The sequence below is a fragment of the Deltaproteobacteria bacterium HGW-Deltaproteobacteria-4 genome (assembly GCA_002841765.1).
In the GTDB taxonomy this organism is placed as follows: Bacteria; Desulfobacterota; Desulfuromonadia; order Desulfuromonadales; family UBA2197; genus UBA2197.
On the sequence record PHAV01000022.1, the window covers coordinates 1 to 40,892 of the forward strand.

The following is a 40,892-nucleotide window of genomic DNA, read 5'->3' on the forward strand; positions in this document are numbered from 1 at the left end:
CAGTTTTATATAACTGAAACGTTTTCTTCTGTTCATTCACTGCTGACTTACTTCAATAAATCTTCTGTGCGTCTGCTATTCAGTTTTCAAAGACCAGCTCTGCTCGGCGCTCCCTTTTGGGTTTGCCTTGCAACGGAGTCGGAATATACTGATCGACCCGCCGACTGTCAAGCACTTATTTTATTTATTTTCAGCAAAGACGATTTTTACAAATTTGCGCTTCCCGGCCTGGAGAATAAACTCGCCGACCGGGGGTATTTCAAGGTCAGCACTGCCGACCTTTTCACCATTTAACTTCACAGCACCTTGTTGAATCAACCGCCGCCCTTCGCCATTCGAAGCCAAAGTGCCACTGGCGCTGAGGAGGGTACAGATCCAGACCGGTTCCGTTGAAGCGAGATGATAGACCGGAATATCGTCGGGCACCTCTTTCTGCTTGAACTGTTGAACAAACTCTTCTTCAGCACGTAACGCTGCCGCCGATCCGTGAAAACGAGCCACGATCTCCCGGGCCAATGCCTTCTTACTCTCCATGGGATGAGCGCCACCCTGTTGATTTTCGACCCCAGCACGAACTTGCTGTAAGCCGGCGAGGTCAACATTGGAGAGGAGTTCATAGTAGCGGAGCATCAAGGTGTCACTGATACTCATGAGTTTGCCGTAGATCTCTTTCGGCGACTCAGTGATACCGATGTAGTTCTTCAGCGATTTGCTCATCTTGTTGACGCCGTCCAACCCTTCTAGGAGGGGCATGGTCAGAATATCCTGAGGACGCTGCCCCATCTGCTTCTGCAGCTCGCGACCGACAAGGAGGTTGAACTTCTGGTCCGTGCCGCCGAGCTCGACATCGGCATGCAGCGCCACCGAATCATAGCCCTGTACCAGCGGATACAGGAACTCATGGATGGCAATCGGCTGCTGGCCGGCAAAACGCTTGTGAAAGTCGTCTCGCTCCAGCATCCGGGCCACCGTATGTCGGGCGGCCAGACCGATGAGATCGGCCGCCGACATCGGACCGAACCACTCACTGTTAAAAACGACTTTTGTCTTCTCCGGATCAAGGATCTTAAAGACCTGCTCACGATAAGTCTCGGCATTTTGCAACAACTGCTCGCGGGTCATGGGCTTGCGCGTTTCATTCTTGCCGGTTGGATCGCCTATCATTCCGGTAAAGTCACCGATCAGAAAGAGCACCTGATGACCGAGATTCTGAAAATGCTTGAGCTTCTGAATCAGGACAGTATGACCAAGATGGAGGTCGGGAGCGGTAGGGTCAAAACCGGCCTTGATCCGCAAAGGAATCCCAGTCTTCTCAGCCGCGCGCAGCTTCTCGGCCAACTCCGTCTCTACCAGAACTTCGACCGCACCACGGCGGATGATCGCTAATTGTTCTTCAACACTGATCATAATCGTCCATTTCTCCCCGCAGATAGCGCGGGCAAAAGCTCAACTAGTCAACAGCCACCTGAACGCGCTCGATCGCTTGGGCTTTGCCACTGGCCTCATCGATGGTCACTAATGCCGCACAGAGCCAGGGATCTTTCTTGGCAACTTCAAAGCGGATCGGTAACTGGGTCAGAAAGCGCTCGATCGCTTCCTCTTTGCGGATACCGATGACCGAATCGCGGCTGCCGGTCATGCCGACATCAGTCAGATAAGCAGTGCCACCAGGCAGAATCCGTTCGTCGGCAGTCTGGACATGAGTGTGAGTGCCGACCATCGCCGTAACACGGCCATCAAGGTAGTGGCCGAGGGAGATCTTTTCACTCGTCGTCTCGGCATGAAAATCGACAAACAGAATCCTCGTCTGCGCACTAAGCTCCTCAATAAGGGCATCCGCCGCCCGAAAAGGGCAGTCGAGATTATTCATAAAGGCGCGGCCTTCGAGATTGATCACGCCGATCTTGACCCCACCCGCTGTCTTGAAGACCCCGCCCCCCTTCCCCGGCAATCCCGGAGGATAATTTGCCGGGCGCAACAACCTCGGCTCTTTTTCGAAAAGGCCAAAGACCTCTTTTTTATCCCAGATATGATTCCCGGAGGTGATGACATCGACGCCGGCCGCAAAGATCTCCCTCGCTACCTCTGCCGTCAAGCCAAAACCAGCTGCGGCATTTTCGCCATTAGCAATGACCAGATCAACACAATGGCGATCGACCAAACGTCCAAGAGCATGAGTCAGGGCATAACGCCCTGGGCGGCCAACAATATCACCAATAAAGAGGAGCTTCAATCGTCGCTCCTACTTCGCAAATTCAGTGGCGCGAGTTTCACGGATGACATTGACTTTTATCTGACCGGGATAGGTCATTTCATTTTCAATTTTGCGGGCAACGTCTTTGGCAAGGAGAAAAGACTGCTCGTCCGAGATCTGCTCACTCGAAACCATGATGCGAATCTCACGGCCGGCCTGAATCGCATAGCAACTCGTCACTCCGGGGAAGGAAGTACCGATACGCTCAAGCTCTTCCAGGCGCTTGACATAAGTCTCCAGCATCTCACGCCGGGCGCCAGGACGAGCCCCGGAGAGAGCATCTCCGGCTTGTACAAGGATCGCCAGGATCGACTCGGGCTTTTCATCTTCGTGATGAGCGGCAATGGCATGGACGATTTGCGGGCTCTCGCCGTATTTGCGGGCTATATCTGCGCCAATGACGGCATGCGACCCTTCAATTTCATGGTCGACCGCCTTGCCGAGATCATGCAACAAACCGGCGCGCTTTGCCTGCTTGACATTGAGCCCCAACTCCGACGCCATGATGCCACAAAGGAAGGCTACTTCCAGAGAGTGCTGCAAAACGTTCTGCCCATAAGAGGTCCGGAACTTGAGGCGACCGAGGGTCTTGATAATCTCCGGATGGATACCATGCACACCGACGTCAAAGGTTGCCTGTTCGCCTGCCTCACGAATGGTGTTGTCGACGTCGATCGTCGCCTTTTGTACCACTTCCTCAATCCGGGCCGGGTGAATGCGACCATCAGCGATGAGTCGTTCAAGGGAAAGACGGGCAACTTCACGCCGCACCGGATTGAAACCGGAGATAATCACCGCTTCCGGGGTGTCGTCGATAATCAGGTCAATACCGGTCGCTGCTTCGATAGCGCGGATGTTCCGCCCTTCGCGGCCGATGATCCGCCCCTTCATTTCATCGGTCGGCAGCGGTACGACGCTGACGGTCTTCTCGGCGACATATTCACCGGCATAGCGCTGAATGGCCAGAGCAAGAATTTCCTTGGCTTTTTTATCGGCGCTCTCGCGCGCCTCGTCTTCGATGAGCTTGATCTTTTTCGCCGCATCGTGCCGGGCTTCGCTCTCCATCGACTCAATCAGCCTCTGCTTAGCTTCCTCTGCACTCAGTCCGGCAATTTCTTCCAATTTCCGGGATTGTTCGGTAACTAGTTGAGTGATTTCCTTTTCGCGGCTGCGCACCTGCTCTTCGAATTGCGCAACCTGCTTCTCCTTCTTGGCAAACTCTTCGTCACGCTGATCCTGGAGGGCGCCCTTGCGATCGAGATTCTCCTCCTTTTGTTGCAGACGCTTTTCCTGCCCCGTGATCTCTTTACGCAGTTCACGGGATTCCTTTTCCCATTCCGCCTTGGCTTCCAGCACAACATCCTTGACGGTGACATCGGCCTCTTTCACCAATAATTCCGCTTTTTGGCGAGCCCCTTCGAGGAGCATCTTCGCCTCACTCTCAGCATTTGCGAGATGTGCACCCGCAAATCGACGCCAAACCAGTGAGCCGATAGCAACGCCAACTGCCAGCGCCCCGACAACAATAAGTATTATATATGCGAGTTCTATCTTCAAAGCGTGCCTCCTCAGCAAGCTGTTAATACGGCGTTCCAAACGACGCCGCAGGGTACATGGACAGAATCTTTCTTTCGGTCACAACGATATCGACAGGAATATCATGCTTCTCATGCGGCAAAGAAGCAATGACTTGAAAATCATAGGCCAGGCCCACTAAAGTTGGTCGGCCCTCTGCGGCCAAAGCACGGTCATAGCAGCCCAGACCATAGCCGAGACGAATCCCTTGTTTATCAAAGGCCACCCCCGGCAGAACGAGCAGGTCAATCTTTGACAACGGCAACTTCTCACCCGAGCTCGGCTCACAAATGCCGAAACGACTCGCCACCAGTGACTCCAGAGTCTCAACAGCAACAAACTCCAGAGTAGTGCCAACGGTGCGGGGATAAAGGACGCATTTGCCCGCTTCAACAGCGGCGGCAAAGATGCCGGAGGTTACAACCTCAGAACGAATCGAACAGTATAGAGCCAGTGTCGAAGCTGCAGCATAAACAGCACTGGACAAAAATTCAGCCGCGATCTCCTGACTCAGAGAGACAATCTCCAGCGGCGACAAAGCATCGCGCCGACTTAGTATTCTTTTTCTGATGGCGTTCTTGGACATGTCAGATAACCACTTCAAAGAGGCGGTCTCTGCTTGCGGGGGAAAGATAGAGGGGCGGGGGGACGAAGATCAGGCAATATCGCCAGGTTAAAACTTTACCGGCTTATCAATGTCCGCAGCTAAGGAATCCACTTGTACTGAGTGATCTCGTGATCGACTCTCCAAATGCGTGCCCCGGTCGGCCCTGCTGGGCAAATTCGGCACCAACTGCGTTGTCCTGAGAAATATATATTGCACTGCCTGATCTTACATACGCGCAAATGCGCTGGTTCCTATGCCGATCTATCTAAAAAATCCCCTTACAGAGACTCATATCTACTTTGTGTCGGGAACTTGTCCCAGTTCACCTTCGATGTTTTGCGCTAAACGGTTCATCCGCGCCAGCAACTCCTGCTGGTCTCCCTGCCGAGCTGACTGCAACTGCAAATAAGCTTGTGCGACATTGAGAAAGGCGAGGAGAGCCACATTCAGAGAATCGGCAACACGATTGGTCATTACAACCTCATCTATCGCCTGATTGACAAAATCTGCAACCTGTCGCACCTCATCTTCCGATGAATCACTGCGCAAAATGAAACTTTGCCCGTAGATGGTGACAGGGATCGATTTTTTCACGGTGATTCTTCGTCAATCTTGGCAAAACGCGACAAGATTCGATCAAGTTCCTCACGCATAAACTGTCGCTCCCGGAGCAAGTCGTCCCGCTCACCAACTAAAGAGCGATTCTCAATTTTCAGCTTCTTATAGGCATCGACAAGTTCTTCAATGCGGAATTCTAAACGCTGAATTGCAACGGCGAACATCTCTCTTCTCCCACTTACAAAGACGAAGATTACGCAAAACCCCCCCCCGGAGTCAAGAAGTAATCACTCTGAGGCAAAGATCGCTTCGACAAACTCATCGGCAACAAAGGGACGCAAATCTTCCAACCCTTCACCTATGCCGATATAACGTACCGGCAAACCGAGTTCGCTGCTTATGGCAATGACAATCCCACCGCGCGCAGTGCCGTCGAGTTTGGTCAGAATCACCCCGTCAACAGCGACCGCATCGCGAAAGAGTCGCACCTGATTCAGGGCATTCTGCCCGGTCGCCGCATCAAGGACGAGCAGGGTTTCGTGCGGGGCGCCGTCGATCTCCCGCGCCAGAATCCGCCGGATCTTCTTGAGTTCCTCCATGAGGTGAACCTTGGTATGTAAACGCCCGGCCGTATCGAAGATGAGAATATCCTGCTTCCGGGCAACGGCGGCACGCGCGGCATCAAAGGCCACTGCCGCGGGGTCAGCCCCTTCGGCATGACGAATAACGTCGACGCCGGCCCGCTCACCCCAAATCGCCAGTTGCTCAGCGGCGGCAGCACGAAAAGTATCGCCAGCACCCAGAGTCACCTTGCGCCCGGCCTGCAAATACCGGTGGGCGAGCTTACCGATTGTCGTCGTTTTGCCGACCCCGTTCACCCCGACAACCATAATCACGTGCGGCCCACCCGGGGTGCTGACCTGTAAATTCTCCTGGACCTGCTGAAGGCGGACACGGATGGTTTCGCGAATCACCTCTTTGACCGCGGCGGCATCCTTGAGCGCACCGGCGCGACGGCGCGCTTCCAAAGCGGCCATAATCTCCGTTGTCATCTTCATCCCGACATCGGCACCGATGAGGATCTCCTCGATCTCTTCCAGCAATTCCGCATCGATCTGATTCCGACCATACAGAAGAGCATCCATCCGCCCGAGAACAGCATTACGGGTCTTGGCCAAACCATTCTTGATTTTATCGAAAAGACCAAACATAGCGATCAACTTTCCAAGTCAGGAGAAGGAAAAACTCTTTTTTTCTCGCACTGATGCCGCCGCACGAGAATAAAGAGCAAAAGCCCGGCGATTAAACCGGTGACAAGTAGATAGATAAGGATCAGACCATACATGGTCGCCGACGCGGCGGGGATGCCCATTGCCACCAGTAAAGCTGCAAACTTCTCGATGATTCGGGTCAGAGTAGCCATCATCGCACCGCAGTCAAAGGATGTCGTCGCGCAGGCGCAGAGCACAACGCCGCACCTCAAAAAGAGCGCGCCCCAGAGTCTCTTCCTCCTTGCGTGCAGTAAAGACGAGAAAGTAGTCGCGAGTGACGAAACGCACAATCATTTGCATGGTCGCGGTTGAAACGACCATCTCTTCGAGGTCATCGTCGTCAAAACGGTCGACGGTGGCACGGAGATTCATAAGGATGGCGCCGCTGTAAGCACCGAGGACCTTGAGTTCATAATCATCCATACCAGCGACATGATCGACGGCCTCGCCTTCCCAGTCGACAAGAATCGCACCGAGAGCGCCGGGGACGCTGGCCATGAGCAGGGACAAATCTTCTTTCATTGCCACAACTGACCTCCTGTCACAACTGGAGATTGACCGAGACGAGCTTGGAAACACCCGGTTCTTCCATGGTGACGCCGTAAAGGATATCGGCAATCTCCATCGTCCTCTTACTGTGCGTGATAATAACAAACTGCGAGATAGCGGCCATCTCTTTCACCATTTCATTAAAACGACCGATATTGGCTTCGTCGAGAGGAGCATCGACTTCGTCAAGAATGCAAAAGGGGGACGGCTTGACGAGAAAGATCGAGAAGATCAGGGCAACGGCGGTCAGCGCCTTTTCTCCCCCGGAGAGGAGACTAACATTTTGCAACTTCTTCCCCGGCGGCTGAACGATGATGTCGATGCCGGTTTCAAGGAGATCTTCTTCGTCGGTCAGACGCAACTCCGCCTTGCCGCCGCGAAAAAGGCGGGGGAAGATCTCCTGAAATTTGACATTGACGAGGTCGAAAGTTTCGCGAAAACGCTTGCGCGTGGTGCGATTGATTTTGTTAATGGCGGTCTGCAACCCTTCCAGCGACTGTTTGAGATCTTCCTGCTGCCGGCTGAGAAACTGATAGCGCTCATCCAGTTCCCGATATTCGTCGATGGCCATGAGATTGACTACGCCGATCTCTTCGATTGCACGCCGCAGAAAAGCCTGGCGCTGCGGCGCCTTTTCGAGGTCAAAATCGGCGGCACCGGCCACAGCCATCAACTCTTCAAGGTCACAACGGAAACGGTCAATGAGTGAGTCGCGCAAATGTTCGATCTCCAGCTCGATTTCGCGCAATCGCAACTGCTGGCGACTGAGCAGGTCACGGACGCCCTGCAGTTGATTACGCAAGTCTTTAAGAGTCTCTTCACGGGACTCGATCTCGGCCGTGCGCATATCGAAAGCAACCCGGAGAGTATCGAAACGCTTCTGCTCCTCACTGCGTCGGCGCAAAAGGAGTTCCATTTCCACCTGTAAGCGCTGCCGTTCCTGCTGCAAAGATTCCAGGGCCAGTCGGCCCTCGTCAACGCGCGCCGTCAACAAGAGCTGCCGACCGTGCAGTTCCTGCCGCAGTTTCAACAGTCGCTCCGCCTGGCGCCGACTCCCCTCTACCCGTTCCTTAAGGCTGGCCGCTGCCACGCGAATCCTCGTCAACGCCTCGCGCTCAACTTCAACTTCGTGGCGGCGGCGATCGCCCTCAACTTGCAGCGTCCGCACCAAAGTCTCGAACTCACTGCGCTCCGCCTCCTTGGCGCTGCGTCCGCTGCTGGCAGCAGAAAGTTGCAATTCCAGCCCCTGCTGCTCTTCGTGGAGCTGATCCTCTTCGAGATTGAGTACCTCGAGGCGGTCATCGCAACGACTGACATCCTGCTGCCAGCGTGTCAAATCCTTTTCAAGGTTGACCAGTTTCAACTCGAGATGGTGCAGCGCAGCGGCAAGATCATTGACCAGAACTTCGAATTGCTGCAACTGCGTGCGCAACTCCTCCCGCTCTGCGACCAGGGTCGTCACCGCAGCTTCGCAGTCTTTCAGGGCGATAGCGAGCTCACGAATCTCCCGCTTCTTGTGGAGCAGGCCATCACTCAAACCGCTATTGGCGCCGCCATTAAGCTCGCCGCGCCAATTAAAGCTTTCACCACGCGGGGTGACGAGGATAACGCCGAGGGGGAGATCGCTGGTGGCAAGGTAAGGGTCGAGGCTCTCGACAAGATAAATGCCGTCGAGAAGACGGTCGATCCGTTCCCGCACCGTCGTTTGCGGGGTAATCATTGCGCTCAGGGCCTGGCCGCCCGTAAAGGCTGAAGTAGTGCAGGCCGGGATGGTCGGAAGAAGGAAACTGCTACGGCCGCCGCGCTCACGCAACAGTTCCAGGGCTGCAGTGGCGGTCTGCAGATCAGGAGGCAGCAGGGTTTGCAGGCGCTCGCCAAGGACGGCCTCTAGGGCCACCTCGATCTCGCCGGGAACATCGATGAGGTCGGCGAGCATGCCTGTAAAACTTTGCGCCAGACGCTGATCGCGCAGCACCGTTTTAATGCCGCTGCCGTAGCCTTCAAGCTCCTGTTCCAATCGCTGTAGCGATTCGAGACGCGACTTGACCTGGTTGAAACTTTCCCGGCTGTGCAGCAAGCTTTCTTCGTTCCTCTCGATCTTGCCTTTATAGGTGCGCACCTGCTCCAGTGCGGCGGCCTTCTCCCCCTGCAAGTCAATGCGCTGCTGGCGCAAGGCCACCAGGGCCGTCTGCGCGGCGCTGCTTTGTTCCTGAGCTACGGCAAGGGTTTCCTGAACCGTCATCGTTTCCTGACGATTGCGGGCAAATCGCTCCTGCTGCGCACGCAAGCGGCGTTCAGCATTGTCATGTTCAGTGCCGAAACGGGAAAGTTCGGTGAGCAGAGCATAAAGGCGGGTACGCGCCGCTTCCAGCTGCGCTTCCGTACTTTGGGCTGAATTCTGTGCCGCTTCGAGATCACGCTGCCCCTGATCGAGCTTCCCCTGCACAATGAGGAGTTCCTGACTGAGCGATTCACTTCCTCCCTGCTGCTGCACCTCTTCACGGTCACATTCAACGAGGCGCTCTGCAACCTCCACACTTTCAAGACGAAGGCGCTCGACTTGCAACTGTTGGCTCTCGATCTCGCGACCAGCCAGGGCATGACGATCTTCACTCTTCTGGATTTCAGCGGAGAGATGATACAGGCGTTCCTGCCCGGCTGCCACCTCCCGCTCCGCCGCGACCTGCACCAGGCGGAACTCCTCCATCTGCGCTTCACTAGCGGTCAACTCGGCAAGACATCCTTCCAGGAGGTGAGTCTGCTCCACCGCTGCACTACTGTTCGCGGCCTCTTCAGCGCGCAGGGCATCATAGCGCTGCCGGGCAAAATAGAGCTCTATCGCCTTGAGCTCTTCACGATATTCGCGAAAGCGTTCGGCCTTTTGCGCCTGACGCTTGAGGGCGCCGAGCTGGCGCCGGACTTCACTGACAATATCGCTGATGCGCAACAGATTCTGCCGCGTCGCCTCGATCTTGCGCAGCGCCGTTTTTTTACGCGACTTGAACTTGGTGACCCCGGCCGCTTCTTCGATGAGATAACGGCGATCCTCGGCTTTGGCGCTGAGGATCATGCCGATCTTCCCCTGCTCGACGATTGAATAAGCACGGGCGCCGACGCCGGTATCCATGAAGAGTTCGCTGATATCAAGGAGCCGACAGGGGGTTTTATTGATCAGGTAGTCACTCTCGCCGCTACGAAACAGACGGCGGGTGACCATGATTTCGGCATAATCACGAAAGGCGACCGGCCCGCGCCCTTCTTCGTTGGCAAAGATCAGCGAAACCTCCGCCATCCCCAAGGGTTTGCGACTTTCGCAACCGCCGAAGATGACATCTTCCATCCCCTGCCCGCGCAAATTTTTGGCACTCTGCTCCCCCATCGCCCAGCGGATAGCGTCGATAATATTACTCTTACCACAGCCATTGGGACCGACCACTGCGGTAATCCCTCCCTCCAGATCGAGGATGGACTTGTCGACAAAAGATTTAAAACCAACGATTTCGATTCGCTTAATACGCATGGGCCCGACTCGGAAGACTATAAATTCATTGCAAGGCTGAGGCGTTGCAAGCCGCGCATGTTAACAATCCGCGGCAAAGGTGTAAAGAAGTTATCACTGTGCTGCGAAAAGCATACTTAAAAAACATCCCTGATGGGATCAAGCAGGAGAGCCCATTGCCGAGGGGGACAAGAGCAATATCAGTATTGACTTTTTAACGATATTTACGATAAATAGTGTGAATAATTTCCTGTTCAAAGGGAAAAAAGATCCTTGCTAAAATCGATGATATCTCGCCGGGAAAATGGATAAAACTGTCACAATGCAAAACGCTACATTACTACAAATGATAACGCCCTACTGTAAAGGCTTAGCCTTTCTACTAATCGTCGTACTCCTTGCCACCAGGCTTGGCAGTTATACGCACGAAATGTTTGCGGGCCCCATTCAGGAACATATTTCTCAAATTGCGGCTGTTTGCGCCGATGAAGACTCACCGGAAAAAACACCTTACCTCTTTAAAGTCAAAAGGCTTTTATCGGATGTCGTCAGTCCGGAGCAGATTGAGGTTGTTTTCGTTCTGGCTCCGGCACTTGACCCGCAATTTCCCTCACAAAAGTTCACCATGCCCCCCGATGTCTATCTCGATATCGTTGTGCCTCCTGATGAAGATCCTGTCTTCTTTAGTTGAATAGAAGCTTTTCTCTACTATTTCCGGGACGCTCGCAAGACTGTGCATATAAGATCCTGGACAACCAACTCACCGAGGTTCACACCATGAATAAAGCTCTTTTTATTGCTGCCACACTTCTCTGTTTTTCACTTGCCGGTTGTACATGCAAAACCGCCCCGAAAGCCATTGCCGCTACTCCGGTTAAAGAAAGTGCGATCATTGCCGAAGAATCGATCAGTCAGCCAAAAGCATCAACTGCAGTAATTGAAGGCGCCGAGATCACAGACCGTGGCAGAAAATCTCTCGCCGAGATCGGTATCGCCATTGAACCTGTCTATTTTAACTATGATTCATTTCTGCTCAGTGATACCAGCAGAGCATCACTGGTCAATACTTCGCAGGTTTTCCTGCAAAATCCCGCCCTCAAAGCCATCGTCGCCGGGCATTGCGATGATCGCGGCTCTGAAATGTACAATATCGCATTAGGCGAAAAGCGGGCCCTTTCGGTCAAAAACTACTTGTCGACTCTCGGGGTCGAAGCAGACAGACTGGAAGTGGTCAGCTACGGGGAAGAGAAGCCCGCGGCCAGCGGTTTTGATGAAGACTCACGGACACTGAACCGTCGGGTGGAGATCATGTAGTTGCATTGATGTGTTACGAATGAACAACGCAAAAAATAAGCGCCGACCGAAAGGTCGGCGCTTATTTTTTGCTCCCCTATCATAACGTTTGTTCCCACTGAGTATGAGTAAGACACAAAACGAAAAAGGGACCTGCATAATGCAAGTCCCTGAATTCTTTTGGTTGCGGGGGCAGGATTTGAACCTGCGACCTTCGGGTTATGAGCCCGACGAGCTACCGGACTGCTCCACCCCGCGTCAAGTTCTGAGACTATAGTCGATGAGTGTTTTTGAGTCAACTGTTATTTTCGCAGAACCCGTTTTTTCGTCATCCCCGGCAATCGACCGCGGAAATCTGTCGTCAAGCATCTCCCGATTCTTCGCAGGAATGCAAACCGTAAATACACTGAGAAAACAACTTATATCAGGCAGTTTGCCTTAGCCGTGAGGATAAACATATACAACGCTAGTATCATTATATGCCACTGTTTTGCAAATCTGCAAAAACTCCACCCTATCAACTGTGAATAAAATTTGCCGATTACAGGCAACTACCTGTTTTCATGGAAAACAAAACGGGGAATAAAATTATAAAACCTTGGTATATCTTTTGCTTTACTCCAAACAAAACCAGACCATTAAGGGGAAATCGATGAAAACTATCCGGCACAACATTACTCTCAACTTTGAACAAAGCGGCGCAGGCCCTGCCATTGTCTTCATCCATGACAACGAAAACAACTGCGCAATCTCCGATCCTCGCTTTGTCGCCCTGATCAAAGCCGGCTTCCGGATCATCCTCACCAACCTGCGCGGCCTTACCCGTGACAGGGAGTCCACGGTTGACGACCTCACCGGCGATGCCGTAACCCTCCTCAACTACCTCGGTATCGGCCGGGCGGTGATCTTAGGCATCGGACGGGGCGGATGTGTCCTCCTCAACCTGCTGGAGAAGCACCCTGAGCGCATCGTCGCATCAAGCTTGGTCATCCCGCCGACCTTGGCGAAAAATTTGCACCGCGTTGCCGGGCGCAAAGGTCTGCTTGCAACATTACGGAACGGGAGCGCGGCGCCGTTGCTCAGGGAACTCTTCAGCGCAGAACCGGCCAAGCCTGCCGCAATGCCGGAGCTCACGGAAATCCCCGCCCTGTGCACCTGGCTCGACCAGATCACCAACCGGCCGCAGCAGCCGGGAAAATCGGGCCTGGCCCTTGTCGCTGACCTACAACTCCCCCTTCTCCTTATCGACACGCCGCCGACTGGACGCCGCTGGCGACAGCTCCTTGGAGGCCGACTGCGCTCCTTCAACGGCAGTCTTCTCGCCCTTCTTGATCTCCTGGTGCCGACGGAGAGCGAAGAGTTTGACGAAGAGGCTTACGTCGAATCCCATTAAACCCCCCACTTTAAACCTCCCCTCGACGGGGTGTTGAGGGGAGGTTTCACCTCAGCCTCAACACCCCTGCTCCGACCTCATTTTCTTACAGACCTTCCTGTGCTATAAATAATCCGTTCGACAAACGTCGGAAAATTTCTGTTCCCCGGAGGACCGCATGCCCCCCCATGGTATTGAGGAAAAAACCGAGCGTCCCACGACTCCCGCGAAAACGATCCATATCAACCGGACAACAAACCGCCGCTGGTTGCGGGCAGAGATGAATCCGTATTTTTTCACCGCCATTGCAGATGAACCGGAAGCCTTGGCCCTGCTTGAACGGGAACTCGACACCCTGCGCTTCAATCGTCACATCGTCCTGGCTGACCGGGAGAAGTCGTTGATCCTTGCCACCCTCAACAGTCCGGGATCTCTTTACAAGACGTTGCAGCGCTTCCCCGAAAGAGAGATCTCTTATGCCATGTTTGCCCACTCGACCAGTCCGGTGATCGGGACGGAGCACACGCTTGAGATTCAGCGCTTTGAGTTTGACCGCAAAAGCAATGAAGAGGTGAATGCGGCCAAAGAGGTGTTAATTCCGGAGCCTTTGCGGAAGAAAATCTTCACGGCTGTGCGCAAAAACTACCCCACTTTCAAGTTAAATGCTCTCGACCGCCTGCTGCACATCCTCTGGATCAACAACGAAGGCTACCTGCGCAATGCCTCGCCGCTGCGTATCGCCCAGGTCCTGAATGTCTTTCACATGGGGAACAGGAACAACGGTCTGTATCTCGATGTGGAGCCGAATCATGATTGCAGCGAATCGCGGGTGCACTTTGCCGTCGGCAATCCGCCGCAGCGCGATTTTCTCCTCCAGGTCATGGAGGTCTTCAACCGTCTCGATCTCGGGATCAATCGCGCTTACTGCCTGACGATCAGCAACGGCATCCACCCATACTTTCTGGCAACCTTCCATGTCCTACGCCGCGACGGCAACCTCCTCTGCCGCGGTGACGAGATCTTTAACCGCCTGCAGCAGGAACTGGCCAATGCCCAGCTCCTCTCCACCAAGAGTCTCCTTTACAACAATTTTGTCCGTACCGGCACAATAAGAGGCGAAGACGCCACTTTGATCAATGCTTTCATTGCTTTTTGTCACACCAATCTCGCCCACAGCCGCCCCGACCACTTCAAGCTTCCCGAGGTGCGGGATGCTTTTCTCTCCCACCCTCAGATCTCCCTGCAATTAACGGCCCTCTTTCGCCAACGCCTCGCACCGGACATCGAGGAACGCGACAGCGGCTACCAAATGCTCATGACGGCGGCGATCGCCACGATCACCGAGTTTAATACCGGTCACCGCCATCTTGACGAAATCCGCCGGACGATCTTTCACTGTGCCCTCTCCTTTATCCGCCACACGCTCAAAACCAACTTCTTTATCCTCGAAAAGCAGGCCCTCGCCTTCCGCCTCGACCCGGCTTATCTCCTGGAACTCCCCGTCGAGGCCGTTGCCGATCTGCCCAAGGCCACTCCTTTCCGCATTACCTTCTTCTTCAACCGCTTCGGCTTCGGCTACCATATCGGCTTTTCCGACATCGCCCGGGGCGGCTGGAGAACGGTGATCGCCCGCAGCAAAGACGACTATGTTGCCAACGCCGAGACCCTCTTTCGCGAAAATTTCGTCCTGGCGCACACCCAGCATCTCAAGAACAAGGATATCTACGAAGGGGGCTCGAAGCTTGTCACCCTCCTCAACGCAGCCGATCTCACCGCCAGAGAACGGGTCATGGAGACTTGGCGCCTCTACAAATTGCAGTACGGCATCACCAACGCCTTTCTCGATATCTTCGTCACCGAACAGGGGGTCGCCAAACACCCGGCGGTTGTCGACTATTATCGCCAGGAGGAAGCGATCGAGCTCGGCCCGGACGAAAACATGCACGACGAAATGATTGAGGCCATCGCCGACCTTTCCCGCCGCCGCGGCTACATCCTCGGCATCGGCATCATGTCGAGCAAAAAGATCGGCATCAACCACAAGGAGTATGGCGTCACCTCGACAGGAGTGGTGAAGTTTGCCGAAATCGCCATGCGCGAAGTCGGCATCGATATCGACCGCGACCCTTATGCCCTCAAAATCACCGGCGGCCCGAATGGCGACGTGGCCGGCAATGCCCTGCGCCTTCTTCTTGAACGCTCACCGCGGGTCGCCATCCGCCTCATCCTTGATGGCACGGCCGCCCTCTTCGACCCCAGCGGCGCCAACCATGCGGAGCTGAAGCGCATCATCCTGCAACACGATCTCGACGCCTTCGACCCGCAACGCCTCCACCCTGGCGGCTTCCTCCTCCTCCGCTCCGGAATTCGCCGCGACGGTTTACAAAACCTTTATTGCAAAATGGTGATGACCAGCGCCGGCCTCGTCGAAGAGTGGATCCCCATCGACCAATTCGCCCGGACCTATACTGATCTGGTCTTTACCGTTGCCGCCGACCTCTTCATTCCCGCGGGCGGCCGCCCGGAAACGATCGACAAGGAGAACTGTGAAAAGTTTTTCCTGGCCGACGGCACTCCCTCTGCCCAGGTTATTGTCGAGGGGGCCAACTCCTTCCTGACCCCGGAAGCGCGGGTGCAGCTGCAACGGCGCGGCATCCTCATCATGCGGGACGCCTCGGCCAATAAATGCGGGGTGATTTCCTCCTCCTACGAAGTCATAGCCAATCTCCTTCTCTCCAACGAAGAGTTTCTCGAGCATAAGGAGACGTATGTCAGCGACGTCCTTGCCATCCTGGAAAAACGCGCCCAAGACGAAGCGGAACTGATTCTCCGTCGACGCCGCACCGAGTCGACCCTGTTGTGTACAGAGATCTCTGACGCCCTGAGCACCGAGATCAATGCCAACTATGCCCGCCTCTTTCGCTTCTTTCAGAGCCGACCGGAGCTATGCAAGCAGACTCTTTATCGTCGGACAATCCTGGCGCACCTCCCGGCGCTGATCCGCAACGATCCCAGATTGCGTCAGCGAATTATCCGCCTCCCCGAAAAGTACCGCTTCGCCATCCTTGCCGCGGAAATCGGTTCATCGCTGGTTTATCAGGGGGAGAGCGAGACAGACTTTGCGGACATGATTCGCACGCATCTGACCCGGAAATTTGCCCACGGTTAACATGCACAGGGAAGTTGCTGAACAAAAAACGGTCGGGGACGCGCATCGCCGACCTGACCGTTTTTAACTCCTGCTTGCTACCGCTGCTTACTGCACTGGCAACTCTTTGCGAGCACTCTTTTCCGCGACAAAGCGCCGCTTGACCGGGTCGAAACGGTAATGTCCGGCATCCCAGATGCTCTCCAACTCTTGCCATTCGAGATGAACCCCTTCCAATTCCTCAAAGGCCAGTGACGCTTCCAGCATCTCGGCGTCATCAATAGTATTGTCACCGTCAAGATCAGACCAATTGTAAGGGCCGACCGTCATCTCTGTCTCGCCGACGGAAGCAATCGCCTGGTTCTTTTCGTCGATATTTGTGATGATCTCACCACGAAAACGGGCAATCATTCCCATCGGGGAACGAGCATCTACACGAACCAGGTAAACGATCAACGAGCTTTTCTCCCCTTGTTTGACAATCCAGCGAGCGATGCCGTCTTGATTGTCGATACTTGAAGCCGGCGGTGAGGTCTCGATAACTTCCCAACCAGGAGGAAAGTGCTCTCGAATGATATAGCGCTTTGTGGCATCGTCGACATTCAGATGTAGGCGCACCGGGATGACCATCCCCGGAGCGGCATACCGGGGGAGGGTTCTAGAAATGGCGATATCGGGGGAATCATCGTGAAGGTTTGATGTCGGAGGTCGTAACCAAAGATAGAAAAGCAAACCGGCAACGAGGAGGAGTGCTACAATTCCGGGGAAAAGCAGGGCATGCAGGCTTGGAATGGTTCTTTCCGGCACAGCAGATACCACCGAGGCGAGATTATCGCCCTCCTCTATGCTCTCCAGTGCACAGACATCGTCTTTAACCAGAAGATGCGCCGGAGACTCCAGTGCTTCGGCAAGTTTGAAAAGATTTTCCCGTCGGACCGTCGGATAACGATTATTCTCCCAGCGCGAAATCGTATCGGTGGTGACCCCGACGACTTTTGCAACATAAAGCTGGGTCAGACGCTGCTCTTCGCGAATCCGGCGAACAGCAACACCATCGAGGCAGACTGTCGGGGGGAAGTTACGCATAAACAAAGTCTCCGATCTTCACTTGTAGAAGTCTAGCAAAACCACTTAAAGAGTGCAATCAATTCGCTTTATATCGACATTCAGAATGATAATAACCAGACATAGTGAGATATAACTATCTGAAAGGACATAAATGTCGATCGACATCAGTTGATATTTCTGCTGATGTCTGATGCAAAATCCCAACTTTCTGCTATATTTTTACCAACGGCGGACATTCCGCCAAAACTTCATCAACAGACAGGAGAAACACCATGAAAAACCTTGTTATTGCCGCCATGCTCGTTGTCTTCGCCAGCAGCGCCACCCTTGCCGCCGACACCGTCGTGCTCAAAGCAAAAAATGGCGATGTCACCTTCAACCACAAAGCTCATTCAGACAATCTGAAAGATTGCACGATCTGCCACGGCGCCGCCAAACCGGGGAAAATTGAACTCGATAAAGAAAAAGGTCATGCCCTTTGCAAAGATTGCCATACCAAGAGCGCCCAAGGCCCGACCAAATGTGGCGATTGCCACAAAAAAGGATAACTGTTTCCAGACTAATCTGAGAAAAAAAGGAGACCCTGTCAATGCGGGGTCTCCTTTTTCATCTTATGAACTTGACATTCTCTTCCATGGAGCTAGAATGATGACAAATTAACTTAGCAATATCTCTGGAGGCATCATGATTGAAGAGCGCTCTAACATTGTTACCTTTAAAGGAAACCCCGCGACCCTGCTAGGACCTGATATCAAGATTGGCGACCCGGCCCCGGAATTCCGTGTCGTTGACAACGCCTTGCAAGCGGTGACACTGGCAAGCAATCTCGGCAGAGTACAACTCATCACGGTTGTCCCTTCAATCGACACCCCGGTCTGCGATACCATGACCCGAAAGTTCAACGAAAAGGCAGCACAGCTGCCAGAGAGCGTTGTCATCCTTACTGTCAGTGTCGACCTCCCCTTTGCTCAGAAACGTTGGTGCGGTAATGCCGGCGTCGACAAAATCAAGACTGTTTCGGATTATCAGGATCGCTCCTTTGGCCTGAACTACGGGCTCCTACTCAAGGAACTTAAGCTCTTGGCCCGAGCTGTTTATGTCATCGACAAAGACGGGAAGGTGGCATATCGGGAGATTGTCAAAGAGGTAACCGCTGAACCTGATTACGACGCCGCACTCGCTGCTGCAATCAAGCTCGCCTGAGAACAAGACGAAATAAACGCAAAAAGGGACTGACCTTGATGGTCAGTCCCTTTTTGCGTTTACAGGTAGATTCTTATTATTCTGGACGCATCAAGCGTTGTTTCTTGCGAAGACGACGCTGTGCTTCCTTCTCCTTGCGCTTGCGTTTAACGCTCGGTTTTTCGTAAAATTTACGCTGTTTCATTTCACGAAAGAGCCCTTCCTGCTGAAGCTTACGCTTGAGCACACGAATGGCTTTCTCAACGTTATTATCAATAACTTGGATTTCCAAGAACAATCACCTCACTTCCCTGCGATTTGCAACCCTCATCGAATGAGAGCGAACGGAAAACTATCCTATATACCACAAAAAAGCAAGACGTAAATTCTTCGACGATACAATGAGATCACTTTGAAACCGGAGGAAGAGTTGCTGTGTAAAGGACAACTGCAAGACCGCCATTCACCAGGCGCGCACGGGGATGGACTTCCAGGCCGGTCGCCGCAGCAAGATGTTCGTCCGGAGAGATAAAAGCAATCGTCCAACCTGGAAAGGCGCACTTAAATCCATCTCCCAGGCTCCGGTAAAGCGCGTGGAGATCTTCTCCCTGCTCCAAGCGGATGCCATAAGGAGGATTACACAAAACCAGTCCTGGCCCGGAACGCACCGGTAAAGACTGAAGTTCGGAAAGGCAGAGATCGATCATCTCAGCGATCCCGGCCTGTTGTACGTTCTGCGCAGCAACGGACAAGACGCAATAATCACTATCGGATGCAAAAATTGGTGCTGCCGGGGCAATGATATTACGATCGGCATCAGCAGTCAGCGCCTGCCAAAGCCCAGGACGATATCCTGGCCAGTGCATAAAAGCAAAGGGGCGATGGCGGCCCGGGGCTCTATGCGTGGCTATCAACCCCCCTTCCACGGCGATGGTTCCGGAACCACACATGGGATCACATAAAGGAATCGAGCCGTCCCAGCCCAAAAGGAGCAAGGAGGCGGCGGCCAAAGTTTCGCGTAATGGTGCCGGCCCGGAGGCAGAACGGTAGCCACGTTTATGGAGAAGTTCTCCCGAACTGTCAAAGGAGATTGTACAACTGTCATCTTCGAAACGGATCAGAATCAACTGCTTGAAACCGGCACTGCCATCGCGTGGCGAGCTACCGCCAAGAGCACGAGCGATGACCGCACTTACTGTCTCGACAATCCGGCCGGTGTGAATAAGCCGCGACCGGTGGGCGGTTGCACGAACCTCGATCAGCGTATCCGGGCGTAAAAAACTCCCCCAAGGGAGACGTAAGGCTTTGTGAAAAAGTTCGGGGAAATCGGTCGCCCTGAAATTGCCAAGACGAACCAGAATCCGAGTAGCGGTACGCAGATGCAGGTTCGCGGCATAAAGCTCGCGGAGCCCGCCACTGAACGCCACCCCTCCGAGGGACAGACTGACACCCTTTAAGCCTAAGGCAACGGCCTCAGCGCTACAGACTTCTTCCAGGCCAGGCGCGGTAATAACAAAAAAATCTGATTCTTTTTTCTTCATGTTACCTCAAAAATTACAGCACGCAATGGAATAACGCGGCATTATAAAATCCTTTTGCCCGTATCTTTACATTCTGCTAGCATATCACCATTCTTTTCAAGAGATGATAATGAGCCCGAAGATATTGACAGCTGAAGAAGCTTAAGACTTATTTAGACCCTCCGAAGAAGAAATTCTCTCCCTATGCAACGATACAACAAATATTTTCAACCGGAGCAAAAAGTCCAGCTCCGCCTCATCAATCCCCTGATCGAATCGACGGAAATCCTCACCCTAACCTTTACCAACCAGGGTCCAGATTATTTTGAGCTCGTCTTTCCCTATAAAAACCACAAAGATGAAGAATTCCCATTGACTCCAGGGATGAGAATGGAACTCATGACCGAATCAATGGGCGTCGGTGTAAAAATGGCTGTTGATTTCATTGACTACGTGCGTGGCAGTGACATGATTCGCGTCAAAGGGGTTGGAGAACTCAAAGCGTTTCAAAGACGGACCCAACCCCGCATCGACATCGAGTGTGGAGTTCGCTTTACCCGTGGACAAGGGGCGCTCCGTTCCTTGCGTGAACATTGGCTGAAGAATATCGAAATCATCAACCGGATCGACCTGAAGGACTTGCCCCCCTTCACTTTAAGCCAATTAAACCTGAGTACCACCGGTTTTCGTCTGGCAATCAAGCCCCCGGTTGAGCGCGCCGATCTTTTTCTCGTTCTCGTCCAGCTAACCCCCAGGACGAAACCCCTGTGTCTCCTTTGCGAAACAGTCTGGACGGGGCCCGTTCGCGATAAAGAAGGAAAAATTCCTTGTGGAATGCACTTTATCGGCATGACCGACTCCGATCGCAACACCTTAGAAGCACAGATAAAACGCATCCTTTCCTCCTAAACCCCAGCTTGTTACATTCCAAGCACCTGATCAGGAAATGGACTGCTCAGGCTGTTGCTCAATTCAAAAGCATCCTTGAGTAGTGACTCAAAATCCTCACGCTCGAGGATCCTTCCGCCAAGGGAGAGGAGATGGGGGGTCGGTAACTGCATATCGATCATGACAAAATTACTATTAAAAAGCGTTTGGCACAGGAAATATAGAGCTATCTTAGAGGCATCGGTGCGGATATGAAACATCGATTCTCCAAAAAAAGAACGCCCGAGACTCACCCCGTAAAGTCCACCAACCAATTCCTGCCCTGCCCAAACTTCCACAGAGTGACAAAAACCGAGGGTAAAAAGTTCTTCGTAGGCGGCGACCATCTCTGTAGTAATCCAGGTCCCCGACATCCGGCGCTTGCCACTCGTGGCACAAGCGCGAATAACCGCGGCAAAGGACTGATCGACGCTGATGCGATATTGTCCGGTTCGCAAAGATTGACGCAGAGAGCGGGAGAGGTAAAACTCGCCGGGAAGGAGGACACAACGGGGCATCGGCGACCACCAAAGGATCGGTTCGCCGGCATTATACCAAGGGAAAATACCTTGAGAATAAGCAAGAATGAGTCGTTGCGGCGAGAGATCGCCACCGATCGCCAGAAGACCATTTTCTTCGGCCAGTCGCGGCGGCGGAAAAAGAATTTCAGTGCCGAGACGAAAGACCGGCACGGGATCAGTTAAAACTCAAGGTGAGCCGTTCATCATGTCCCGCAACATTCACCTGCCCGCCCTTTTGTGCCAACGGACCAAAGAGAATAGCAGCAGACAATGGATCACCGATTTCTACCTCGATTAAACGGGCCAGGGGGCGCGCTCCAAATGCCGGATCGTAACCGCGCCGGGCTAAAATCTTACGGGCTGCTAAATTCACATTCAGGCGGACATTCCGCTCGGTCAAGCGGGACTGCAGCTCCGCAAGAAATTTATCAACCACCTTCAACATCACCCCTTCGGTCAAGCGATCAAAAGAGATGATTGCAGTTAAGCGATTGCGGAATTCCGGTGAGAAGAGGCGTTCGACCTCCTGCTTCGGTCCCGAAGACAATAAATTGCCAAAACCGATCGGTGCGGCACTCATCTCCCGCGCTCCAGCGTTGCTGGTCATGATCAGAATAACATGGCGAAAATCTGCTTTACGCCCATTGTTGTCTGTGAGACTGCCGTGATCCATCACCTGCAACAGAATATTGAAAACGTCAGGATGAGCCTTCTCTATTTCATCAAGAAGGATGACTGCATAAGGATTGCGCACGACCGTATCGGTCAACAGCCCCCCTTGGTCAAAGCCGACGTATCCCGGAGGGGCACCGATCAAGCGGGAGACTGAATGCTTCTCCATATATTCACTCATGTCGAAACGGACAAAATCGACGCCGAGATTTTCCGCCAATTGTCTTGCAACTTCAGTCTTGCCGACGCCGGTTGGCCCGGTGAGAAGAAACGCACCTTGCGGACGATCAGGATGACCGAGGCCAGCTCGTGCTCGTAAAACACTCCGGCAGAGGGTGTTCACCGCCGCATCCTGACCAAAGATGGTGCGCTTGATGTCTCTGGCCAAAGTCTTGAGTCGACGGCGATCCTCTGTCGTGACGCTGCGCAGGGGTATGCGCGCAATCGCGGCAACAACCGCTTCAATATCCTTGATGTTAATCAGCTTGCGAGAGCGCGGTTGCGTACGGAAGGCGGCACCGGCTTCATCCAGGACATCAATGGCTTTATCCGGCAGAAAACGAAAATTGATATGCCGGGCTGAAAGTTCTACCGCGGCAACGATGGCCTCTTCTGAGTAAAGGACACCGTGAAAGGCGGCATAGCGGCTGCTTAGCCCCTTGAGAATAGCAATTGACTCTTCAATGGAGGGCTCAAGAATATCGATCTTCTGAAAACGGCGGGAAAGGGCGCGATCTTTGTCAAAAGAGTTTTTGTACTCTTCAAAAGTGGTTGAACCGATACAGCGGATTTCACCGGAAGCAAGGACGGGCTTAAGGATATTAGCGGCGTCCAGGGTCCCGCCAGAAGTAGCACCCGCACCGATGACCGTATGGATCTCGTCGATAAATAGAATCGCATTGGGGCGTTTACTGATGGCAACAATGACCGCCTTGAGCCGCTCTTCAAAATCGCCACGGAACTTGGTTCCAGCCAGGAGCGCCCCCATATCAAGACTGAAAATTTCGGCATCCGCCAGCAATTGCGGGATATCGCCCTGAACAATTCGCAGTGCCAATCCCTCAGCAAGTGCGGTCTTGCCAACGCCGGGATCCCCGACCAGTAAAGGATTATTTTTTCGGCGACGGCAAAGGGTCTGGATGGTGCGGCGTAATTCACTTTCTCGACCGATGATTGGATCAATCTTGCCAGTGCGTGCACGAGCAACAAGGTCAACAACAAAACCCGCGAGAGGATCTTTGGCCTTCCTCTTGCCTTCTTTCGTCTCTGTCGGGCGTTCTTCTACTGACGGCTGCCCGGTATTTTCCGATGATTCGTGTTGAGCCGCTCGCGAAACACCATGGCTGATGTAGTTGAGAACATCGACACGGGATATCCCTTGCTCCTCAAGAAAATGGGCTGCATAGCAATCGCGTTCATCAAGGATGGCAGCAAGAATATCGCCGACGCCCACTTCCTTGCGTCCGGAGGACTGCATATGGAGTACAGTTCGCTGCAAAACCCGCTGCAAGGCAACGGTCTGCTCCGGGACACCATCCGTAGCGACAGGGAGGGTCTCGATATGGCTGGAAAAGTACTCTTCCAGCAACTGTTTAAGGATGTCCGGATCACCACCGCAAGAGCGCAAAATCTCCAAACCACGATCTTCAAAAAGAAGAGCATAAAGGACGTGCTCCGTGGAGAGAAACTCATGCCGACGGCGCTGTGCCTCGCGGACAGCCAGAGAAAAAGTAATTTGAACATCAGCATTGAACATTTTTACCTCGAAAACATTGGCTTTAGAAATTGAAGTTACCGGCCAATCTCCACCATTTTCTGACCATTATTACTCGGGTTCGAGAGTACAGCGAAGTGGAAATCCAGCCTCTCGCGCCAGCTTATGGACCTTTTCAACTTTTGTCTCAGCAATTTCAAAGGGGTATAGACCGCACAAAGTTTGGCCGCAATGGTGAATCCGTAGCATCAAAGATATTGCTTCAACACTCTCTTTATGAAAAATCGACTGCAAAACATCAACAACAAAATCCATCGACGTATAATCGTCGTTATGCATAAAAACCTTAAACAACTTCGGCTTTTCTTTTCGGAGTTTTTTTAGGGTCGCATTTCCAATTAGCGGGGTTGCGATCGTCTTTGTCATTTTACCTCATATTACAATTTATCACATTCTTGTAAGTTGGACCAAGTATCCCCAAAAAACAAGAGAGCTGCCACAGGGACAGCTCTCTTGACATGGCAATGAACTTCAATTGAACAATTACTGGTTAACGTACTTGCACAACACTTGTTACCCCGGGAACCTGCTCTTTCAGAACACGTTCTACTCCCATCTTAAGCGTCATGGTCGACATGGGGCAGGAACCGCAAGCACCGGTCAGTTTGACGCTGACAACGCCATCTGCCGCCACATCAACTAATTCCACATTACCACCGTCTGCCTGAAGGGCGGGACGGACCAGATTAAGGGCTTTTTCTACTGCTTCACGCATCGTATACCTCCGTTTTCAGAATCACTCCGTATGAGTGAGTTCTTTGCATTATACTTCGATTTTTTTTATGATCGACTTAAAATTTCAATTCGACATAATTTTTTCCGAAAAAATATTAATAACCATGAACGGGCAGAGGCTGGTCACGCAAGGACCGGGCACAGAGAAGATTCTGTGGCCCAACATCTTTCCCTTGAACTAATACCTTGAAAACCTCCCCCATACCACCATCCGGCATGATAAGATTTTTTAAAGTCAAACGAAGAGCTTGCGCGCGATGCGGCTCTTTCTCTTGCGCCTGTGCTTGTAGCAGAGCATCGACAAATCCAAGTCCAAGTAAAAACCTACATTGATCACCATAAAAGAGTGGCGCCAAACCAGACTCTTCGCCCGCCTTGATCAAGGCAGAAAAATCGACGTGTGCGGTAAGATCCTGCTCTCCGATACGAATGTAGGGGTTTTCATTGCTTGTGTGCTGGTAGTAGCACATCAGTGTTCCGTTTGTGCGCCAGGGGGCATACAATTCACTGGCCAAATAGCCATAATCGATCGTTAGAACAAATCCGCGCTGTAGAATCCCGGCAACATTGCGTATCCATAATGGTGCAGCAAGATTGATTTCACCGCGATTACCTTCCGCAAGAGCCTCACCCACCCATTCAAAATAGTTGACGAGGTCCTCGGTAGACGGATCCTGCAAAACTTCGATTAAAGTTTCGTCTTCAACGGCAACGCAAACCTCAAGAAGCTTGCCATTACGCATTTCCACGAGATGCACAGGGAAGGCGTCAACCAGTTCGTTGGAAAGATAACAACCAATCATACCAACAAGATCATCTTGCTGACACCAACTTACACGACTTAGATGTTTCGTTAACAACTGCGATTGACAGAGACGATTTTCAGAACTGATCTCCACAATTCTGTAGTTTAACAGGTTGTAGAAATCAAGAAAATCTGCTTCAACCGCGTTGAGGATATCAAGACAGAGGTGCCCTGTCCCTGCTCCCTGTTCAGCAACAACAAACTCAGTGGGACAACCAAGAATCTCCCACATTTGGTGCAATTGTTTGGCAATCAATTGTCCAAAGAGTGCGTGAACACTACTAGAAGTATAGAAATCTCCATCGCGACCTATACGTTTACGGGAAGTCATGTAATAGCCGTATTCAGGGTGATAGAGACATTCCCTCATGAAATCTGAAAAAGGGAGGGGACCTTCCACTGTAATGCGCTCTAAAAGTACCCTCGCAAGGCGCGACTGGAAGAGTTGATCTGTGGGATGAACCATGGCAAACTCACAAGAGGGGATAATGAAAAGGCCATGAACAAGAATAATCTTGCTCATGGCCTTACTGTTTTCATCACATTGAAAATTATGCTTCTGCGATAGGACTTACCTGAGAAGTCATTTCCTCTTCTACCAGCGCAATGATCGACTGAGGAGCATTATCACCAAGGCGTGATCCGACTTTAATAATGCGTGTGTAACCGCCAGGACGATCCTTGTACCGTGGACCAATCTGTTCAAAAAGTTTTGCAACAACCTTTTGGTCGCGAATCACGTTAAGAACCTGACGACGGGCATGAAGATCACCACGTTTTCCCAAGGTAATCATCCGGTCAACAACTTTGCGCAACTCTTTAGCGCGAGCGTCTGTAGTAGTAATTTTTTCATGATCCAACAACGACGTAACCATGTTACGAAGCATTGCATTACGGTGAGGGGTATTACGGCCAAGCCGCTTACCGGATTTATTATGACGCATGGGAGTAGAGATCCTTTCTAATGTACAAGCGCAGCAGGGTTAAGCCTCTTCGCTCCCCTTCTGGATCATTTTCATGTATTCGGGATCAGGAAAGTTATCGACCTTCATCCCTAAAGTCAGTCCCATATCAGCCAAAATGTCCTTGATTTCATTCAACGACTTACGACCAAAATTCTGGGTCTTAAGCATCTCTGCTTCACTTCTTTGCACCAACTCGCCAATCATGTGAATATCGGCATTTTTAAGACAGTTAGCGCTGCGAACAGAGAGTTCGAGTTCATCAACACTACGATAAAGATTTTCGTTAATACGGCGACTCTCATCACCGGTGACCAACGTCGCAGGCTCGGAATCTTCATCAAAATTGATAAAAATCTGCAGTTGTTCCTTAAGAATTTTCGCTGCATAAGCGACTGCATCGTCAGGACGGACACTTCCGTCCGTAGTAACTTCAAGGGTTAACTTGTCATAGTCGGTAATTTGACCGACGCGTGCATTTGTTACGGAATAATCAATCTTCTTGATTGGTGAAAAGATGGCATCAATAGGAATAGTACTTACCGGCGCCCGCTCATCACGGTTACGGTCAGCAGGAACATATCCCTTACCAAGACCCACAACCATATCCATTTCTACATCAGCTTCTTTAGAACATGTTGCAATATGGTGCCCAGGGTTAAGAACCACAACATTAGCGTCACTAATTATATCGCCAGCAGTGATCGCCCCTGCACCTTTTTTTACAATACGAATCGAACGGCAATCATTGCCGTGAAGCTTGAGTCGCACCCCTTTAAGGTTAAGAATAATTTCTGTCACATCTTCTGTCACGCCGGGAATCGTCGAGAACTCATGAAGAACTCCCTTAACCCGAACAGACATAATGGCAGCACCCTGCAACGACGACAAGAGAACGCGCCGCAAAGAATTGCCTAAAGTTGTTCCGAAACCACGCTCAAACGGTTCAGCTGTAAACTTGCCGTACGTATCAGTCAAAGTATCTGTTTCAACCTGAAGACGCTTCGGCATAATCAGATCGCGCCAGTTATTGTGCATTCAACTCCTCCAATCTGCTAATCACGGCTAAAATCTGAAGTTTTACTTCGAGTAAAGCTCGACAATCAGATGTTCCTGGAAGGTCGGAGTCGTCATTTCTTCACGAACCGGTTGAGTCTTTACAATCCCTTTAAATGCTTTACGATCAAGTTCTACCCACGAAGGCAGCCCTCTGCGCATGACACCGTCCAGAGCTTCGTTGACCCGTACGACCTGCTGGCTCTTTTCACGAAGTGAAACTTCATCACCAACGCGAAGTTGATATGATGGGATGTTGACTCGACGATTATTGACAAGGAAATGTCCTTGGCGAACAAGCATGCGAGCCTCTGTCCGTGATGTCGCAAAACCCATGCGGTAAACAGTACTGTCCAGACGACTTTCAAGGAGCATCAACAGCGTTTCACCAGTGACGCCCTTCATCCGATCCGCTTTTGCGAAATAAGAACGAAACTGGCCTTCAAGGACACCGTAAGTGCGACGAACGCGCTGTTTTTCACGTAACTGTGTACCATAGTCAGACACCTTTGTTCGGCCCTGACCATGCTGTCCTGGAGCATAACTGCGACGCTCTAGCGCACATTTTTCTGTATAACATCTGTCCCCTTTAAGGAACAGTTTCATGCCTTCCCTTCTGCACAAACGGCAGACCGGTCCAGTATATCTAGCCAAGGTTTCCTCCTTAAGTCCTAAACTCTTCTACGCTTGGGAGGACGACAGCCATTATGGGGGATGGGTGTAACGTCCTTAATCATTGTAACGTTCAAGCCGGTTGCCTGAAGAGCTCGTAAAGCAGACTCACGCCCGGACCCTGGACCCTTGACATAAACTTCAACACTGCGAAGTCCATGCTCTTGAGCTTTCTTGGCTGCATCCTCTGCCGCCATTTGCGCTGCAAAAGGAGTGCTTTTACGAGAACCTTTAAATCCTTTTGTCCCGCAACTTGACCAGGAAAGAACATTACCCGATACGTCACTGATGGTAACAATCGTGTTATTGAATGTCGCTTGAATATGTACTACTCCGTTAGCTACATTCTTTTTTTCTTTGGTCTTTCTGACGACCTTCTTACTGGAAGCCTTAGCCATCTTTCCTCCGATTATTTCTTCTTGCCGGCGACTGTTTTACGCGGGCCTTTACGAGTACGCGCATTTGTCTTGGTTTTCTGTCCACGAACCGGCAAGCCACGACGATGACGAAGACCACGATAACACCCGAGATCCATGAGACGTTTGATGCTTGCTGTGACATCACGACGTAAATCGCCTTCTACTTTGAACTCACGGTCGATAACATCACGAATTTGACCGACTTCTGCCTCAGTCAAACTGTCAGTACGGGCATTCAAGTTAATCCCGGCCTTGCCAAGGATCTTCTGCGAAGTTGTCCGGCCAATACCATAAATATAGGTAAGCGCAACCTCTATCCGCTTGTTTCTGGGTATGTCAATACCAGCGATACGTGCCAATGTATGTTCCTCCTGTTATCCCTGTTTCTGCTTGTGCTTGGGATTTTCGCAAATGATCCGCACGATCCCTTTACGTTTAACAACCTTGCACTTTACGCAGATAGTCTTGACTGAAGCTCGAACTTTCATGTGTAGATTCCTTTTATATCTTATCGTGACGTTACATAAAACGAAGCCTTCAGGGCAACGTTAAAATAACCGGCCCATCAGCTGTGATTGCGACTGTGTGCTCAAAATGAGATGACGGTCGACCATCTGCTGTCACTGCTGTCCAGCCGTCTGCAAGAATCTTAACTTCTGCACAGCCGGCATTGACCATTGGCTCGATAGCCAACACCATTCCAGGCTTCAATCTAGCACCGTGACCAGGTTGTCCAAAGTTGGGAACTTGCGGCGCCTCATGGAGCTTTTGACCTATACCGTGTCCAACGAAATCACGAACGACTGAAAAACCTCTTGCTTCGACATAAGACTGAACTGCCCAGGAGATATCAGAGATCCGGTTACCAGGTTGCGTAGCAGCAATCGCCTGAGTTAGAGACTCCCTGGTAACCTCGTTCAAACACTTCTTTTCATCATCTATCAGACCAATGGGGATAGTAATAGCCGCATCGCCGAAATAACCGTGATATTGAACACCAAAATCTACGCTGAGGATATCACCGTCCAGCAAGGGGACATCATCAGCAAAACCATGTACAACTTTATGGTTCAGAGATGCACAAATTGTATATGGGAAACCACCATACCCTTTAAAGGCAGGACGTGCTTTTCGTTTGAGACATTCTTTTTCTGCAATAATATCAAGCTCACGAGAGGTAACGCCGATTCCAGCTTTTTCCTGCAATATCAGCAGGATTTCAGCAACGATACGCCCGGAATCTCGCATTTTCTGGATTTCACTTTTTGTTTTGAGCGAAATCACCGTAAAGCCGATAAGATAGTTACAATTTCCTCTTGAACAACCGAGATATCTTCCATGCCGTCGACACTAAAAAGCAAACCCTGCTCGCGGTAATATGCGATCAAGGGTGATGTCTGATCTCGATAAACCAACAAACGGTGACGAATCGTCTCTTCACGATCATCATCACGCTGATATAACTCAGCACCACAAGCATCGCAACAATTAGGCCGCTGAGAAGGACTGAACTTTATATGATAACCCAAACCACAAGAACGACAAGAACGCCGTCCCGTCAAACGCTCTACGAGGACTTCCTCATCAGCATTCAAGGAAATGACTGCCTGTAAAGGGTAATTCATCTGCAACAGTGTCTTCCCAAGCGCGTCTGCCTGAGCAACCGTGCGAGGAAAACCGTCTAAAATAAAACCCGAAGAGCAATCAGGCTGCTGAAGACGCTCACATACAATACCTACAACAACTTCATCGGGAACCAGCTCCCCCGAAGTCATAAAAACTTTAGCTCTACCCCCCATAGGCGTACCATCACGCACTGCGGCTCGGAGTATATCACCGGTGGAGATCTGGGGAATAGCAAATCGCTCGGTTATAGCCTTGGCTTGCGTCCCCTTTCCAGCACCAGGGGGTCCAAGTAGTATAATTCTCATGGCTATATATCCAAGCCTAATCCCGCCGGCCCTTTATTGATGCACCCTTCATGAATCCCTCATAGGAACGAGATATAAGGTGCGCCTCAATCTGGGCAGCAGTATCAAGACCGACGCCGACTACTATCAGCAATGACGTCCCACCAAAATAAAAGGGAACATTGAATTTACTAATTAAGATTGTCGGCAGAACACAAACTGCAGAGACATAGATAGCGCCAGCAAAAGTTAGACGTCCGAGTACTACATCCAAATAATCGGCGGTCTCTGTTCCTGGACGGATACCGGGGACATAACCACCTTGACGTTTCACATTTTCAGCGACATCGACCGGGTTAAACGTGACAGCCGTGTAGAAGTAGCAGAAAAAAATGATAAAAGCAACAAATAATACATTATAAAGCCAATTGCTTGGAGTCATCATCCCAGCTACACTACGAATCCAAGGGATATCGACTAAACTTGCAATAGTGGCTGGAAACATAATTATTGAACTAGCGAAAATCGGAGGGATTACTCCGGCCATGTTCAGCTTTAGAGGGAGGTGACTAGACTGCCCACCATACGTTTTCATCCCGACCACACGCTTAGCATGATGAATAGGAATCCGCCGCTGGGCGCGCTCCATAAAGACAATCGCCCAAATCACAAAAACCATTGCGGCGAGTATTAACAGCAACACCATTGGTCCCATCGCCCCGGTTTTAACCAGTCTCAAGGAATTCACTATTGCCGACGGTATAGTTGCGACAATGCCGGCAAAGATAATCAGAGATATACCATTACCAATACCACGTTCAGTAATCTGTTCGCCGATCCACATTATAAAAGCTGTTCCGGCAGTTAAGGTAATAATAGTCAGCAGAATAAAAGCTATACCGGGATGAGTAACCACCGGCTCACCGGCTGGTCCTCGCATGGTCTGAAGTCCAATTGCAATCCCTGCACCTTGGATTACAGAGAGAACGACCGTACCATAACGTGTCCAACGTGTGATGGTTTTTCGTCCTTGCTCCCCCTCTTTAGACAGACGTTGTACAGGCTCAAAGACAACCGTTAGCAGTTGTAAAATAATGGAAGCGCTGATATACGGCATGATTCCTAAAGCAAAGATTGTCATTCGCTCTAATGCACCACCCGTAAATGCACTCACCAAGCCAAGCAGAGTCCCCTCCGTCCCGGAAAAGAACTGAGCAAGGACCTGAGAATCGATACCTGGGGTAGGAATATGACATCCTATCCGGTAGACAGCCAGCATCCCTAATGTAAAGAAAATGCGCCGGCGCAGTTCGGGAATATTAAAGATATTCTGAATACTGGCTATCACGATTAAAGCACCTCGACTGTACCGCCGGCTTTTTCAATCTTATCTTGGGCAGACTTGCTGAATTTGTGAGCCTTGACCGTTAGAGCCTTGGTCAACTCACCATCACCAAGAATCTTGATTCCATCATGCAAGTCCTTGACGAGACCCGCGAGACCGTAATCATCCAAGTCGATGACACTACCAGCATCAAAAAGTTCAAGATCACGTAAATTAATCACAGCGTAAACGGTTTTTTCCAGGGGACGAAAACCCCTTTTAGGCAGGCGGCGCTGCAAAGGCATCTGTCCGCCTTCAAAGCCAGCCTTAATACTGCCACCGGAACGGGCTTTTTGCCCTTTGTGACCTTTACCGGATGTCTTGCCGAGACCGGAACCAGCGCCACGACCAATCCGTTTTCTAGTTTTAGTGGAACCTATCGCCGGTTTCAGGCAGCTCAGATCCATAACGACTCTCTTTCATCTATTCTTCGACAACAACCATATGGGCGACCTTGCGAATCATCCCGCGAATTTCCGGGGTATCCTGCAGGAATACACTTTGATGCATCCTAGTCAAGCCCAAGCCTTTAAGGACCTTGGTAAAATACGCGTTACGGGCAATACCGCTCTTCGTTTTGGTTACCTTTAATTGTCCAGCCATTTTACTCCCCCTGACCCGCAGCTTCAGGATTTTGTCCACCAAGACCGCGCATTGCCATAATCTGCTCAGCACTCTTGAGCTGACTGAGGGCGTTAACTGTAGCCTTGACGACATTGTGTGGATTATTCGAGCCGATACACTTAGATAGAATATCGCCAACGCCTGTCACTTCAAGGACGGCACGTGCAGCACCACCAGCTATGACCCCTGTACCAGCCGAAGCAGGCTTCAGTAGGACCTTACCAGCGCCGAATTTGCCGAGCACTTCAAAAGGAATTGATCTATCCTTTAAAGGGACTTTGATCAAATTCTTTTTCGCCTGCTCTACACCCTTACGGATGGCCTCAGGCACCTCTTTCGCTTTACCAAGGCCATAGCCGATAATCCCTTGTCCGTCGCCAACAACGACAAGAGCAGAGAAACTAAACCGGCGTCCACCTTTCACAACTTTAGCACAGCGGTTAATGTGTATGACCTTATCGGTCAGATTCAACTCATTGGGATCGATGCGATGCAAAACAATCCTCCTTCTAAAAAATCAACCCGGCTTCACGCGCCGCGTCCGCTAGCGCCTTCACACGGCCGTGATAGAGAAAACCATTCCGGTCAAAAACAACCTTGCTGATGTTTTTCTCAAGTGCTTTTTTGGCAATAGCCGTTCCGACCGCTTTGGCCGACTCGACATTCCCGGTGCAATCACACTCCGCGGCCACTTCTTTGTTGACCGTGGAGACAGCAGCCAGGGTACGCCCGGTAGTGTCCTCAATGATCTGTGCATAGATATGCTTGGCACTGCGAAAGACCGAGAGACGGGGGCGTTCAGGAGAACCCTGGACGACGCGCCGTACACGTATCTTTCTTTTCAGCCGAGCATTACGCCTTTCACATGCGACGTTCACTGTCATTCTCCTCGCACGAAATTTTAATTATTTCTTACCGGTTTTGCCGGCTTTGCGGATAATCCGCTCTTCTGCATATTTAATCCCTTTGCCCTTGTAAGGCTCAGGACTACGAAATGAACGTATTTTTGCGGCAACAGCTCCTACGAGCTCTTTATCAATCCCTTTAAGGGTGATCTTCGTCTGCTTTTCTACTTCAGCAGAAACACCATCCGGCAGAACGTAGTCAATCGGATGGGAAAATCCAAGAAGAAGGTTGAGGGTTGTACCTCTTACATCTGCACGATAACCGACGCCATTAATATCGAGTACTCTGGCGAAGCCTTTAGTTACACCTTCAACCATGTTAGCGATCAAAGTTCGTGTCAGACCGTGCAACGCCGCTGTATTATCAGACTGAGGATCCTGATCGACAATAACTCGATCAGCCTCAACTGTAATCAGAACACCGGCAGAAAGTTCACGGGTAAGAGTGCCACCTGGCCCCTGCACTTTCATGGTTGTCCCACTAAGCGAAACCTTGACACCGGCAGGGATAATTACGGGTTTTTTACCGATTCGTGACATAACTACATCTCTCCTTACCGTACTCTTACCAGATTGTGCAGAGCACTTCGCCGCCCACCTGAGCCTCACGGGCAGCCGTATCATCGAGAACGCCTCTTGAGGTTGAGATGATTGCGCAACCGAGACCACTCTTGACCTTAGGTATCTCATCCTTGCCGACGTATACACGACGCCCAGGGGTCGAAACTCGTTTGATCTCGTGAATGACGGGCAGATTCAGCTCATCAAATTTCAGGTAGATACGCAAGACCCCCTGCTTGTCATCGCTGACGGTCTTATAGTTTTTAATGTAGCCAAGGTTCTTAAGAACTTCAGCTATCGCCACCTTCAAATTAGATGAAGGGATATCTAATTTCTGGTGCCGGGCAAGACCCGCATTTCGAATGCGGGTTAACAGGTCGGCGATGGGATCGGTCATTGCCATGGGATAAAACTCTCCTTATTCCTTACCAGCTGGACTTGATCACGCCGGGTAATTTACCGACGGACGCCAACTTGCGCAGACAGATACGACACATGTCGAATTTGCGGTAGTAGGCGCGCGGCCGACCGCACAGCGGGCAGCGGTTGTAGTTCTGAACCGCAAATTTCTTGGGGCGTGCGGCCTTGATCATCATCGATTTCTTTGCCACGTTTTCCTCCGCTGTACTTACTTGCGAAACGGCATGCCCATCGCCGCCAACAGGGCACGGCCCTGTTCGTCAGTTCGAGCAGTCGTCACAATGGTAACATTCAGGCCCTTGACTTTGTCGACTTTATCGACCTCTATCTCGGGAAAAATCAACTGCTCCCTGACACCCAGGGTGTAGTTGCCGCGTCCGTCAAAAGCCTTCGAAGAGACACCTCGAAAGTCACGAACACGCGGAAGACTAATATTGATCAAACGATCAAGGAATTCATAAGCACGGTCACGCCGTAAGGTTACCATGCAACCGATAGGCATTCCTTCGCGCAACTTGAATGCTGCAATCGACTTCTTCGCTTTGGTGACGACCGCCTTTTGGCCAGTGATCTTGCCTAGCTCTTCGACTGCTGCCTCAAGAATTTTGATATTCTGTATGGCGTCACCGAGGCCCATATTGATGACGACCTTCTCGACACGAGGAACATCCATTTTATTCTTGAGCCCAAGCTCTGTAAGAAGCTTGGGTGCCAGTTCAGACTGGTAAATATCTTTCAGCCTTGCCATGGAATCATCCTCCGTTACTTGTCGAGAAGTTCGTTGCACTTCTTGCAAAAACGAGCCTTGGTTCCGTCGGTAAGAATACGCGCTCCGGTCCTTGTCGGTTTGTTGCAGGAACCACACACAATCATCACATTCGATGCATCCAGAGCGGCTTCCCGCTCAAAGATACCTCCATCCGTTTTTCCACGGGTAGGACGCTTGTGACGCTTGATCATATTAAGATTTTCAACGGTGAGTCGGCCTTTTGAAGGAAAAACCTGCAAAACCTTGCCTGACTTCCCCTTTTCTTTGCCAGCGATCACCATTACGGTATCACTCTTTTTTACATGCAGCCACTTTGCCGCCATTGTCTTATCTCCACATCAAAGAACTTCGGGAGCCAGGGACACGATCTTCATAAAACGCTTTGCACGGAGTTCGCGCGCCACAGGGCCGAAGATACGGGTTCCAATCGGATCGCCAGCAGCATTTACAACCACTGCCGAGTTATTATCGAATCTAATATGCGAGCCATCGGGACGACCAACTTCTTTGGCCGTTCTGACGATAACTGCACGCACGACATCGCCTTTTTTTACCTTCGATGCAGGAATCGATTCCTTTACCGAGCAGATAATAATGTCACCGATACCCGCATATTTACGCTTCGATCCGCCGAGCACCTTGATGCAGCAGAGCTTGCGCGCGCCGGAATTATCAGCTACATCCAGTGTCGTCTGCATCTGGATCATACTTCAGATCTCCTCTATACGCTGACGTACTTTTCAATAATCTCGCGGACTCGCCACCGCTTGTCACGCGAAAGCGGTCTGGTCTCCACGATCAGCACCTTATCGCCCACTTTAGACTCATTTAGTTCATCATGGGCTTTAATTTTAACGCGCCGTTTGATGTACTTTTTGTAAATCGGATGCGCAACCAACTGGTCAAGCTGCACAACGACAGTCTTTTCCATCTTGTCGCTGACCACGATTCCAATCCGGGTTTTTCTATTCCCGCGTTCGATTGCCATGTCCTAATATCCTCGCGAAGACAAATTTATCCCTGCTTTTCTTGCAGGATTGTGTTAACCCGGGCAATATCCCTGCGCACGTCATTAATACGTGACGAATTTTCCAGGTGACCGGTATGAAGTTGAAACTTGAGGGTAAAAAGCTCCTGGTTCAAATCGGACGCTTTCTTCTGCAAATCAGTTGCAGAAAGGTTACGGATTTCACTAGCCTTCATAACCTATCTCCTCACGAATCACAAACTTGGTTTTGATCGGCAGCTTGTGGGCGGCAAGTCGAAATGCTTCACGGGCAACAGATTCTTCAACCCCATGCATTTCATACAATATAACACCAGGACGTACAACCGCAGCCCAACTATCTAAAGAACCTTTACCGCTACCCATACGAGTTTCAGCAGGTTTGCTAGTTAAAGGCTTGTGCGGGAAGACGCGAATCCAGATTTTACCACCACGCTTGACATAGCGGGTCATAGCACGACGTGCTGCCTCGATCTGTCGGGCCGAAACCCATGCACAATCAAGAGACTGAAGACCGAAATCACCAAAATTCAGTTCAGTTCCGCCTGGCGCAGCACCACGCATACGCCCTTTAAATTGCTTTCTATGTTTAACCTTTTTCGGCATCAACATGACGCTTAAACTCCTTGCGAAAACTTATTGCTCGCGAGCGAGGATCTCACCTTTAAAGATAAGAACCTTGATTCCGATAATTCCGTAGGTCGTCTTCGCTTCGGCAAAACCGTAATCAATATCTGCACGCAGAGTATGAAGAGGGACACGACCTTCGCGGTACCATTCCGTACGAGCGATTTCCGCACCACCGAGACGTCCGCTGGAAGTAATCTTGATTCCTTGCGCACCGAATTTGAGTGCCTGCGTCACACTTTTTTTCATTGCCCGTCGGAAAGCTACTCGACGTTCAAGTTGAAGAGCTACGCTTTCAGCGACGAGTTGAGCATCAATTTCAGGCTTGCGCACTTCCTGAATGTTCAAGAAAATTTCTTTATCGGTCAGCTTCGAAAGCTCTTTTTTAAGAGATTCAACTTCCGAACCTTTCTTGCCGATGATGATTCCTGGACGCGCCGCAAAGATATTAACCTTCACTTTATTGGAAGCACGCTCAAGTTCAATCTTAGAAATACCGGCGTGAAACAAGCGCTTCTTCAAATACTCACGCAACTTGATGTCTTCATGCAGCAGCTTTGCGTAATCGGCTGTCGCGAACCATTTGGAATCCCAGGTTTTTATGACCCCGAGACGGAATCCTATTGGATTGACTTTGTGTCCCAAACCATCACCTCCTCTAAGTGGCTATTTATTTCTCCGCCAGGACCACGAGGATGTGGCTGGTCGGTTTACGAATCTTAGTCGCACGGCCTTGTGCTCTTGGGAGGAAACGCTTCAAAACTGGTCCCTGATCGACCATAATCTCTTTGATAAAGAGACGATCGAGATCCGAGACACCCTTCTGCTCAGCATTAGCAACTGCTGAAGTCACCAGCGTCGAGACAATAGCCGCGGCCTTTTGCGGGGAAAACTTTAGAATATTTATGGCCTCTTGAACGGCCTTACCGCGCACCATATCCACAACAAGACGGGTCTTTTGTGGCGACAGACGGGCATAACTCAGTTTGGCTTTGCTTTCCATGGGGCTTCAACTCCTCTGCGGATCTGCTATTTCTTTTTGAGCTTGCTCTTTTTGTCAGCGCCGTGACCATAGAAGGTGCGTGTCGGAGAGAATTCACCGAGTTTATGCCCGACCATATTTTCAGAAACAAAAACCGGCACAAATTTCTTGCCGTTATGAACAGCAAAAGTATAGCCGACAAACTCCGGCAGGATCGTAGAGCGGCGTGACCAGGTCTTGATGACTTTTTTCTGTACATTGTCATCGTTACCAGTGATCTTGCGCGACAAACATTCCTGAACGTAAGGGCCTTTTTTAATTGATCTTGCCACTGCCGTCTCCTCTATAAACGAAATTTAACTTTACTTAACTCTACGACGGACAATAAAGCGATCAGTCCGCTTATTGCCGCGAGTTTTATAGCCTTTAGTCGGTATACCCCAAGGAGTAACGGGATTACGTCCACCGGAGCTCTTACCCTCACCACCACCGTGCGGATGATCCACAGGGTTCATTGCTACGCCGCGGGACTGAGGACGAATTCCGAGCCAGCGGTTACGACCTGCTTTACCTATCTTGACATTTTCATGATCAAGATTGCCAACCTGACCGATAGTCGCACAGCAATCTTGCAGTACGAGCCGAACTTCTCCGGAAGGAAGGCGCAATTGAGCGTACTTTCCATCTTTAGCGGCGATCATTGCATAGGTGCCGGCGCTACGTGCAAGTTGACCACCTTTGCCGACTTTAAGCTCAACATTGTGGACCCAGGTACCTTGCGGAATCGTACGAATCGGCATAGCATTGCCTGGCTTTATGTCTGCACCTTCGCTAGCAATGACAACATCGCCTACTGACAGGCCGTGCGGAGCAATGATATAACGTTTCTCGCCATCAGCATAACAAAGGAGCGCGATGCGTGACGAACGATTCGGGTCGTACTCAATCGATACAACTTTTGCTGGAATTTCTTTCTTGTCACGACGGAAATCGATCAGACGATATCTCCGTTTATGACCGCCACCCATATGTCGACTGGTAATACGACCAGCATTATTACGACCTGTGCTGCGCTTCAGCGCAACAACCAAACTTTTCTCGGGAGTCGTTTTGGTTATTTCGTCAAAAGCTGCTGTAGTCATATGACGACGACCGGGAGAGGTCGGCTTGAATTTTTTTATCGCCATTCTCGTTACTCCGTCTTCGCTTTATACCGGTATCGTCTAGACGCCGAAGAAATCAATTTTGCTTCCCTCAGTGAGGGTCACATAAGCCTTCTTATAATTAGAACGCTTGCCAAAGTTACGTCCGAAACGTTTCTGCTTTCCGGCGATAACGACTGTATTTACCTTGTCGACCTTGACATCAAAAGCTTTTTCAACAGCTTGTTTGATCTCAATCTTATTCGCGTCACGATTCACTTCAAAGACAACTACACGGCCTTTTTCCTGTAAATCACTAGCTTTTTCGGTGATCAAAGGACGCTGTATAATTTGGTGGAGAGGTTTCATCAGACTAACGCTCCTTCCAGATGAGCAACAGCATCTTCAGTAAGAAGCAATGTCCGGTACTTCATAACATCATAGACATTGACTCCATCTGCGCGCAGCACCTTAACATGAGGGAGATTTTTGGCAGAGAGTTCGAGTTTCTGGTTCTCACCGGCAAAAACGACCAGCACATTTTCGTTAGCAAAACGACTCAAGAAATCAGAACAAGCCTTTGTACTGATTTTTTCGAGTTCAATTGCATTGAGAACGGCCAATTTATCCCCTTTAAATCGTGCAGAAAGAGCGCACCGCAATGCGGCCTTCTTCACCTTACGATTAAGCTTGAAGCTGTAATCACGAGGAGTAGGACCAAAAACTGTGCCGCCGCCCACATAGTGAGGAGCGCGGATACAGCCTTGACGTGCACCGCCTGTCCCCTTCTGCTTGAAGGGTTTGCGGCCACCGCCTCGGACTTCAGAACGTCCTTTAGTGTCAGCAGTTCCCTGACGACGCGCCGCTAATTGATAGCGAACCATATCGTGGATCAGGTAACCTTTTACATCGGTATTGAAGACATCATCAGCGAGTTCACGCTCACCGACTTGTTGTCTGTTTATGTCATAAACTGCAATTTTTGCCATGCTTCGTCTCCAAACCCCACAATAGGCCAGGGTGTCTATTTCTTCTTGACCTTGATCCCTTTGCTGATCGTTACCAAGCCATTCTTCGGACCTGGAATTGCCCCCTTGACAAGAATAAGATTCTTCTCAGGACGAATTTCAATAATCTGAAGATTTTGCGTCGTAACACGCACATTGCCCATTTGACCAGCCATCTTTTTCCCTTTAAAAACCCGGGAAGGCCAAGCACTGGCACCAATACCACCGGCATGGCGATGAAACATTGAGCCATGAGTAGCACGACCGCCAGAGAAGTTCCAGCGCTTGATTACACCCTGAAAGCCTTTACCTTTACTTGTTCCAGTGACGTCAATAACATCACCGGCAGCAAAGATTGACTCACAAGAAATCGTTGAACCGACTGTAATCTCATCGCTATTGTCAACGCGAAGTTCGCGCAGATACTGAAAGGCGCCTTGACCTGCTTTGCGGAAATGCCCCATTTCAGGTTTGTTGACGCGCTGATTCTTCTTCGCGCCAAAACCGACCTGAATCGCAGAATAACCATCGGTCTCTACGGTCTTTTTCTGCAAAACAACACATGGTCCGGCTTCTACAACCGTCACCGGAATACGGCGACCGTCCGTCATAAAGACCTGTGTCATTCCCAGTTTTTTACCCAGAATTCCTTTTATCATTGTGCTACCCTTAAGCGAATTGTCGCATTGGTCTCTAGAGTTTAATTTCGACATCAACCCCGGCCGACAGGTCGAGTTTCATCAGTGCATCGACTGTCTGCTGCGTTGGTTCCAAGATGTCTAGCAAACGCTTATGCGTGCGCATTTCAAATTGCTCACGACTGGTCTTATCTACATGCGGCCCACGTACGACGCAATATTTATTAATAATGGTCGGTAACGGAATTGGTCCCGCAACCCGAGCGCCTGTCCGCTTTGCCGTATCGACAATTTCGCTGACCGACAAGTCGAGCAACTTATGATCATATGCTTTTAATCTGATGCGTATTTTCTGACTCGACATGACTCTTGTCCTCAATTACTCGATAATTTCGGCAACGACACCCGCGCCGACAGTGCGACCACCTTCGCGAATGGCGAAGCGCAGTTCTTTGTCCATCGCAATCGGGGTGATCAG

Annotated in this window: 56 protein-coding genes and 1 tRNA gene; 7 read left to right on the top strand and 50 right to left on the bottom strand. The window is 51.0% G+C overall.

Going from position 1 to position 40,892, the window contains the following annotated elements:
• Positions 1 to 180 precede the first annotated feature (180 nt).
• From CVU69_12685 to smc, 10 genes are all read right to left on the bottom strand, one after another.
• Positions 181 to 1,407, bottom strand: a complete 1,227-nt coding sequence (locus CVU69_12685) for a tyrosine--tRNA ligase (GenBank protein ID PKN11346.1) — start codon at positions 1,405 to 1,407, stop codon at positions 181 to 183.
• Between the two features lie 43 nt (positions 1,408 to 1,450).
• Complete coding sequence (locus tag CVU69_12690; GenBank protein PKN11347.1) at positions 1,451 to 2,233, bottom strand: TIGR00282 family metallophosphoesterase; 783 nt, start codon at positions 2,231 to 2,233, stop codon at positions 1,451 to 1,453.
• A gap of 9 nt (positions 2,234 to 2,242) precedes the next feature.
• Complete coding sequence (rny, locus tag CVU69_12695) at positions 2,243 to 3,811, bottom strand: ribonuclease Y (GenBank protein PKN11348.1); 1,569 nt, start codon at positions 3,809 to 3,811, stop codon at positions 2,243 to 2,245.
• A 22-nt stretch (positions 3,812 to 3,833) separates the two neighbouring features.
• A complete protein-coding gene (locus CVU69_12700; protein PKN11349.1) occupies positions 3,834 to 4,415 on the bottom strand; it encodes a 5-formyltetrahydrofolate cyclo-ligase in 582 nt (193 codons plus the stop codon).
• Between the two features lie 315 nt (positions 4,416 to 4,730).
• Positions 4,731 to 5,036 (bottom strand): hypothetical protein, encoded by a 306-nt coding sequence (locus CVU69_12705; GenBank protein ID PKN11350.1) that lies wholly within the window; start codon positions 5,034 to 5,036, stop codon positions 4,731 to 4,733.
• The gene (locus CVU69_12710; GenBank protein PKN11351.1) at positions 5,027 to 5,218 is read right to left on the bottom strand and encodes a cell division protein ZapB; all 192 of its coding nucleotides are present in this window, start codon (positions 5,216 to 5,218) and stop codon (positions 5,027 to 5,029) included. The genes CVU69_12705 and CVU69_12710 overlap by 10 nt, the downstream gene beginning before the upstream one ends.
• A gap of 63 nt (positions 5,219 to 5,281) precedes the next feature.
• Complete coding sequence (locus CVU69_12715) at positions 5,282 to 6,205, bottom strand: signal recognition particle-docking protein FtsY (GenBank protein ID PKN11352.1); 924 nt, start codon at positions 6,203 to 6,205, stop codon at positions 5,282 to 5,284.
• Positions 6,206 to 6,210: 5 nt separating this feature from the next.
• A complete protein-coding gene (locus tag CVU69_12720; protein PKN11353.1) occupies positions 6,211 to 6,417 on the bottom strand; it encodes a hypothetical protein in 207 nt (68 codons plus the stop codon).
• A 13-nt stretch (positions 6,418 to 6,430) separates the two neighbouring features.
• A complete protein-coding gene (locus CVU69_12725; GenBank protein ID PKN11354.1) occupies positions 6,431 to 6,787 on the bottom strand; it encodes a GTPase-activating protein in 357 nt (118 codons plus the stop codon).
• Positions 6,788 to 6,806: 19 nt separating this feature from the next.
• The gene (gene smc / locus CVU69_12730; GenBank protein PKN11355.1) at positions 6,807 to 10,334 is read right to left on the bottom strand and encodes a chromosome segregation protein SMC; all 3,528 of its coding nucleotides are present in this window, start codon (positions 10,332 to 10,334) and stop codon (positions 6,807 to 6,809) included.
• 283 nt (positions 10,335 to 10,617) lie between these two features.
• On the opposite strand from smc, the gene CVU69_12735 reads away from it, so the two are divergent.
• Entirely contained in the window at positions 10,618 to 11,004 is a 387-nt protein-coding gene (locus tag CVU69_12735; protein PKN11356.1) for a hypothetical protein, read from the top strand.
• An 86-nt stretch (positions 11,005 to 11,090) separates the two neighbouring features.
• The gene (locus tag CVU69_12740; protein ID PKN11357.1) at positions 11,091 to 11,627 is read left to right on the top strand and encodes a peptidoglycan-associated lipoprotein; all 537 of its coding nucleotides are present in this window, start codon (positions 11,091 to 11,093) and stop codon (positions 11,625 to 11,627) included.
• A 160-nt stretch (positions 11,628 to 11,787) separates the two neighbouring features.
• On the opposite strand, the gene CVU69_12745 is transcribed toward CVU69_12740, so the two are convergent.
• A tRNA-Met gene (locus CVU69_12745) sits at positions 11,788 to 11,864 on the bottom strand.
• A gap of 394 nt (positions 11,865 to 12,258) precedes the next feature.
• Here CVU69_12745 and CVU69_12750 point away from each other — a divergent pair.
• Positions 12,259 to 12,999 (top strand): hypothetical protein, encoded by a 741-nt coding sequence (locus tag CVU69_12750; GenBank protein PKN11358.1) that lies wholly within the window; start codon positions 12,259 to 12,261, stop codon positions 12,997 to 12,999.
• A gap of 157 nt (positions 13,000 to 13,156) precedes the next feature.
• Positions 13,157 to 16,147 (top strand): amino acid dehydrogenase, encoded by a 2,991-nt coding sequence (locus CVU69_12755; GenBank protein ID PKN11359.1) that lies wholly within the window; start codon positions 13,157 to 13,159, stop codon positions 16,145 to 16,147.
• 87 nt (positions 16,148 to 16,234) lie between these two features.
• On the opposite strand, the gene CVU69_12760 is transcribed toward CVU69_12755, so the two are convergent.
• A complete protein-coding gene (locus tag CVU69_12760; GenBank protein PKN11360.1) occupies positions 16,235 to 17,212 on the bottom strand; it encodes a hypothetical protein in 978 nt (325 codons plus the stop codon).
• 254 nt (positions 17,213 to 17,466) lie between these two features.
• On the opposite strand from CVU69_12760, the gene CVU69_12765 reads away from it, so the two are divergent.
• A complete protein-coding gene (locus CVU69_12765; protein ID PKN11361.1) occupies positions 17,467 to 17,742 on the top strand; it encodes a cytochrome C in 276 nt (91 codons plus the stop codon).
• 139 nt (positions 17,743 to 17,881) lie between these two features.
• Complete coding sequence (locus CVU69_12770) at positions 17,882 to 18,397, top strand: thiol peroxidase (protein PKN11399.1); 516 nt, start codon at positions 17,882 to 17,884, stop codon at positions 18,395 to 18,397.
• Between the two features lie 76 nt (positions 18,398 to 18,473).
• Here CVU69_12770 and rpsU read toward each other — a convergent pair whose 3' ends face one another.
• Positions 18,474 to 18,668, bottom strand: coding sequence for a 30S ribosomal protein S21 (gene rpsU / locus CVU69_12775; protein ID PKN11400.1), 195 nt, complete (start codon positions 18,666 to 18,668; stop codon positions 18,474 to 18,476).
• A gap of 115 nt (positions 18,669 to 18,783) precedes the next feature.
• Positions 18,784 to 19,917, bottom strand: a complete 1,134-nt coding sequence (locus tag CVU69_12780; GenBank protein PKN11362.1) for a hypothetical protein — start codon at positions 19,915 to 19,917, stop codon at positions 18,784 to 18,786.
• A 183-nt stretch (positions 19,918 to 20,100) separates the two neighbouring features.
• Between CVU69_12780 and CVU69_12785 the strand changes: the two genes are divergently transcribed.
• On the top strand, positions 20,101 to 20,805 hold the full coding sequence (locus CVU69_12785; GenBank protein ID PKN11363.1) for a hypothetical protein: 705 nt from the start codon (positions 20,101 to 20,103) through the stop codon (positions 20,803 to 20,805).
• A gap of 11 nt (positions 20,806 to 20,816) precedes the next feature.
• Here the strand turns inward: CVU69_12785 and CVU69_12790 are convergent, their stop codons facing one another.
• The 36 genes from CVU69_12790 to CVU69_12965 all read right to left on the bottom strand — a co-directional run.
• The gene (locus tag CVU69_12790) at positions 20,817 to 21,515 is read right to left on the bottom strand and encodes a leucyl/phenylalanyl-tRNA--protein transferase (GenBank protein PKN11364.1); all 699 of its coding nucleotides are present in this window, start codon (positions 21,513 to 21,515) and stop codon (positions 20,817 to 20,819) included.
• 4 nt (positions 21,516 to 21,519) lie between these two features.
• On the bottom strand, positions 21,520 to 23,772 hold the full coding sequence (clpA, locus tag CVU69_12795; protein ID PKN11365.1) for an ATP-dependent Clp protease ATP-binding subunit ClpA: 2,253 nt from the start codon (positions 23,770 to 23,772) through the stop codon (positions 21,520 to 21,522).
• A 69-nt stretch (positions 23,773 to 23,841) separates the two neighbouring features.
• Positions 23,842 to 24,156, bottom strand: coding sequence for an ATP-dependent Clp protease adaptor ClpS (locus CVU69_12800; protein PKN11366.1), 315 nt, complete (start codon positions 24,154 to 24,156; stop codon positions 23,842 to 23,844).
• Between the two features lie 124 nt (positions 24,157 to 24,280).
• Positions 24,281 to 24,505 carry a hypothetical protein gene (locus CVU69_12805; GenBank protein PKN11367.1) on the bottom strand — a complete coding sequence of 75 codons (225 nt, stop codon included), beginning with the start codon at positions 24,503 to 24,505 and terminating at the stop codon, positions 24,281 to 24,283.
• 115 nt (positions 24,506 to 24,620) lie between these two features.
• Positions 24,621 to 25,796 carry a hypothetical protein gene (locus CVU69_12810; protein PKN11401.1) on the bottom strand — a complete coding sequence of 392 codons (1,176 nt, stop codon included), beginning with the start codon at positions 25,794 to 25,796 and terminating at the stop codon, positions 24,621 to 24,623.
• A gap of 85 nt (positions 25,797 to 25,881) precedes the next feature.
• Positions 25,882 to 26,274, bottom strand: coding sequence for a 50S ribosomal protein L17 (locus tag CVU69_12815; GenBank protein ID PKN11368.1), 393 nt, complete (start codon positions 26,272 to 26,274; stop codon positions 25,882 to 25,884).
• A gap of 39 nt (positions 26,275 to 26,313) precedes the next feature.
• Positions 26,314 to 27,330, bottom strand: a complete 1,017-nt coding sequence (locus CVU69_12820) for a DNA-directed RNA polymerase subunit alpha (GenBank protein ID PKN11369.1) — start codon at positions 27,328 to 27,330, stop codon at positions 26,314 to 26,316.
• A gap of 42 nt (positions 27,331 to 27,372) precedes the next feature.
• Positions 27,373 to 28,002 carry a 30S ribosomal protein S4 gene (locus tag CVU69_12825; protein ID PKN11370.1) on the bottom strand — a complete coding sequence of 210 codons (630 nt, stop codon included), beginning with the start codon at positions 28,000 to 28,002 and terminating at the stop codon, positions 27,373 to 27,375.
• Positions 28,003 to 28,019: 17 nt separating this feature from the next.
• On the bottom strand, positions 28,020 to 28,418 hold the full coding sequence (locus tag CVU69_12830) for a 30S ribosomal protein S11 (GenBank protein ID PKN11371.1): 399 nt from the start codon (positions 28,416 to 28,418) through the stop codon (positions 28,020 to 28,022).
• 11 nt (positions 28,419 to 28,429) lie between these two features.
• Complete coding sequence (locus tag CVU69_12835; protein ID PKN11372.1) at positions 28,430 to 28,798, bottom strand: 30S ribosomal protein S13; 369 nt, start codon at positions 28,796 to 28,798, stop codon at positions 28,430 to 28,432.
• A 15-nt stretch (positions 28,799 to 28,813) separates the two neighbouring features.
• Positions 28,814 to 28,927, bottom strand: coding sequence for a 50S ribosomal protein L36 (locus CVU69_12840; protein ID PKN11373.1), 114 nt, complete (start codon positions 28,925 to 28,927; stop codon positions 28,814 to 28,816).
• 49 nt (positions 28,928 to 28,976) lie between these two features.
• Entirely contained in the window at positions 28,977 to 29,723 is a 747-nt protein-coding gene (gene map / locus CVU69_12845) for a type I methionyl aminopeptidase (protein ID PKN11374.1), read from the bottom strand.
• Complete coding sequence (locus tag CVU69_12850; GenBank protein ID PKN11375.1) at positions 29,720 to 30,370, bottom strand: adenylate kinase; 651 nt, start codon at positions 30,368 to 30,370, stop codon at positions 29,720 to 29,722. Before CVU69_12850 ends, map begins: the two co-directional genes overlap by 4 nt.
• A gap of 16 nt (positions 30,371 to 30,386) precedes the next feature.
• Complete coding sequence (locus CVU69_12855; GenBank protein PKN11376.1) at positions 30,387 to 31,697, bottom strand: preprotein translocase subunit SecY; 1,311 nt, start codon at positions 31,695 to 31,697, stop codon at positions 30,387 to 30,389.
• Between the two features lie 2 nt (positions 31,698 to 31,699).
• On the bottom strand, positions 31,700 to 32,140 hold the full coding sequence (locus CVU69_12860; protein ID PKN11377.1) for a 50S ribosomal protein L15: 441 nt from the start codon (positions 32,138 to 32,140) through the stop codon (positions 31,700 to 31,702).
• A 16-nt stretch (positions 32,141 to 32,156) separates the two neighbouring features.
• Positions 32,157 to 32,336 (bottom strand): 50S ribosomal protein L30, encoded by a 180-nt coding sequence (locus tag CVU69_12865; GenBank protein PKN11378.1) that lies wholly within the window; start codon positions 32,334 to 32,336, stop codon positions 32,157 to 32,159.
• A gap of 1 nt (position 32,337) precedes the next feature.
• Positions 32,338 to 32,853 (bottom strand): 30S ribosomal protein S5, encoded by a 516-nt coding sequence (locus CVU69_12870; protein ID PKN11379.1) that lies wholly within the window; start codon positions 32,851 to 32,853, stop codon positions 32,338 to 32,340.
• 13 nt (positions 32,854 to 32,866) lie between these two features.
• On the bottom strand, positions 32,867 to 33,235 hold the full coding sequence (locus CVU69_12875; GenBank protein PKN11380.1) for a 50S ribosomal protein L18: 369 nt from the start codon (positions 33,233 to 33,235) through the stop codon (positions 32,867 to 32,869).
• Positions 33,236 to 33,262: 27 nt separating this feature from the next.
• Positions 33,263 to 33,802 (bottom strand): 50S ribosomal protein L6, encoded by a 540-nt coding sequence (locus CVU69_12880; GenBank protein ID PKN11381.1) that lies wholly within the window; start codon positions 33,800 to 33,802, stop codon positions 33,263 to 33,265.
• Positions 33,803 to 33,827: 25 nt separating this feature from the next.
• Positions 33,828 to 34,226 carry a 30S ribosomal protein S8 gene (locus CVU69_12885; protein ID PKN11382.1) on the bottom strand — a complete coding sequence of 133 codons (399 nt, stop codon included), beginning with the start codon at positions 34,224 to 34,226 and terminating at the stop codon, positions 33,828 to 33,830.
• A 22-nt stretch (positions 34,227 to 34,248) separates the two neighbouring features.
• On the bottom strand, positions 34,249 to 34,434 hold the full coding sequence (locus tag CVU69_12890; protein PKN11383.1) for a type Z 30S ribosomal protein S14: 186 nt from the start codon (positions 34,432 to 34,434) through the stop codon (positions 34,249 to 34,251).
• Positions 34,435 to 34,451: 17 nt separating this feature from the next.
• On the bottom strand, positions 34,452 to 34,991 hold the full coding sequence (locus tag CVU69_12895) for a 50S ribosomal protein L5 (GenBank protein PKN11384.1): 540 nt from the start codon (positions 34,989 to 34,991) through the stop codon (positions 34,452 to 34,454).
• A 14-nt stretch (positions 34,992 to 35,005) separates the two neighbouring features.
• Positions 35,006 to 35,335 carry a 50S ribosomal protein L24 gene (locus tag CVU69_12900; GenBank protein PKN11385.1) on the bottom strand — a complete coding sequence of 110 codons (330 nt, stop codon included), beginning with the start codon at positions 35,333 to 35,335 and terminating at the stop codon, positions 35,006 to 35,008.
• A 15-nt stretch (positions 35,336 to 35,350) separates the two neighbouring features.
• Complete coding sequence (locus CVU69_12905) at positions 35,351 to 35,719, bottom strand: 50S ribosomal protein L14 (GenBank protein PKN11386.1); 369 nt, start codon at positions 35,717 to 35,719, stop codon at positions 35,351 to 35,353.
• Positions 35,720 to 35,733: 14 nt separating this feature from the next.
• Complete coding sequence (locus tag CVU69_12910) at positions 35,734 to 36,000, bottom strand: 30S ribosomal protein S17 (GenBank protein PKN11387.1); 267 nt, start codon at positions 35,998 to 36,000, stop codon at positions 35,734 to 35,736.
• A gap of 26 nt (positions 36,001 to 36,026) precedes the next feature.
• Positions 36,027 to 36,215, bottom strand: coding sequence for a 50S ribosomal protein L29 (locus CVU69_12915; protein PKN11388.1), 189 nt, complete (start codon positions 36,213 to 36,215; stop codon positions 36,027 to 36,029).
• The gene (locus tag CVU69_12920; protein PKN11389.1) at positions 36,205 to 36,630 is read right to left on the bottom strand and encodes a 50S ribosomal protein L16; all 426 of its coding nucleotides are present in this window, start codon (positions 36,628 to 36,630) and stop codon (positions 36,205 to 36,207) included. Before CVU69_12920 ends, CVU69_12915 begins: the two co-directional genes overlap by 11 nt.
• A gap of 24 nt (positions 36,631 to 36,654) precedes the next feature.
• Positions 36,655 to 37,290: a 30S ribosomal protein S3 gene (locus tag CVU69_12925; GenBank protein ID PKN11390.1), complete on the bottom strand. Its 636-nt coding sequence runs from the start codon at positions 37,288 to 37,290 to the stop codon at positions 36,655 to 36,657.
• Positions 37,291 to 37,315: 25 nt separating this feature from the next.
• A complete protein-coding gene (locus tag CVU69_12930) occupies positions 37,316 to 37,648 on the bottom strand; it encodes a 50S ribosomal protein L22 (protein PKN11391.1) in 333 nt (110 codons plus the stop codon).
• A gap of 26 nt (positions 37,649 to 37,674) precedes the next feature.
• The gene (locus CVU69_12935; protein ID PKN11392.1) at positions 37,675 to 37,959 is read right to left on the bottom strand and encodes a 30S ribosomal protein S19; all 285 of its coding nucleotides are present in this window, start codon (positions 37,957 to 37,959) and stop codon (positions 37,675 to 37,677) included.
• Between the two features lie 30 nt (positions 37,960 to 37,989).
• Complete coding sequence (locus CVU69_12940) at positions 37,990 to 38,814, bottom strand: 50S ribosomal protein L2 (GenBank protein PKN11393.1); 825 nt, start codon at positions 38,812 to 38,814, stop codon at positions 37,990 to 37,992.
• A 36-nt stretch (positions 38,815 to 38,850) separates the two neighbouring features.
• Positions 38,851 to 39,138, bottom strand: a complete 288-nt coding sequence (locus tag CVU69_12945) for a 50S ribosomal protein L23 (GenBank protein PKN11394.1) — start codon at positions 39,136 to 39,138, stop codon at positions 38,851 to 38,853.
• Positions 39,138 to 39,758, bottom strand: coding sequence for a 50S ribosomal protein L4 (locus CVU69_12950; GenBank protein ID PKN11395.1), 621 nt, complete (start codon positions 39,756 to 39,758; stop codon positions 39,138 to 39,140). The genes CVU69_12945 and CVU69_12950 overlap by 1 nt, the downstream gene beginning before the upstream one ends.
• Positions 39,759 to 39,793: 35 nt before the next feature.
• On the bottom strand, positions 39,794 to 40,435 hold the full coding sequence (locus CVU69_12955; GenBank protein PKN11396.1) for a 50S ribosomal protein L3: 642 nt from the start codon (positions 40,433 to 40,435) through the stop codon (positions 39,794 to 39,796).
• 34 nt (positions 40,436 to 40,469) lie between these two features.
• Positions 40,470 to 40,778, bottom strand: a complete 309-nt coding sequence (locus tag CVU69_12960; protein PKN11397.1) for a 30S ribosomal protein S10 — start codon at positions 40,776 to 40,778, stop codon at positions 40,470 to 40,472.
• Positions 40,779 to 40,793: 15 nt separating this feature from the next.
• Positions 40,794 to 40,892 (bottom strand): hypothetical protein (locus CVU69_12965; protein ID PKN11398.1); only part of this gene is annotated, 99 nt, incomplete at its 5' end.

Coding starts and splice junctions, on each gene's coding strand:
- CVU69_12685 (PKN11346.1), bottom strand. CDS start 1,407: ATGATCAGTGTTGAAGAACAATTAGCGATCATCCGCCGTGGTGCGGTC.
- CVU69_12700 (PKN11349.1), bottom strand. CDS start 4,415: ATGTCCAAGAACGCCATCAGAAAAAGAATACTAAGTCGGCGCGATGCT.
- CVU69_12710 (PKN11351.1), bottom strand. CDS start 5,218: ATGTTCGCCGTTGCAATTCAGCGTTTAGAATTCCGCATTGAAGAACTT.
- CVU69_12715 (PKN11352.1), bottom strand. CDS start 6,205: ATGTTTGGTCTTTTCGATAAAATCAAGAATGGTTTGGCCAAGACCCGT.
- CVU69_12720 (PKN11353.1), bottom strand. CDS start 6,417: ATGGCTACTCTGACCCGAATCATCGAGAAGTTTGCAGCTTTACTGGTG.
- CVU69_12725 (PKN11354.1), bottom strand. CDS start 6,787: ATGAAAGAAGATTTGTCCCTGCTCATGGCCAGCGTCCCCGGCGCTCTC.
- smc (PKN11355.1), bottom strand. CDS start 10,334: ATGCGTATTAAGCGAATCGAAATCGTTGGTTTTAAATCTTTTGTCGAC.
- CVU69_12735 (PKN11356.1), top strand. CDS start 10,618: ATGGATAAAACTGTCACAATGCAAAACGCTACATTACTACAAATGATA.
- CVU69_12740 (PKN11357.1), top strand. CDS start 11,091: ATGAATAAAGCTCTTTTTATTGCTGCCACACTTCTCTGTTTTTCACTT.
- CVU69_12750 (PKN11358.1), top strand. CDS start 12,259: ATGAAAACTATCCGGCACAACATTACTCTCAACTTTGAACAAAGCGGC.
- CVU69_12755 (PKN11359.1), top strand. CDS start 13,157: ATGCCCCCCCATGGTATTGAGGAAAAAACCGAGCGTCCCACGACTCCC.
- CVU69_12760 (PKN11360.1), bottom strand. CDS start 17,212: ATGCGTAACTTCCCCCCGACAGTCTGCCTCGATGGTGTTGCTGTTCGC.
- CVU69_12765 (PKN11361.1), top strand. CDS start 17,467: ATGAAAAACCTTGTTATTGCCGCCATGCTCGTTGTCTTCGCCAGCAGC.
- CVU69_12780 (PKN11362.1), bottom strand. CDS start 19,917: ATGAAGAAAAAAGAATCAGATTTTTTTGTTATTACCGCGCCTGGCCTG.
- CVU69_12785 (PKN11363.1), top strand. CDS start 20,101: ATGCAACGATACAACAAATATTTTCAACCGGAGCAAAAAGTCCAGCTC.
- clpA (PKN11365.1), bottom strand. CDS start 23,772: ATGTTCAATGCTGATGTTCAAATTACTTTTTCTCTGGCTGTCCGCGAG.
- CVU69_12800 (PKN11366.1), bottom strand. CDS start 24,156: ATGACAAAGACGATCGCAACCCCGCTAATTGGAAATGCGACCCTAAAA.
- CVU69_12805 (PKN11367.1), bottom strand. CDS start 24,505: ATGCGTGAAGCAGTAGAAAAAGCCCTTAATCTGGTCCGTCCCGCCCTT.
- CVU69_12810 (PKN11401.1), bottom strand. CDS start 25,796: ATGGTTCATCCCACAGATCAACTCTTCCAGTCGCGCCTTGCGAGGGTA.
- CVU69_12815 (PKN11368.1), bottom strand. CDS start 26,274: ATGCGTCATAATAAATCCGGTAAGCGGCTTGGCCGTAATACCCCTCAC.
- CVU69_12820 (PKN11369.1), bottom strand. CDS start 27,330: ATGCACAATAACTGGCGCGATCTGATTATGCCGAAGCGTCTTCAGGTT.
- CVU69_12830 (PKN11371.1), bottom strand. CDS start 28,418: ATGGCTAAGGCTTCCAGTAAGAAGGTCGTCAGAAAGACCAAAGAAAAA.
- CVU69_12840 (PKN11373.1), bottom strand. CDS start 28,927: ATGAAAGTTCGAGCTTCAGTCAAGACTATCTGCGTAAAGTGCAAGGTT.
- CVU69_12850 (PKN11375.1), bottom strand. CDS start 30,370: ATGAGAATTATACTACTTGGACCCCCTGGTGCTGGAAAGGGGACGCAA.
- CVU69_12860 (PKN11377.1), bottom strand. CDS start 32,140: ATGGATCTGAGCTGCCTGAAACCGGCGATAGGTTCCACTAAAACTAGA.
- CVU69_12865 (PKN11378.1), bottom strand. CDS start 32,336: ATGGCTGGACAATTAAAGGTAACCAAAACGAAGAGCGGTATTGCCCGT.
- CVU69_12880 (PKN11381.1), bottom strand. CDS start 33,802: ATGTCACGAATCGGTAAAAAACCCGTAATTATCCCTGCCGGTGTCAAG.
- CVU69_12885 (PKN11382.1), bottom strand. CDS start 34,226: ATGGCAATGACCGATCCCATCGCCGACCTGTTAACCCGCATTCGAAAT.
- CVU69_12895 (PKN11384.1), bottom strand. CDS start 34,991: ATGGCAAGGCTGAAAGATATTTACCAGTCTGAACTGGCACCCAAGCTT.
- CVU69_12900 (PKN11385.1), bottom strand. CDS start 35,335: ATGGCGGCAAAGTGGCTGCATGTAAAAAAGAGTGATACCGTAATGGTG.
- CVU69_12905 (PKN11386.1), bottom strand. CDS start 35,719: ATGATCCAGATGCAGACGACACTGGATGTAGCTGATAATTCCGGCGCG.
- CVU69_12910 (PKN11387.1), bottom strand. CDS start 36,000: ATGGCAATCGAACGCGGGAATAGAAAAACCCGGATTGGAATCGTGGTC.
- CVU69_12915 (PKN11388.1), bottom strand. CDS start 36,215: ATGAAGGCTAGTGAAATCCGTAACCTTTCTGCAACTGATTTGCAGAAG.
- CVU69_12920 (PKN11389.1), bottom strand. CDS start 36,630: ATGTTGATGCCGAAAAAGGTTAAACATAGAAAGCAATTTAAAGGGCGT.
- CVU69_12930 (PKN11391.1), bottom strand. CDS start 37,648: ATGGAAAGCAAAGCCAAACTGAGTTATGCCCGTCTGTCGCCACAAAAG.
- CVU69_12940 (PKN11393.1), bottom strand. CDS start 38,814: ATGGCGATAAAAAAATTCAAGCCGACCTCTCCCGGTCGTCGTCATATG.
- CVU69_12945 (PKN11394.1), bottom strand. CDS start 39,138: ATGAAACCTCTCCACCAAATTATACAGCGTCCTTTGATCACCGAAAAA.
- CVU69_12950 (PKN11395.1), bottom strand. CDS start 39,758: ATGGCAAAAATTGCAGTTTATGACATAAACAGACAACAAGTCGGTGAG.
- CVU69_12955 (PKN11396.1), bottom strand. CDS start 40,435: ATGATAAAAGGAATTCTGGGTAAAAAACTGGGAATGACACAGGTCTTT.
- CVU69_12960 (PKN11397.1), bottom strand. CDS start 40,778: ATGTCGAGTCAGAAAATACGCATCAGATTAAAAGCATATGATCATAAG.